Source organism: Pseudoalteromonas sp. SCSIO 43088 (assembly GCF_023650795.1).
Classification (GTDB): domain Bacteria; phylum Pseudomonadota; class Gammaproteobacteria; order Enterobacterales; family Alteromonadaceae; genus Pseudoalteromonas; species Pseudoalteromonas shioyasakiensis.
Genome location: NZ_CP072675.1, coordinates 2,898,174 through 2,955,844, shown reverse-complemented (window position 1 = coordinate 2,955,844; position 57,671 = coordinate 2,898,174). Strand labels below are relative to the sequence as shown.

Sequence of the window (57,671 nt, the reverse complement as noted above, 5' to 3'; positions counted from 1 at the left end):
ACGAAAGACGGTATTGGCAATCAGCTGCAAGTATTAAACCTAAACGATAACAAAACTGAATTGCTAGTTGATGAAGACAAACACAGCTTTAGTCAATTAACTTGGGGTAAAGAAGGTAAGCAATTAGCCTTTTTACAAGGCAGTTTCGCTGATGAAAAAGAAACGCGTAGCCATGCTGTAAAAATTTGGTCGAGCAAGCGCAATAAAGTTACCAAGGTGAAAAACAACTTCGCCGATTGGTTTGTTAGTGATGTTTACAAGCCTACTTGGAGCGAAGATAACAAACGCGTATTTTTGGGATTAAAGCCGGTTATTGCAAAAGTTGACGAAGTATCAACCAAACCAGAAAACGAAGCCGATTTATACAATACCGACAAGCTAGTTGCGGGTCGAAATCTGCAGATTTGGCATGGTGATGATGCATTGATCAAAACCAATGAGAAATACCAAATTAAGCAAGATAAAAAGCACAGCTATCGCGCGGTTTATCACACTAAAAGTAAAAAATTAGTGCAGCTTGCAGACAGCGAATTAATTAGAGTTAACAGCACCAACAATGCCAATGCGGTAATTGGTAGCAGCGATATTAAATACCGCAAATTACGCACTTGGGAAGGCTTTTTTAGTGATTTTTACATCGTTGATTTAAAGACAGGTAAGAAGTCGTTAATTGCAGAAAAATTGTCAAGTTATACACCGGTTAAACTAAGTGCCTCTGGACGCTATGCCGCGTTTTACAAAGACCAAGCCATTTGGGCGTTCGACCGAAAATATAATAGAACCATTAACTTAACCTACAAACTTGATAATGGTTTTGCTAATGAAGATCACGATCGTCCAAGCAAAGTGTCGGGCTATGGTATTGCAGGATGGTTAGAAGGTGATGAAGGTGTTTTAGTTTACGATAAGTTTGATGTTTGGCAGCTGAGTTTAAACCTTGATGACGCTAAATGTTTAACCTGTGAAGTAGGTCGCCCAAATGCGCGTCAGTTCCGCATTGTTGATTTAGATAAAAAGCAAGACTTCTTCAATGAAGGCCTAACGCTGTTGCTAACAAGTTATAACGACGACTTAAAGAATTACGGTTTTTATCAGCTTGATCTTGAAACCGGCAAGCTAAGCAAACAACGTGAAGAAAACAAAAAGTTCAAGTTTGTAGCTAAGGCAGAAGAAGCTGATAAGTTATTGTTTACTCGTGAAGATTTTAATGAATTCCCTGACTTATGGGTTTCTGATCTGAACACTAAAAATGGCACCAAATTAACGCAAGTAAACCCACAAAAAGATGAGTTTCTATGGGGCAACTCTGAGTTAGTAGAATGGCGCTCAGCAATGGGCGTGAAGCATCAAGGGGTGTTAATTAAACCGGCTAATTATGTTGAAGGGCAAAAGTACCCAGTTGTCGTTTATTACTATCGTCGTTTTTCACAGCGTTTATATGAATTTAACGCGATGAAAGTAAATCATCGTCCTAACTTCCCTTATTACACGTCAAACGGTTACGCGATTTTCTTACCTGATGTGCATTTTGAAGTAGGTACACCGGGTCATTCAACCAATAAATCTATCTTGCCGGGCATTGAGAAAATTATTGATATGGGTGTCGCAGATGAAAATGCCATTGGCTTACACGGCCACAGTTGGAGTGGTTATCAAACTCTGCACTCGATCACTCAAACCGATGTGTTTGCCGCAGCAGTATCAGGTGCGCCTGTATCGAATATGACCAGCGCATATTCTGGTATTCGATTAGGTACTGGCCTTGCTCGCCAATTCCAATATGAAACAGGCCAAAGCCGCATTGGCGCAAGTTTGTTTGAACGTCGCGACTTATACATTGAAAACTCGCCAGTATTCTTTGCTGATCGCATTAATACGCCTTTACTAATGCAGTTTGGCGATATTGATGATGCTGTGCCGTGGCAACAAGGTGTGGAAATGTATTTAGCGATGCGTCGACTAGATAAAAACGTGATTTTGCTGCAATACGAAGGTGAACCACACCACTTAAAGAAATACCCAAATAAAGTGGATTACACTATCAAAATGAAAGAGTATTTCGACCATTACCTAAAAGGCGCACCAGCGGCGAAGTGGATGGTTGAAGGTGAAGCGTATCGTGAGAAGAAAGCGAAGTAGTTGATAAGTTGTTTTGACCTAAAGGTTGTAACCTTGCCAGTAAAAAGCCTGAATACGTATGCAGGCAATTGAGCTCAACGGCTTATATTTCGTATGATGAAGGAGTAGAACCACACACGTTCTCTCTACAAATTTTTAGCACACCTAATTGATAATGCCGGTGTGCTTTTTTTTAACAATAATAAAATATCGTGCTTTTTTTGACCAAGTAAGCGGCATAGCTCTTTACTGCCTTTGGTAATTAACGTAAAAGCGATCACGAGTACAACAACGAGTATAACGCTATGAGTCAACAACCTTTGGCTGGCAAGCCTAAGTTAAGTTTTTGGCAGATTTGGAATGTCAGTTTTGGCTTTCTAGGTGTGCAATTTGGTTTTGCGCTGCAAAACGCAAACGTTAGTCGAATATTGTCTGACTTAGGGGCAGATTTACACTCGCTGTCGTTATTCTGGTTAGTCGCTCCGATTATGGGCCTGTTGATTCAGCCGATCGTTGGTTCAGCTTCTGACCGTACATGGAATCGCTTTGGTCGTCGAAATCCTTATATTTTAATTGGTGCGCTTACCGCCACCTTTGGCATGTTCTTAATGCCAAACTCTCCAGACTTTGTTTCATTTATTGCGCCGATGATTTTTGGTGCCATGATGCTCGCCGTTATGGATGCCTCATTTAATATCGCTTTCCAACCGTTCCGCGCGCTTGTTGCCGATATGGTGCCTGAAGAGCAAATGAACCAAGGTTATTCTATTCAATCGTTGTTAATTAACATTGGTGCGGTTATTGGTTCAATTTTACCGTTCGTACTGACCAATGTTGTTGGTTTAAGTAATGAATCAACCAGCAGTGAAATTGCGCCGTCAGTGGTTTGGGCATTCTACATTGGCGCGACCGTCATGTTAGGTTCTGTGCTTTGGACAGTATTTAAAACTAAAGAATATGAGCCAGAGCGCTACTATGCGTTTAAAGGCTTAAATGCTGAAGATGTTGCCAAAGAGCACGCTGAGCAAAAAAGCCTAGGACAAAAGCTTGTAGGTTTTTGGGGATTAATGAAAACCATGCCGTTTATAATGAAGCGCCTAGCGCTAGTGCAGTTTTTCTCTTGGTTTGCGCTATTTATTATGTGGGTTTACACCATGCCGGCAATTGCTCAGCAAATTTGGGGCATCGACGTAAAATGGTTTGATCCTGTATACATTGAAAGCGTAGGCGGTACACCAGAACATATTGCCGATGCTAAAGGCGCTGCGGGCGATTGGGTAGGTATTTTATTTGCTGCTTATTCATTATTTGCAGCATTCTTCTCTATGTTTTTAGCGAAACTAGCTAACCAGTTCGGCCGTAAATTAGTTTACGGTATGTCGCTATTAGCGGGTGGTTTAGGTTACTTAAGCTTTATGTTTATTGGTGGTGGTGAACCGACGCAAGTTAACTTGTTAATTACTGAAATAGTAGTACCTGAGGGCGCGGTTACTTTGTTATTCCCGATGATTGGCGTTGGTATCGCGTGGTCTGCCATTCTTGCCATGCCTTACACCATATTGGCAGGCTCACTGCCAGTTAGTAAAACCGGTGTTTACATGGGCATATTTAACTTCACCATTGCCGCACCGCAAATTGTTTCAGGTATTTTCGCCGGTTGGATTTTAAGTAATGTATTTGAAAACCATGCGATAAACATTATTGTGCTTGCTGGCGTTTCAATGGTGCTAGGTGCTATTTCGGTTATCTTTGTGAAAAACCAAGAAGCGGTAGAGCAGACAGAAAGTGCAGTAAGCGCGAGTTAATCTGCGTATAGCTTGAGCACATAAGTTTAAAGCATATATTGAAAAGCGTACTTTGAGCTATCTCAAGTGCGCTTTTTTTGTTTCTGTTTTTTGCCATTAACCCTCCATTTACATATCTGTCAGCTATTCAATACATTCCCAATTTAGCTCTCTTACTCCTCTCGCTGACATCTTTTTTTAATTGCTGCTTTAATAGCTGTATTGAGATTGCCAAAACAAAAATAAAAGCAGCGAGCCTATTTAGGAGAGAGTGATGAATTGTCCGCACCAAAATTTCCGCGAATTAGAAAAAGATATTCATACCGATTTTAAAGACGATATGTCTTATGGCGACTATTTACAGTTGCAGCAAGTATTAACAGCGCAAAAGCCGTTGTCTGATCAGCATGACGAAATGCTATTTATCGTTATTCATCAAGCAAGTGAGTTGTGGTTAAAGCTTGCAGGTCATGAACTTAGTGCCGCCATTCAAAATATGCAAGATGGCGATTTTGGTCACGCTTTTAAGGTGATTTCACGTGTGAAGCAGATATTTAATCAGCTAACGCAATCGTGGAATATCCTATCAACCCTAACGCCTGTTGATTATTTGAAGTTTCGAGATGCGCTAGGGCACTCGTCTGGTTTTCAGTCGTACGGTTATCGTAAATTAGAGTTCTTATTAGGAAATAAAAACCAAGACCTACTGAAAGTACATGAAAGCAATGAAGCCGTGCATAGCGAACTTAAAAGCATTTTAGAAGCGCCGAGTTTGTACGACGTTACGATTTCAATTTTAGCAAAACATGGCTTAGCGGTAGATGAAAATCAGCTTAACCGTGATTTTAGCCAGCCATATCGGGGTTCTAGGGATTTTCCCCTCTAAAGTAACATAAATCGCCATACTCACCATATTTAAAGGCATACAAAGGTGGGTTACTTCTCCAAAGTATGGCAAATTATGAGGTTAACTACCCCTTAAACTTAACGTAATTCCTATGGCTATAAAAAACGAACTCTCAATTCTTACCAAAGCTGAGCAGCTTGATCTATATTCTCCGCCGCTATTATCACTTGAACAGCAACGATTGTATTTTACGCCAAACGAGATCGAGTTAACAGAGTCGAAAAGTATTCGCCTAAGGAACCACCGATGTTATTTCATTGCTTTATTAGGGTATTTTAAGTCTAAGCCTGTCATTCTTTCACCTAGCTTTAACCTCATCTTTGACGATATGCAGTTTATTTCAACGCAAGTTCAAGGAGGCAAAGGGATCAGGCCTTTCAGCATAAATAAGATGCAACGTGACCGTATATATCAAAGAATACTGAGGTTATTAAACTATCAGAAATGGGACGAAAGTCTGCACTTTGCGCCGCTGTACGAACATCTTGTTATGGTCGGCAAAGCTTGGCTTGAGCCTCGTTATCTATTCGATGCAGCCGCTGAATATCTAGCAACGCATAGAATTGCCATCCCTAAATATACTGTCTTACAAAAGCTTATCAGTCGTGTTATCCAACAGGTCAAGAAGGCGTTAAATAATAAGCTTCGTATTCATGTTTCATCTGAACTACACGAATTTCTAAATACTATTATCGATGACAAAGATGGGCTCTCCTTAAGCCAGCTTCGAGCAGGTGCAAAAAGCGTTATGGTGACAGAGCTAAAAAAAGAACTGATTGTTTATCATCAGTTACAGCCTTATACAAGACAGATTGATGATGCTGTTAAGGACTTAGCCTTATCGTCTAAAAACCAACAACACTTCGGTGAAATGGTGGATTATTATGGCAGTAAACTAAAACGCTTTAAGCGTCCACAGCAACACCTATGGTTGCTGTGTTTTCTGACTCAACGCATACGGCAAAGCCTAGAGCGATTGGCTGATGGGTTTATTCATCATATCCGTAAACAACAAGAAGCTGCGCATGCGTTTGCCCAACAGGCAGTGTTTGACTCATGGAGGTCAGCTGCAGACAATGTCACCAAAGCCGCAGAATTACTGCATCTGTTTGTTGATGACAGTATCGACGATAATCAACCATTTGCAACGGTTAGGCAACAAGCATTAAGTGTAATGAATAACCAAGATATAGAAACGCTATGCCTGTACTTAAAAAAGCAAAAACGCACGGTAGAAGAATATCAATGGCAATATTATGATGATCAAAACGGGTTAATTGAGCAGTTATTAAGGCCCGTGTTTCTATGTCTTGAATGCCAAGCAGGTAAAGGCTCAGAAGCATTAGTGACCCAGCTCAAAACCACAAAAACAGAACTATTAGCAGGTAATACATTGCAAACAATGGATAGTACACTTATCCAACAAAAACATCGTCCATGGTTAATTAACAAGGATGTTGTTCATCCACAGCGATACGAATGGTTGCTTTACCGTCAACTGGCTTCTCGGCTTAATGGTCGAATTTACTTATCAAACGTCACTAAATATCGTGCGCTAGAAGACGACTTAATTGCATCGTCAATACAGCCTGATCTATTGGCATCATCAACATTGGAAAAGCTAAAGCAGCCGATTCAGAAGCTACTGCAAGTAAAACAAATACGCTTAACAACATCCCTAGAAGATGTTGCTCGTCACATTGATAATGGTGATAACCGCAATGTGATCATGAAGAGCCGAAGTGGCACACGATGGCGACTGCCAGTTAAAGGCTCCCAATCACTTGTCAACAACCCTTTCTTTAAACAAATGATCCCCGTCAGTATTGCTGATGTGTTGCGTTATGTTGAACAAGAAACCAACTTTATGCAATGCTTCGCACACGTGCTGCCAATACAAAAACAAGTAGGCGCCAATCAGGATGATTTATTGGCTATTCTAATTGCGAATGCGACACATCGCGGCGTATATGGGATGGCACAAATATCTGATCGCAGTTATGAGCATCTAAGCACTATACAAGCTAATTATATTAGGCCTGAAACCTTGCAAGAGGCTAGTGATATCATCAATAACGCAGTAGCGGCACTCCCTATTTTCCGCCACTATCACATCCAAGAAGACGTCCTGCACGCCAGTACCGATGGGCAAAAATTTGAAACTCACCTTGAGACTTTTAAAACTCGCTACTCCTCGAAATACTTCGGCACCAACAAAGGTATTACGGCCATGACGTTAGTTGCCAATCATAGTGCGTTAAATGCCCGTATCATAGGATCTAATGAGCATGAGTCCCATTATATTTACGACTTACTACAATCTAATACTAGTGATCTTAAGCCAGATGTCCTCTCAACCGACATATATGGACGCTCCCTTGAAGTCAAGACGAGCTAATGTATAAACATCAAAATTGATGCCTTTATTTTATTATCATGTATCTCATATCACAGTAATGATGCGTCACAAGCTTGCTGAAAAGCAAAGGTACTGACATATATTCGAGCTATGGTGTCATGGTTATCATGCGCCATGCTCCTAATGAGCTTCGTACCAAGGGACCTAAAAAATATTCACCCAAACGAGATTTAATCTCGTGTCTTTATCTGGTTAACCTTGGTTAGCGTGCGCTTTTTGTTTCATTATAAGTGAAGTACATACAGGATAAGCGTATGTTACGACTTAAGTGCCCAAACACCCACTCAGGTTTTAAAACCTATGTCATAACCAGGCTGTCTTAAGTCGTAAACTCGGGTGTGATTGGTGTGTAAAATACGCATAATTAAGCATCCTTTTGTGTATTCTGCACATACTGAGGAGAGTAGAGAGTTTGCTTGGTCAGCAATATCCACATCAGTCGAGCCAATCTGTGTGCGGTGGCGACCACCACACAATTAAAGTGTTTTTTCTCGCGCAACTGGTTTATCCACTGGCTTAGCGCATCTGTTTTATGGTGGCTTCTGGCGATAAGGGCGCGAGCACCGTGAATAAGTTGTTTTCGCAGGTAACTGTTACCTCGCTTAGTAATACCAGACATTTTACTTTTATCGCCTGACGCGTATTGTTTTGGAGTTAATCCTAGCCAGACGCCCAGCTCTTTTGCATTTTTAAATGCCTGACCGTTCCCGATTGACGCTGCATAGGCCGAGGCATTGAGTACACCCACGCCAGGAATAGAGTGAAGTATTTTAGCGTTTGTATCCCGTTCAACGTGTGCAGTAAGCATCGCTTCAATGGCTTTAATGCGTTTAACAAGGGTTTTGTACTCAGTGTAAATATCACTCACCATTATGCGCAGCTGAGGGCGAAGCTCAGAATCACTTTCTAAGGCAATTATCCCTTGCTCTAATGCCTTCATACCGACAGGAAATACATACCCAAAATCGACCAATAAACCGCGTAACTGGTTGGTTGCAGCAATCCTGTTTTGCAGAAGTCGCTCACGTATCTTATGGAGCATGAGTATTTCTTGCTGAGCTTCGGTTTTAATAGGAACGAATTTAATATGAGGGCGTAAGCTTGCTTCATAGATAGCAAGGGCATCGTTACTGTCGTTTTTATTACCGCGAACAAAGGGGGTAACGTGTTGTGCAGGGATAAGGTCAACGGTATGACCGTAAGACGAAAATACTCTTCCCCAGTAGTGGGAAGAATAACAGGCTTCCATCACCACGCGGCACGGAGGGGTATTCGCCATGAAGGCGTTGAGTTTAGCTCTGTTTAAACGTTTATTGCATTCTCTTTTATAGTTAGAATTAAAGCCAGCGACTTGGAATACATTTTTTGCCAAATCAATTGATAATGTGCTAATTTTCATGACGGACGTTCCCTTTTAACTGAGTGTGAGTTAACCAGTTTGGCGCATTGACGCCGTTTAGGGGAGCGTCCATCTCATCACCCATGGTGTTAATCATGTTAATTATGCCTTATTGGATTTATGCGGTTATAGTTTTGCGCCTAGGTATGCTCAGTTCACCAGTGTGATCAATGACCTATTTAACGTAACTGAAAGCGACGACGGAAACACGCATCTGGCGCTGAAAAAGCCGATAAAAATGAATGTGATTGAAGAAGGCTGGCAGGATATTCAGCGTATTGTGTTATCCCTTCAAGAAAAACGCACAACACAGGCATTGCTAGTACGCAAATTATCTGGTTATCCATCTAGACACCCTATATTACAAGCATTAACGGAATATAATAGGCTCATCAAAGCCCAATATTTACTTGATTATATTGATGATGCAAGTCTGCGCCAATATGTTCAACGAGCACTGAACCGAGGCGAAGCCTGGCATTTCCTCAGGCGAGCTATTGCATCGGTCAATCGTGACCAGTTCCGTGGAAAAAACGAATCAGAAATAGTCGTCTGGAACGAGTGTGCCCGTTTGACGGCAAATGCTATTATCTACTTTAACTCGATGATCCTAAGTCATCTATTACTGCACTTTGAAGAAGTTGGTGACGAGGAAAAAGCAGCAATAACTCGACAAGTATCACCCGTTGCATGGCAGAACATTAATCTGAGCGGCACTTATCAGTTCGCTAGTAACCGCAAACTACCTGATTTACAGGAAATAACTAGGCCTATTGTTGAAAATGAAGTCTAAAATGAAAGGTAACCCAGCTCCACAAGCCATTAACTGCGAGGGTTGTGGCGATTTATGTTACTTTAGAGGGGAAAATCCCTAGAACCCCAAAATGAAAGAAACCAATAAACCTGATGCAACGAGAGTTGATGGTGACCCGTCACAAGCTGTTGCTGAAGCAGGGTATGATAAAGCTAAATTACAATGTGCAAAATGTAAATTGGAAACAAGTATTAAAAACCGTAAAGCAGAACAAGAGCGAAAAGGTCCAGATGCTGGTCATGCTAAGAAAATTAAGTCGGAGCAGAAGCAATTGGACAAAGTGAATAGAAGACTCAAAGAAGTTGAGGGGAGTTAATCGATGAATATCCTTCCTCTAAAAGGAACAGATAGGCTAGTTTTTGGTACTCATAAAAACGAGATTCAAAAAATGTTAGGTCAACCAGATAGTGTTGAGAACCCTAATGCACAAGATGATACTAGTTCTGAGATATATCTGTATGAGCGTCTTGGCTTAGAGCTTTACTTCGATAAGGATTCAGGCTTCAGACTTTGGGGGATAAGTATTACTGATAGGACTGCGAACCTGAATGGAATAGCGCCAATAGGTCTATCAGAGAAAGAGATCTTGAACGCTTTCTCTGGTCTAGAGCTTGATGTTCACGATGGGGAGTTCAAAGAGTATGTTTTGCCAAAGCTAGGAATTGAGTTTTATCTTAAAGGTGACTACGTTCAGAGGATAATGATAAACCCTGACTTAGAAGACTATTGTGATAGGTTTTCTGAACAAGCTTAACATTTAATTTTGAATCCAAAGCCTCGCATTCGCGGGGCTTTGTTTTTTCCCTTATTTGAATTAACTGTAGCGTTCAGAATGAAAATGACTTATTGTTGTTAGGAGAATGAAGGGGTCAGGTCTTGCTTTTTGCCCTTGGTAAGTCTGAAGTGGCAACTTATTAGTGAAACGAATGGCTCTGGTTCAATAATAGCAACACATAAGTATGGCCCATTTGGTGAGCCGATTAATACCAGCTCATCGCGTTTCCGTTACACATGCGTAATAACATGATGCCGATCGCTTAATAACATCGATAGCGATCACAATCTCTCACGATTGTAGACCTTGTTAAAATCTAACTGACGTGATCGGCATCCGTCAATTTATTTAGTCTTTTTCTCATCGATTCTCCTTTTAACTCTATTTTTATGGCGCTATGAACAAGTCTGTCTAAGATCGCATCTGCATGGGTCGATTCACCTATCATTTCATACCAGCTTGCTACTGGTAGTTGACTGGTGATCATGGTTGATTTGAACTCGTATCTGGCGTCTATGATTTCCAGTAAGTCACTGCGCTGCTGAGCATTGAGTGGCTCGAGCCCCCAATCATCTAATATCAATAGATCACAGCCTTTGAGTTTACTGATTAACTTGCGGTAGCTGCCGTCGGCTTGTGCCATAAATAACTTTTTGAGTAGCTCTTTTAGCCTGAAGTAGTAAACACTGGGAAGTCCAGGATTGAATATCCCAACCTAACTGAAGTCTAAGCTTCTCAACACTCTTTATATCTAAACCACGCTGTTTTCAAATGAACCTCCCAGTTAGGAGCCGCATGCAGAGTGGTGTGAACTACCAAGGGTAATTTAGTCATAGTGCTACAAGTTTACTTGCCTAGAGATACACTCAGAATTATAAACTGCTGCTGCATCTTGCTTACACAGATATGCTAGGTGTCTTTTGAAGATTGCTGGTTTAAAGAGTTGGCTACTAGAAGGTAAATTGCCAGTTTGGAGTGAGACAAATAGAAGGCTTCAAGCCCTCTATTGTTTAGCAAAGTTAAATTGGCTTCCCTTTTGATGATAGACAAAAAGAGGAAATGCGCTAAGGACATACACCTCGTTTGAGCCTTCAACCAACTTGAGCTGACAATCCAAAACGTCAGATTGTTCTGGGTTTTCAAAGTTATTTCGAGTCCCGTCTTGAATAAAGTTACCTTTTTCGACATTTAGGCGAACTAAGTCTGTCCACCTCTCTTTGCCTATCTTTCTAGGGTCAAGGTAGTCAGTCATACCTTGTGTAGACAAGTTTTTATAAACTTTACCTTTGGATTGTTCAGTCTTTATTTTGTGCTCTATAAATGAGTTGTGGCATGGAACATCCCTGATTGCTTCAACCATCGGATAGCTTACGAATAGCTTACCGAATTCAGTTTCCTCATTAAATGTTTCAACCATTTTAGTTAAGTCTTCAGAGCTGAACTTATCATCATGGAACTCAAAATCGAAGAAGAGAAAAATTTGATTGAAATCATCTCGACTAAATTTTTCAAACAAGTCCTTATTGCTATCGACAGTATTATTATCTTTAATAATTTCAAAAATATCTAAGTCTTCATCTTCTAGCATCTTACTGTGTAGTTCGTAAATATTATTACCAAAACAGCAGTAAACTATACTTTGTTCATCAAAGAAGCACTGTTTGAGACCATTGAAATATAGCGGTTCCCTTACTTCACCTTCAAAAACGCAAAGAATGAAACTTTTAATATTCATAGGTTAAACCCTTGAATATTTTCTCCAAGTTATGAGCTTTTCTTAAGTCTTTATCTACAAGTTTATAGAGAGGATACTGTTTATCAGCAATGACGAAGTAGCAATCAGGTCTTAGTAAATCATTTGAAAGAATACTTAGATTGTGACTCGTAAGAATTGTTTGACCTGAACTCTGATTCATTTTAGTTACAATGGCTTGAGATAGAGAATAATGGTAATACGCATCAAATTCATCAATATATGCGAAAGTTAATTCACCTGAATCAACTTTTAGCCACCAGTAATAAAAAATCCCTAGAGACATTGTTCCGGTAGATGCTGCGTATGAAAATTCTATATTCTTATTTTTATACTCGAATGCAATGCGTTGATCTTCCTCTTCACCGATAACAGTTAGCTTACATCTAACACCTGATTCATTGAGAAACTTCTCAAAATCACCTAGCTTTTTCGCTTCTATGATTGCACGAGATAGGCGCTTATTCGTATCAATAATTTGACCAAAGTAGTCAGCATTCTGTGTGAGGGTACGGAAGAAAATCATCCCAGAAACAAAATCGATAAACTTAGTAAAAAGCTGAGCGTTTTTATCTTCCATATCTAAAATAGAATTGGATTTAATGTATTTTATAGCTGATATGTTGGGGTTTGTAATTTTAGAGCGAAGGCTTTCGGTACCTGCCAATTTAACGATAAGTTTTTCGCTTTCATCACGGTTAAAAGAAACTACAAGCTCATTATTTATTACTAACTTTTCGTATCTAGTGTTTGCAACATCACTTTTTCCGTACTGATACTCAACGATATCATTTCCAAACTTAAACTTATATTCAAAAACGGCTAGATCATCTTTACGTGCATCGCCGTTTAAGTAGTTGGTCTTCAAAGAATGCATTATGTTTACATCGTTGATATGGCAAGTTAAATCAAGAATGGCTATACCAAGGTTTGATTTGCCGCAGCCATTGTGGCCATAAGCTATTGAATGCTTGATTATGCAATCTTGTACATTGTCAGTATTGAATTCATAATGCTTTTCTGTTTCAAAGCTAAAGTTAAATCTTTCAGAGAAGTTTCTGAAGTTGGATACAGCAAAATTGGCTAACATGAAATGCCCCAGTACTATAAATAATTACCTGAATACAGTCTAACATAGGAAACTAAGAACTGCCGTAAAAAAAATACGGCAGTTCTTTATAGGTGAAATGCCCATTAACAGGGTTTGAACGAGTACTTACCTGTCTGTTAATGGCTTAGAAACGAGTTAATCATGAGTGTCTGCTCATGGCACATAGCAGCCAACTAAACTTGGCAGTATTTTTGTGTGGTTGGCTTCATAAAGCCTGTTTGGTAACTTTATGCCATTATAAGCTTCAATATTATGTCAACTTAAACTTCACTTGTACCGTTGTATCTCAATGAAATCGAATGCCGCTATGCCAACTTACACTTCAAACAACAAGTATTGTCGTTTGAATTTATAAGTTACTTCAAACAACAGAGTTAAACGATCATTTAAACAATTGCCTACGCACCTCATGACTTAAAGTGTAGATTAATTTTGTCTTGAATTTGCTTCAGTCTAGTTAGAATTTCAGGAAATGAATCAGTGGCTGTGAAAAACATTCCGCCTTTTACGGCATCCTCATGATCTTTTTCGATATCTTTTAAGCGTTCTTCAATTTCAAAATAAAAGATGTCTAGTTGTTCAGGGAAGATCACTTTAGCTTCATTTGTATAATGACTTTAATGAGTTATTTTTGTTATCCCAGTAATATAGAAGAAATGGAATTGCACCTTCTTTAATCTCTTCAGCTGAATAGAACTTCTCTGTATTGAAAGCTTTAAAATAAATTCCTTGAGAATAAGCTTTAACTGTTGAGGAAAGAATGAACGCCAAATAGATTAAAACAAGAATTGAGGTAAATATTGTTAATGATGTTGAAATTTGCATCAATGCAAAGGTAATAAGCAATAAAACCATTAGATGGGATAAACTTCTAATTTTATTAATTTTAATTTTGGCCATACATAAAAATCCTTTTTAAGTTCCTTCCTAAATTGTAACTATTATTCTATTCCTTGTGAGTCTATCTAGTCAATTTGTGGTATCTATATGAATTGCAAGTTTTTCACAATATGTTGTGAATTTTTGTTTTTTTGACTGCTTTTCTATATTTTTCACAAAATATTGTGAACTTGTTGCCCTATTGATTATATCCCTCTATTATTCACAATTATCTGTGAATTTTGGAGCTAAAAATGGAAATATCTGTTAGTTCAGCAAAGCAATTAGGTAAATTAATATCTGCTGTTAGAAAAAGCCAAGGGTTAGACCAAAAAACAATTGGAGAATTTTCGGGCAATAGTATCAATACGGTAGGTGACTTTGAAAAGGGGAGTGGTTCATTGTCCGTAAGTAGGTTATTTGATTTGATGGAGTCACTTGGTATTGAAATGAAAATAGACTTCGCGCTGCCTCCATCTGATACTTCAGCGCAAAAGAAACTAATCAAACGCATTAATGAGATAGTTGATAATGAATAGATCGCTCACAGTATTTGTAAGTGCAAAAAAAATGGGTGAGTTAAAAGATGTGAATGGCTTTTGGGCATTTGAATATTCACAAGAGTGGATAAACTCAGATAAAAACTTCTCATTGTCACCGGATATACCAATTCAAAATGAAATGACTTTAGATACAGGTACTAAACGTCCTGTTCAGAGCTTTTTTGATAATCTTTTACCCGAAGAAAACGCGCGTAAATTATTAGCAAAAGATGCGCAAGTTGATCACTCTGATTCATTTGCATTACTAGAAGTGTCAGGTATTGAGTCAGCTGGTGCCTTAATAATGTTACCTAAGGGTAGCGTCATGCCAGATCCAAGTGCTGAGCCTTTAGAATTATCTGCTCTTTCAGAGAGGATAAAAGCCCTCCCTAAAGCACCATTGAATAAGAGACAAGGTAGTCGGATGTCACTCGCTGGAGCACAGCATAAAATGCTAGTTATAAAAAAAGGCTCTGATTTATTTGAAGGTAATGCAGGTACACCTTCTACTCATATTTTAAAACCAGATCATTCAGAGCCTGATGATTATTGGCAAACGACTTGTAATGAATGGTTTGTTATGAGGCTTGCTAAAATGATGAATATAGATGTTCCAAAGGTGGAGCTATTATATGTACCTGAGCCTGTCTATTTAGTTGAAAGATTTGACCGGTATGGTAAATATCCGAATCAAGAGCGTCGACACATTATTGATGCATGCCAACTATTGAGTTTTGCTAAAGGTGTTAAATATGCAGCTTCAACTGTTGAAACTTATAAGAAGATATTGGGCAAAGTTCGGACTAAGGCACAAGATACAATAAAGCTATATCGCTGGGTTATTTTTAATTTGCTTATAGGAAACGGTGATGCACACCTAAAAAATATTAGCTTTTATTATGGGGATGGGAATCCACAGCTGACTCCATTTTATGATTTATTGTCTACGATAATATATGTGCAAGAAGGGACTAAACCACTTGAACAAAAATTATCAATACCGATTAATGGAAAAGAAACATTTGATGAATTAAAACGAGATGATGTTTTGGCTTTTGCAAATGAAATTGGCATGCCAGGCAAGGGAGCTGCAACTCACTTAGATTCCATGGCTAAAAACATTCAAGGTGCATTTGAGATACTTTACAAAGAAGTTCTGGAAATGCCAACTACTCCTACTCGCGCTGGAGAGTTACGTATGCTAAGGGAAATACAATATAAAGTTTTGAATGAAATGGTTGAAAGGTTAAGAATTAGCTAATTGTATCGACTTGTTGTGGTCAACTAATTCCGGACAATGAAGTAAGTTGAAAATATTATTATTGCAACCTCTAGGTGAGATTTGGTTAAGCTGGAGTATGAGAAACCAACTCACCTAAGCCCCCAAATTAGTTAACTGCATTATTTTAGAGTCGACTTTGAGTGAAAAACCGACGGTCAGACAAAATCGTTTTTGGACATAATTGAGTTAGAGTTTTTATTTGGTAACGCATAAAGCAACAGCGCATTTGTGCGTCCACTGCTTTTACTTTTTAATCGCATTCAAGCACAAGCTCCAATGATGTATAATGCAGCCTCTCAAGCTCATCATTCCAAAGTCTTTCCGCTTTAAGGGTTTCTACTAGTTCAGTGTAACTTGACTCGTAATGTAAGACTGTTGCTGCAGTTGCGGAGTACGATGAGAATGGCTGGCACTCTAGAAGTAAGCCTTCAACGCCTCCAACTAGTATGTTTTTTGAACGTGTTGTTTTACCACCTTTCAGCCAGGCTTGATATCTATCATGAGCATCACTGATAGAAGATAAAACCTGCTCACCAATTTCAAAGCGTTTAAATACAGCTCTTTCTGAGTGATTTAGATTAAGAACATCGATCGTGTTTTTACCTACGTCCGTCTTATCGATTAATCTGTATAATTTAAAACCCAAGTGAGATTTCGGATCAATTACAAAGGGATTAATAATAGGCTCAGCTAAAACATTATGAGTCCCTTTAGCGCCGTTACACCGTTTGCAAGAAGGCAGTAGATTCTCCCAAATCACGACTTTGTCTGGATTTGAGCCCTTATCTTCAAAGTGCTCGACCTCCATATAATTACTCTCAGCATTAACCTTGCATTCGCAATAAGCGCATTTGCTAGAACTACTTAAAAGTAATGCATCTTTAATTTTTTCATGGTTCCAAACATTTTTCCCGGTATTTTTATATTGCTCTGTCAAACACTCAATTGTCTTATCATTTAGATACTCAGGCGCTTCTGTTTTATTCAGCTTTATCAATTGCAACCCCCTTAATTGAAGCGAGCTGAAATTTCAGCATCTTTCTCATATGATTATTTGGGTGCAGCATAGAATCTAAAGAATAAAATGCACTCAATGCAGCGTCATAATTTTCTTCTTCGATTGCAGAATCAAACTTAATAATTGAGTCTTTGAAAACATTGGTCCTCAAATCATACATCCCCATCACATCCATTAGAACTTCTTCTATTGTCCAGCCTTTAAATCCATGTTCGGTACTTGGTAAAGGGCGTTGAGTTGCCTTACCATCAACCCCTTCTATAGCAATTATTTGATTAGGTTGTGCAGATTGAATTATATGCGGGCTATGAGTTGTACAAATAAATTGAGCATCTGGGAAAACCTCTGTAAGAACAGAAGCTATTACGGCCTGCCATTCAGGATGCAAATGAAGTTCAACTTCATCAATCAAAATGATTCCATCGAAATCCTTCGCTTTAATTTTCGGGTCAACAAATCTAAACTCAATTTCTTTTATTATTCCAAATATTATTGAAAGACAAGATTTAAATCCTGACGACAAGTATTCATAATAAATTTCACCGCTTGGAGTATTAACTAGTATTTCATTAGTTGAAGCGTCTACTCGACTAAATGTAAAGTTTTTGTTTAATGCTGAAAAGCTATCCCTAGCTAACTCATAATTAGCTATTTGAGTCGTTGTTAATGTTCCATGGGGTGAATAAAGGTACCGATTAACGAACCAGTTCTTTACATCATTCAGATTAACGCCGACTCTAGCTTCTCCCCACGTGCTTCCGTTTGGTTTTTCAGTATCTTTACCTACAGCCTTAAGAGGCTGATACTCGAAAGTTCTATTTATTTTTAGTGAAAGCAGCTTTCTCGAAAGGTCATTAAGCCCGTATATGTGGGCCTGCTGACTAGGCATAAATTCGGTAAATTCGACATTTGAAGCTCTTTCAGCTCCATCAATATCAACTTTTGCGCTAATATGGCTTTTTTCACACTTAGCGTTTCTTTTGAGTATGTTTGTTCTTCCATTTGAAAATGTATGAGCAACTGATTCAAGAATAGTCGTTTTCCCAATTCCATTTGGCCCACAAATAATGTTCATCTTAGGATCTAAGGTTAAATCAAGATTTTCAATTCCACCAACGCCCGTTATATTTATTTCTTTAATCCACATACGTGCTCCTAATTTCACATGCCGCGAATACAGCCGCTTAACGCCGGCGTCACAGGTGGCGGCGCGATAGCGCCGGAATCCGGTGCACGCCCTTGCTACATGCTGATAATCTAAACTGCAAGCCGCTTAACCTCAGCTAGCCAACTTACAATCTCATCATAGCCGCCCCTTTGAGCGATCCTCTCAATTGTCATTTTTTCCACGGCGACGGTATTTAACGATTTCTTTTTATTGCTGCTAAGCTCTTTCTGTTTTTCATGGGTTAACTCACCCCAATTATTGTTTATTGCGACATTCATTGATTTAGCGACAAGCATGGGTACATCATCTTGATCTTGGATTTCTGCCAGTTCAATTCGCGTACCATTCTCAGCATATGCCTCCACAATTGCTTCATGGTGAAGATAGTTCTCCAGCTCAAGTTTCTGTGTATTAAATGCAACTTTAATGGGGTTGTTTTCTTCGTTGATTTTTTGAACCGCCGTAACATACGATCCAACATCACTGTCATAGATATGGATTTCAGGCTTGCCCAGTCCATCTAAGTGTTTTTGATTAATGTAGTGCTTCAATGCTGACCCCCCAGTTATTACATAACCGATAGCCTCGGAATCCATAAGATTTATAATATCTGGATTGTGCTCATTTAAGATTTTGCTGTATCGCTTAAGAGCATTAACGTCATGATTACCCTCGACATAGACTAGAGCTTTCACCCGTTCCGATGGATTAGGAAGAATTCCAAGTGTATGGATTATTTTTGATATCACACCTTCATTCGTGGAGTTGGTGTAGGAATCAACCCCATATTCCACTTTAATCTTTCCGTCGTCATCTGGAGATATAAAGCGCAATGATTCTACAGGGATTTCCCGTACAAGGTTTGCACTATGGGTAGTAAATAACACCTGAACACCATCTTGTTTGCTCAAGTCGTGGAGAGCATCAATAATCATCTGTTGGTGATTTGGATGCTGGGCAGTTTCAGGCTCTTCTATTGCATAGATAATTGAGGGCGCATTTTTTTCAGCTTTACGCTTCTCGGCTTGAGCCTGAAAGAAACTAAGCACCACCAATCTTCTTATACCACTACCCCGTTTGTTAAGAGGAATATCATTTTCATTCAATAATGTAAGATCGAAAACCTTTGAATATGATGGCGGTTTATTAAAGTCAGACCTAAGCCTTTCAGAAATATCTTTGTCAAAATTCTTCAGCTTCTCGATTGTTCTTTCGGCAATGTCAGTAGAATATTCCTTAACTTTCAACTCGATCTCTGACAACAGTCCCTGTATTTCGGGAAGAGCAAGAGCTTCGTTTACTGCTGATTGCAGAGGATCCTTTATATCACCATCTTTATCATCAAACGCTTTGTCAGTTTTGAACAAGGAAAAGATAGGAAGGAGTTTTTTCAAAGAACTCCATACAGCTTTAATGTTGTCTTCATTATCGATGTTTCCATCTACCTTGATTTCTCTCACTTGACGTTCGCCACCTATATGCTCACGAATGGCAGCCCTTAATGGCGGATTCTTTCTTCGATTTACGTCCTCTAAGTTAGCACCAATTTTAGCTGCATAAGCCTTGAGCGGTGTATTTTTCATGCTTAATAGGTTAGTAAGACGCTCATCTGCTGGATGATTAGCATTTAGATAAATTGCAGTAGTTTTTTTTGCAGCGAATGTAAATACTTTCTTGATCTCTAACTGGTCTTGCGCATTAAGAATTCCCTCATCTTTTGGGGAAGTTGGTATTGATGTATCCAAGACAACTTCGTCGGGTATACCATCAAAGAAACATGTTATTTCAATTGAATTGCTATCAGCCTCATTAGACAAGTCAGCAGCTTCTATAGAGTCATTAAAGAAACCATCTATCGCTTCAACTACTGCAGATTTACCAATATCATTTTTTCCAATGATGGCGGTTAAATCATCTAATTTAAAAGGTGTTTCATCCTTGTAGCATCTAAAGTTTTTAATTTTTACTTTAACAAGACGCATTTTATATTCCTTATTTATTAACTTTTAGTTCTCGCCGGGCATGTAACGCTCTGCACAACGGTTGGCAAAGCTGCCACGTAATTGTGCAGCAATTTGAGTGGCAGGTTTGACAGTCCGTTGCTGCTTATTAGGCATTTTTCACCCATTCGTAGAAAGTTTTAAACGATTTATCTCTAGCAGCCAATTCATCTAGGTTTATATCATTTAAAAGCTCATGCAACTTAAGGCTTCTTTTTTCACCTCGATACTTTCGAATAAATTCTCTGCTATCTACTACGCCCAGCCATGCTTCAATTGAAGGCTCGGGAATAGAGTACTTCCAACTATCTAATTCCACGCCTCGCTTCAGCATCTCCAACGTTCTATCATATTCGTTATCCGAATCAGTGATAATTAATACTGGGGCTTTGGAAAGAATATTTGAGCTTGCGTTCGCGACTCTTGGGATAGTCATTTTTCCCATTGCTACAATAATATTTACTTTCTTTGAAAGTCCAAATTGATTAAGAATCCTAGTTACAAGTATTGATATCAGTTCACGATCAGTATTACCTTCACAGACAACAACCAAATCAGACGTTAAATCAAAGTTTGCTTCCTGCTTTAGCAGGAGTGAAGACGTATTGTCGTATGTAAATGAGTCAATAGTAGTATGACCATCTTTAGAAACCTGCTCTACTTCACTTGAGTGATATACAACACCTTGTTCTGCGGCAATCCTCAACTTTGATTTCAAAATGCTTTTAAATCCCCTTTCGCCGAGAATAGCAGAATCAATATCTTCTTTACCGAATAAAACTATATTAAGGGACTTGCCTAATGTAAGAGCATCTACAGCATCTTTTGAATACCCTGACATTGAAATGAATATTCCCAAGGTCCCAAACAGCTTACCATCAACCTTTCCTTTAAACTGATATATTGAAGATGCTGGTAGAGGGTCTTTATGCCACTTGGCTTCTAGCAAAAAAACACTTCCATCCAAGAAAAATGAACCATCAATTTGCTCACCTTCAGTCTTGTAACCAGAACGAGGCTCTAAACCATCAGCCTGCAAACATGCATTCAATATATTTTCAAAAGCAAATCCTCTCATTCTGAACCATGACTTATCAGCATCGTCAGGAACAATGTTCCATTTTTTATATTCTTCTTTAAATTCCATTAAGGACTCTTTATCGTCAGCAATTGATACCTAACAACTTATTAGCAAGACCTTGTAAGGTAGGAGGCCAAGCATGTATAGACGCACTAATAAGACTCAAATAAATTACCGTAAATCATACAATAAAGTAAATATTGTCTCGGCACAATGCGAACAAAGTGATACCGCAGTTCAGCGTATTCCCGAGCTACGTAGAGTGATTGAAATTACCGATTATGACAAGGGTGTAGCCACTACACGAAGATTAGAGCTATACAAAACCAACCGTATTGACTGCTATAGAGTCGTAGTTGATGGCAAGCTTTGGAAGGAACGTATTGGATAGAGCAACATTCTTGCTGGCATTAGGAAAGCACTACCAAGATTAGCTAAGAAGTGAGTGTCCGTGCTTCGCTCAAAGCCTCTATTAGAGCATTTAGGTTAACTCATATTGGGGCAGATATGAGTTACGCTTGAAGGGCTGCTATTGGACAAAATCGTCCATTAGTTCCTAATCACAAGTATTCAAAAGATTTCCTATAAATTACATTCATTAACTAATAACTGACTTATAGAGTCAGACTCTTTTGATAGGTGTAGGAGCTCATTATCCCTCGAAGAGGCTGTTGAATCGTTAAGTTTTGAGCTAGAAAGAATGTTCTCGATTTCTAAATAGTTAGATGAGAATTTCTGGCAAAATTCAGTTATCTTCGCGTTATCCAATTCTCCGATATCTTTCTTGTTCCTCATGTATAACTTATAGTTCTCCGTTACAACCTCTAAAGCTGCATGATCATAGCGAATGGTCGCGATTACTTCATTTTCTTCGATTGTATAGTCAACAATACTTACAGATAAAGGGGTTCTAGGGATTTTCCCCTCTAAAGTAACATAAATCGCCATACTCACCATATTTAAAGGCATACAAAGGTGGGTTACTTCTCCAAAGTATGGCAAATTATGAGGTTAACTACCCCTTAAACTTAACGTAATTCCTATGGCTATAAAAAACGAACTCTCAATTCTTACCAAAGCTGAGCAGCTTGATCTATATTCTCCGCCGCTATTATCACTTGAACAGCAACGATTGTATTTTACGCCAAACGAGATCGAGTTAACAGAGTCGAAAAGTATTCGCCTAAGGAACCACCGATGTTATTTCATTGCTTTATTAGGGTATTTTAAGTCTAAGCCTGTCATTCTTTCACCTAGCTTTAACCTCATCTTTGACGATATGCAGTTTATTTCAACGCAAGTTCAAGGAGGCAAAGGGATCAGGCCTTTCAGCATAAATAAGATGCAACGTGACCGTATATATCAAAGAATACTGAGGTTATTAAACTATCAGAAATGGGACGAAAGTCTGCACTTTGCGCCGCTGTACGAACATCTTGTTATGGTCGGCAAAGCTTGGCTTGAGCCTCGTTATCTATTCGATGCAGCCGCTGAATATCTAGCAACGCATAGAATTGCCATCCCTAAATATACTGTCTTACAAAAGCTTATCAGTCGTGTTATCCAACAGGTCAAGAAGGCGTTAAATAATAAGCTTCGTATTCATGTTTCATCTGAACTACACGAATTTCTAAATACTATTATCGATGACAAAGATGGGCTCTCCTTAAGCCAGCTTCGAGCAGGTGCAAAAAGCGTTATGGTGACAGAGCTAAAAAAAGAACTGATTGTTTATCATCAGTTACAGCCTTATACAAGACAGATTGATGATGCTGTTAAGGACTTAGCCTTATCGTCTAAAAACCAACAACACTTCGGTGAAATGGTGGATTATTATGGCAGTAAACTAAAACGCTTTAAGCGTCCACAGCAACACCTATGGTTGCTGTGTTTTCTGACTCAACGCATACGGCAAAGCCTAGAGCGATTGGCTGATGGGTTTATTCATCATATCCGTAAACAACAAGAAGCTGCGCATGCGTTTGCCCAACAGGCAGTGTTTGACTCATGGAGGTCAGCTGCAGACAATGTCACCAAAGCCGCAGAATTACTGCATCTGTTTGTTGATGACAGTATCGACGATAATCAACCATTTGCAACGGTTAGGCAACAAGCATTAAGTGTAATGAATAACCAAGATATAGAAACGCTATGCCTGTACTTAAAAAAGCAAAAACGCACGGTAGAAGAATATCAATGGCAATATTATGATGATCAAAACGGGTTAATTGAGCAGTTATTAAGGCCCGTGTTTCTATGTCTTGAATGCCAAGCAGGTAAAGGCTCAGAAGCATTAGTGACCCAGCTCAAAACCACAAAAACAGAACTATTAGCAGGTAATACATTGCAAACAATGGATAGTACACTTATCCAACAAAAACATCGTCCATGGTTAATTAACAAGGATGTTGTTCATCCACAGCGATACGAATGGTTGCTTTACCGTCAACTGGCTTCTCGGCTTAATGGTCGAATTTACTTATCAAACGTCACTAAATATCGTGCGCTAGAAGACGACTTAATTGCATCGTCAATACAGCCTGATCTATTGGCATCATCAACATTGGAAAAGCTAAAGCAGCCGATTCAGAAGCTACTGCAAGTAAAACAAATACGCTTAACAACATCCCTAGAAGATGTTGCTCGTCACATTGATAATGGTGATAACCGCAATGTGATCATGAAGAGCCGAAGTGGCACACGATGGCGACTGCCAGTTAAAGGCTCCCAATCACTTGTCAACAACCCTTTCTTTAAACAAATGATCCCCGTCAGTATTGCTGATGTGTTGCGTTATGTTGAACAAGAAACCAACTTTATGCAATGCTTCGCACACGTGCTGCCAATACAAAAACAAGTAGGCGCCAATCAGGATGATTTATTGGCTATTCTAATTGCGAATGCGACACATCGCGGCGTATATGGGATGGCACAAATATCTGATCGCAGTTATGAGCATCTAAGCACTATACAAGCTAATTATATTAGGCCTGAAACCTTGCAAGAGGCTAGTGATATCATCAATAACGCAGTAGCGGCACTCCCTATTTTCCGCCACTATCACATCCAAGAAGACGTCCTGCACGCCAGTACCGATGGGCAAAAATTTGAAACTCACCTTGAGACTTTTAAAACTCGCTACTCCTCGAAATACTTCGGCACCAACAAAGGTATTACGGCCATGACGTTAGTTGCCAATCATAGTGCGTTAAATGCCCGTATCATAGGATCTAATGAGCATGAGTCCCATTATATTTACGACTTACTACAATCTAATACTAGTGATCTTAAGCCAGATGTCCTCTCAACCGACATATATGGACGCTCCCTTGAAGTCAAGACGAGCTAATGTATAAACATCAAAATTGATGCCTTTATTTTATTATCATGTATCTCATATCACAGTAATGATGCGTCACAAGCTTGCTGAAAAGCAAAGGTACTGACATATATTCGAGCTATGGTGTCATGGTTATCATGCGCCATGCTCCTAATGAGCTTCGTACCAAGGGACCTAAAAAATATTCACCCAAACGAGATTTAATCTCGTGTCTTTATCTGGTTAACCTTGGTTAGCGTGCGCTTTTTGTTTCATTATAAGTGAAGTACATACAGGATAAGCGTATGTTACGACTTAAGTGCCCAAACACCCACTCAGGTTTTAAAACCTATGTCATAACCAGGCTGTCTTAAGTCGTAAACTCGGGTGTGATTGGTGTGTAAAATACGCATAATTAAGCATCCTTTTGTGTATTCTGCACATACTGAGGAGAGTAGAGAGTTTGCTTGGTCAGCAATATCCACATCAGTCGAGCCAATCTGTGTGCGGTGGCGACCACCACACAATTAAAGTGTTTTTTCTCGCGCAACTGGTTTATCCACTGGCTTAGCGCATCTGTTTTATGGTGGCTTCTGGCGATAAGGGCGCGAGCACCGTGAATAAGTTGTTTTCGCAGGTAACTGTTACCTCGCTTAGTAATACCAGACATTTTACTTTTATCGCCTGACGCGTATTGTTTTGGAGTTAATCCTAGCCAGACGCCCAGCTCTTTTGCATTTTTAAATGCCTGACCGTTCCCGATTGACGCTGCATAGGCCGAGGCATTGAGTACACCCACGCCAGGAATAGAGTGAAGTATTTTAGCGTTTGTATCCCGTTCAACGTGTGCAGTAAGCATCGCTTCAATGGCTTTAATGCGTTTAACAAGGGTTTTGTACTCAGTGTAAATATCACTCACCATTATGCGCAGCTGAGGGCGAAGCTCAGAATCACTTTCTAAGGCAATTATCCCTTGCTCTAATGCCTTCATACCGACAGGAAATACATACCCAAAATCGACCAATAAACCGCGTAACTGGTTGGTTGCAGCAATCCTGTTTTGCAGAAGTCGCTCACGTATCTTATGGAGCATGAGTATTTCTTGCTGAGCTTCGGTTTTAATAGGAACGAATTTAATATGAGGGCGTAAGCTTGCTTCATAGATAGCAAGGGCATCGTTACTGTCGTTTTTATTACCGCGAACAAAGGGGGTAACGTGTTGTGCAGGGATAAGGTCAACGGTATGACCGTAAGACGAAAATACTCTTCCCCAGTAGTGGGAAGAATAACAGGCTTCCATCACCACGCGGCACGGAGGGGTATTCGCCATGAAGGCGTTGAGTTTAGCTCTGTTTAAACGTTTATTGCATTCTCTTTTATAGTTAGAATTAAAGCCAGCGACTTGGAATACATTTTTTGCCAAATCAATTGATAATGTGCTAATTTTCATGACGGACGTTCCCTTTTAACTGAGTGTGAGTTAACCAGTTTGGCGCATTGACGCCGTTTAGGGGAGCGTCCATCTCATCACCCATGGTGTTAATCATGTTAATTATGCCTTATTGGATTTATGCGGTTATAGTTTTGCGCCTAGGTATGCTCAGTTCACCAGTGTGATCAATGACCTATTTAACGTAACTGAAAGCGACGACGGAAACACGCATCTGGCGCTGAAAAAGCCGATAAAAATGAATGTGATTGAAGAAGGCTGGCAGGATATTCAGCGTATTGTGTTATCCCTTCAAGAAAAACGCACAACACAGGCATTGCTAGTACGCAAATTATCTGGTTATCCATCTAGACACCCTATATTACAAGCATTAACGGAATATAATAGGCTCATCAAAGCCCAATATTTACTTGATTATATTGATGATGCAAGTCTGCGCCAATATGTTCAACGAGCACTGAACCGAGGCGAAGCCTGGCATTTCCTCAGGCGAGCTATTGCATCGGTCAATCGTGACCAGTTCCGTGGAAAAAACGAATCAGAAATAGTCGTCTGGAACGAGTGTGCCCGTTTGACGGCAAATGCTATTATCTACTTTAACTCGATGATCCTAAGTCATCTATTACTGCACTTTGAAGAAGTTGGTGACGAGGAAAAAGCAGCAATAACTCGACAAGTATCACCCGTTGCATGGCAGAACATTAATCTGAGCGGCACTTATCAGTTCGCTAGTAACCGCAAACTACCTGATTTACAGGAAATAACTAGGCCTATTGTTGAAAATGAAGTCTAAAATGAAAGGTAACCCAGCTCCACAAGCCATTAACTGCGAGGGTTGTGGCGATTTATGTTACTTTAGAGGGGAAAATCCCTAGAACCCCAACTTGCCTGTTGATGATGAAGATAGCCTCCTCCATTTGCAAGGTGCTTCCGTCAGCTATCGCATAGCGATGGGTCCTCAACAAGGGCAAAAGGTGTTTACACTACATACACTCCCTGCAAGCAGTGACGGTGAATATGGTCAGTTGGCTAACACCTCCGGCTTTTCCTTACATGCAGGGGTCTTCGCTAATGCCGATGAGCCAGATAAGTTAGAAAGGTTATGCCGCTACATCAGTCGCCCAGCTATTAGTGAGCAACGTTTAAGTATGACTGACCATGGAAAGGTGCGCTATGAATTGAAGACGCCTTATAGAGATGGTACTACACACGTGTTCTTTGACCCTATCGACTTTATTGGCAAACTAGCCGCTCTCATTCCGCCGCCAAGACTTAACCTCACCCGATTTTTCGGCGTATTCGCCCCTAACAGCAATCTTCGTGCACAAGTCACTGCATCACAACGCGGTAAGAACAGCCCTAGACTCGTCAATATAGAGGACGGACATTCGGATAAACCTTACCATGCGCGAGCTATGACGTGGGCCCAGCGCTTAAGGCGAGTATTCAATATTGACATCACTGAATGCGAAAAATGTGAAAAACACAATGTAAGCATCATCGCTTGCATAATAGATATCCACATTATTCAAAAAATACTGAAGCATTTAGATAAAAAGTACCCAACTTCTAAACAAACAAAACTGTTGCCACATTTGCGTGCGCCACCTGATGAACAATACGGAAACGATTTCACTATTCAACGTGACTTCAATTTTGGGGCGTAGGCTCCATTTACTGTTGCAAGAGTAAAGAAAAACACTAGTAAATGGTGGGGCTATTCGCGCTTCAATTCCTCATGTCCTTTACCAAAGGCCTGTCTACGCATGAAATGCTAAACTAACACGCCATAAAACACTCCCACAATTCGATATTTCAACAAACCAATCTAGTCATAAAGACAGCTGTCACAGGGGGTAGCAAATAGCTTTAATCCGCCTTATACTCAAAATGAACTGCGCTGTTATCAACAATCATTAAATCGGGGTAACCATCTTTTAATTGTCGGTAGTTTTTTGCCATATTTTTTAAATGGCTTAATAGCGCATTTATCGGGCTGTTTAAAATAAGCATCTCTAATGGCTTTAATACATCTTTGTGCCATCTAAATAAGCCATTTGGTTGCTCATAATACTTCGCTGCATAGTTACACACTAAACGCAGCAATTTTTGGGTACTATTACACGCAGCCAGCCGCGCTTCTATTTGTGAGGATTGATTTAAATAAAATGTATCTGTTTTTAAGGCTTGCGGGTAAATATCAAACTCATTGCAGGGTGGGGTTGGGGTTTCAATAAAAAGTTCCTGCCAAAAAACCAGCGCAAATAAGCTTTGCCACAAGGTATTCTCAGTATAAAAAACGTGTTTACCTTGGCGAGTGTAGTGATCACTTACACCTAACTCAACATCGCCACGGTAAAGTTCATCAACTTCTATAATACAGCGTGTACTGGCTAACATTTCACTAAGCCGTGAGCGTGTTTGCTTGTTAAATTTGCGCATTAAAAAGTCATCCGCAAAGTACAGTAACTCATCGGTGAGTGGATTTTCTATAATTTTCTCAAGTTGCACCTTTACCCATTCTTTATTGCCTAAACGGTATTGCTCTCTTATTTGAATTTCTAGTGCGTGCGCATCGTCTTCGCAAGCATTAAGTACATCAAACGCAAGTGTTGGGTTAGTTGCTTTTAGTTGCTTATAAAGTATAACCAGTAACTTGTTTTTTAACTCTTGTGCAATAACCCCCAACGCTACTTCATTTATTAGCTGCTTTGCTAGTACCTCTCTTTCATTGTCATCTTTTGTATTTTTAAGCGTTAGTCGCAAACGGTTTAATGCATAGTTAGACTGCGCTTCCTCAATTGAGTCAAAGCGCGACAAGCTTTCACTATGCTCTTGCCTAACAGGTGTTACGCCTAAATCTCGCAGTACAAATCGATTTTGATGATTAATATCGCCTGCACTGAGCCTGCCGATATATAAAAATTCAAAATACTCGTAATACTCTTCTCTATTATTTATCACGTACTGATTATATAAGTGTGCAAGACACTCTGGCTTAGATTCAAAGAATGAACTAGCTATTTCAACTAAGTTACTTTTAGCAGCGCTTTTTTTAAATAATGGTGGTTGTTCTTGCTTTTCTAGCAGCTCTATTAAGGCCGGTTTTGTTAGGTGACTTAGCCCGAATTCAGATAATAAGTGCACCACTCATGGTTAATTGGGGATAGACGAACAACTGCCTGTTGGTGGTATTCTTAAGTCGCCAAACAAAAAGAGTATCACCATGAGTTACAAGCAGTTGATCGAAGGACAAAGATATCAGATAGAGGCCTACTTGCGCGAGGGTTTCAGTTATCGGGAAATAGGAAAGCGATTATGTGTCAGTCACAGCACCATCAGCCGGGAAGTTCGACGCAATCGCTTGAGAGACAGTCATTATTTGCCTGAATTGGCGCAGAGTAAAACGAGACGGCGGCGATGTCAGGCTGCTAAATATCAAGTGCCTGCACTCACCATTGGGTTTGTTGAGTACGGTCTCTCTCAGAAATGGAGTCCTGAGCAGATTGCTGGTGTGGGTAAAATTGTTGGTTACCCAGTCAGCCATGAGTGGATTTACGGCTACGTTCAACGAGACAAATCAGTGGGTGGCAAACTGTACAAACAGCTGCGACAAGGCCGCCGTAAGTACCGTAAAGGCAGCCGAGCGAAACGCGTTATCATTCCAAACCGCGTTGGAATTGAGTGTCGTCCAGCCATCGTAGATGAGAAAGAACGCTTTGGTGATTGGGAAGTAGATACGGTGCTAGGCAAGCACGGTACAGGTGCCATTGTGAGTTTAGTAGAGCGTAAAAGTAAGTTGTACTTGATACGCAAGGTGCCCGCTAAAAGCGCGGCTGATGTAGGCAGAGCGATGGTGGGTATGCTGTGGCGCTACCGTAGTCATGTGCACACGATAACAGCTGATAATGGCGGAGAATTCTGCGGTCATGAACAGGTTGCAGAAAAACTAAAAACCGATATCTACTTCGCCAATCCCTACTCATCTTGGGAGCGAGGATTGAACGAGAATTTTAACGGCTTGCTAAGGCAATATATTAAAAAAGGCACCGATTTAAGGACCGTTACAAACGAACAGGTCGCTGACGCGCAACGGGCACTTAACCTGAGGCCAAGAAAATGCCTCGGGTATAGACAACCCTTAGTTGTTTTTAATGAACTACGCAGCGCAGCTTAATTTAGCGAGTGGTGCACTTCGGAGTTGAATTTGCGAGTAGTTGCCTATGATCTTTATTAGAGGGTTCTACAATTAACTTTGCCGCTTTTAATTTAAAAAGTGCTTGGTATGGCGAACTAATTTCTTCGTAGTTTAATGATTGGGTTTGAACTAAATAAGGCTTACGAGAATAAATGCGCGCCAACATACACTGGCTCTGCTCGTCGAGCGTATTTATTTTACTAATAAATGAAATATGCTTTTGCTCGAGTAAATGCATACATTTACTTGTTACAAACTCAATAAGCTCTCTAAAATGCGCTAAATAGTATTTTGCTGGTAATTCTTTTTTCATAACATCGCCACAACTGTATATAAAAACAGTATCTAGCATTTGTGCTTATTATTCAATCTTAAACTTGTAACTAAAACACGCTATAGTGAGTGTATAAAAGTAAATTTATTAAAAATAAAGGACTTACCATGAGCGCGCACCCATACGATGTTTTATCACTCAATAACGGCGCAAATATTATTTTTACGCCTTGCCCTGGTACAAAAACGCAAAACCTAGCGGATTCAATAGCTACATTAAAAGCCGCTGGCACTCACATGCTACTTTCGCTTATGCCGCAAAAGGAGCTTGAAAAAAACAACGTACAAACAATTAATAGTGAGTGCAAAAAGCACGATATAACCTGGTTTCATTTACCTATAAATGACGACGAAGCACCCAGACAGCCTTTTACATCAAGCTGGAACACCCACAAAACAGACATACTACAAGCCATACAGCAAAAACAAACCATTGCCATACATTGCAAAGGCGGCACTGGCCGCACAGGGTTGGTTGCTGCGCTTATTTTAAATTCAGCAGGTTACACAAAGGATGAAGTGTACAGCTTAGTACAAGGTATTCGCCCTAAAGCACTGACTATAGAGCTGCAAAAAGAGTACTTTGAGAATTTTAGCGGGTAATGAAAAACTAACGTAAAACAGCAAAGCTACTAATAGTTAAACGCCCATTAATTGGATCGCAGGCATAACCGTTAGCTGCATTTATATTCCCGGAATGCAATAAGTTGCTTGGATATATAACAACCCGGTTTAACTTTGCCTCTACACTGAAAATTTGCTCAAACAAAGCTGTACTGCCATTTATATAATGTGGGTTTTTGTGAAGCCTTTGCGCCATGGCTTGTTGCTTTATAGCTTGCCTAAATGGCATAAGTCGCTCTTTTGTTATGCGTTCATACCCCAGGGCTTTATGTTTGTAAAATGAAGTACCCCCATGTGTTTCATCACATAAAAAATGCACCATAGCAAGTTGGTTCATATTAGGTGTGTCAAAATGGGGAAGCATCTGTATTGGCCTGAGTTTATCAGGCTCTGTGCATGCAATTGAAAAGGCAGAAAGTATTACATCAAACTCGCTTTTATCTGCCATATTAAAGTGTGAATTAATAATTGGCGACAGTGCTTTTAGCTGCTCTATATAACTAAGCGGTGCTGCTTTTCTTACTCCTGGGTAAAAGTCACTTTCTTGTGCGCAAAATGTTTCTCTGGCGTTTTGAGAAAACACAGCAAAATTAATTAGCGCATCTACATTATTAACAAAATCATCAATAACAATTATTGGGGTTTGCTCTTCCCCAACAGTGTGTATGTGTAACACCATATTTTTGTTAAGTGTAAAATCAATCATCGGCTAAATTAAGCACCGCATTTTTACGCTCTATTAATGGGTATATCTGACCAAGTGAGGTTATTACTGTATAAATGGCAGGTAATAAAGCACTTTGATGTAAAAGCGTAATTTGATCACTATTAAGTTGTGAGAGCTTTTCTTGATTAATAGTGTATAGGCCGTTTAACTTTGTTTTTTTGTTATTTTCAAACGTTACTTCAAGCGATAATGGCTGTAGTAGTTCATACTTTAACAACGCATCAATTAACTTTTTATTGTCTATTTCGCCTTGTAGTAAATGCCCTAAACACTGCTTTATTTGTTTAAAATAGCCACTTTCTTCTGCGCTTTGGGTATAAATTGGTTCTAAATTATTTTCGCTTTGCGCAGAGTTATCAACTACTGCAGGGCTGTTTAAATTAATACACACAGGGTATTGCGTCTGCTGCGAATGCGTATCACCAACAAAAAATGGCTGACGCTGTAACTGAAGCGGTAAATATACGCCCTGCCACTGTGATTGCTGATAAAACAAGTTCTCATGTTGCTCAAAGCCTAATAAAGCATTGAGTGTAAACTCGCCTGTTTCTGAGTTTTTTGCAAAAACTATAGGCTGCTGAACGGCAATTTGGCTAAGCTCCACCATAACTACGGGGATCATATTAAGATTTTTAGCGTGTGATTGTGCTTTTTGTGTATCTATTTTTATATGCTGATGAGCACTTTGCTCTAATGCGACTAAATTTTCCATGCGTGTCTCTTTATTGTTTTTATGTGTAATTTTTTAAGCTAGATAACACTAAAACCATGGTGCTTAATTTTATTAAGCAGCTCTCGGTTACTAGGTAAGTTAGTGACTGCTTGATTTATCATACTCTTATTTTTATCAAACTGACTTTTAGCGAAAACAGTGTCTTTAAGCATATAGGCAGTTGTGCTGTAATCACTTTTAAAGCCCATGCCGTATAAAACATATTGATAACTGGCCGCTGGAAACACCTCATTATTACTTGTAAAGTCGTGATCAGCAGGAGCGCGGTATTGCCACAACTTCATTAGATCTTGTAAGCTTTGAGGAATCGTTTTTGGGTCTCTGTTATCACGCCAAAATGCGTTATCGTCACGGTTTGATAAAATATAATGCAGTTTTAAAAAGTCGATTATTTTTTCCCACCTATAGGTAAATGTCTCGTTAAAGCGTTTGGCGGTAATATCCATAATATCGCGGGTCTGGGGGAGTTGTTCGCTTATCATTTGCGCTGACATTTCTACTAATACCAATGCAGAGGCTTCAAGCGGCTCTAAAAAACCAGCTGAAAGCCCAACCGCAACACAGTTGTTCTGCCAAAAGTGTGAGCGGTGGCCGCTTTTAATAGGGATTTTTCTAATTGTTAACGACTCTATTTTATCGCCAACATACGCTTTGAGATTTTCTCGTGCTTGAGCTTCGCTACTATATTTACTCGAATACACATAACCTACACCACGGCGGTGCTGTAATCCTATATCCCATATCCAACCTGCTTCTTGCGCTGTTGAGATTGTGTGGGATGCAATACACTCATCTTCATTATCATAAGGGACTTGCACTGCTAAGGCGGTATCAATAAATAGCACGTCATCGCACGGCTTAAAAGGAACCTCATAATGCTCGCCTAATAACAATGAAGAAAAGCCGGTGCAATCAACAAATAAATCACCGCTAATTTCACCTTGTTGCTTTGTGGTAACGCTTGCAATATCGCCATTTTTAGCACTATTAACCTGTGTTACATCAGCCAAAATATGTTTAACACCAAGTTCCTGCGTGCAATGTTTTTGTAAAAAAATGGCAAATTTTGCAGAGTCTAAGTGGTAGGCATAGTTGGCTATAGCTGCGTATTCTGGTGTGCGAATAGTTTTAGGGGCAAGTCCTTGCTCACAAATAGCTTCTTGGTAACACACTGCGTTTGAAAAAGACGTTGACTCAGCGGCGTTATTTAACCAGTGGCCAGCCATATCTGTTTTTGAAAAGCCCTGTGGCAAAACTAATGGGTGATAATAAAAATCATCCTCGGAGCCATCCACCCACTTGGCAAATTTTGCTCCTTGCTTAAAGCTTGCTTCACACTCGCGTATAAAATCAGTTTCGCTAATACCAAGTGCTATTAATGTACTGCGCATGGTAGGCCAAGTACCTTCCCCAACACCTATAATTGGTACATTTGGAGACTCAACGAGAACAACATTAAGGCCATCCGGGGTATTACTTTTGTGGTGCGCCGCTAATCGTCCGGCTGTTAGCCAGCCCGCTATACCACCACCAACGACAACCACTGTTTTTATTTTTTTATTTTGCTGGTTCATACTTGTTACCTATAAAGGCATAGTTAAAAAGTGGCTATTACTAAATGTAAAAGCCACTTTATTAATTAAAGTTAAAAACTACCGCGAATACCTAACGCAAAACGTCGTCCGCTATCTTCAACCAACAATAATTGATTAGAAAAACGACCACGCTTGTGCACGTATTCTTCGGTTAAGTTAATACCTTCAAAAAATACCGATACATTTTCGGTAATGTCATAGCTGCCGCTAGCATCAAGTTGTGCGTAATCTTCCACAATTGTCACACCATCACCATTTAGCTGTGTAAGTGACTGTACAAAGCTATCGCGCCAGTTATAGGCTAAACGCGCTTGAAATGGTCCATTCTCATAAAAGCCAACCACATTATAAGAGTCGCTTAAGCCTGTTAATGCAAAAACTTGAGTTATATCTGCAGAGTCTAACTCTGCATCGCTGTCTACAAATGTTGCATTAACCATAAATCCAAAGCCACTATCAAAACTATGTTGTAAGGCGACTTCCCAGCCATCAACAATCGCCGATTCGCTATTATTGGGCAATGTATTAGTGAATACAGCCGTCGAGTCGGCAGCATCAGGGTTGTCTACATCGTTACCTGTAGAGGGGTCAGTTAACAATCCGCCGCCAGACAATTCAAAAGTTAAGTCTTCGGTCGTACTAATAATGAAGTTAGCAACATTTTTTCTAAAGTAACCCGCAGATAAATAACTGGCATCAGCGTAATACCACTCCAACGATAAATCTAAGTTATCAGAGGTAAATGGCTCAAGCGCTGGGTTACCAGAGCTTGATGTTAAATTGCCGCCTTGACGAGTTGTTTCAATAACTGTTACAGGCGACATACTATCGAGCGTTGGCCGTGTAATTGTTTGTGATACCGCAGCACGTGCTATTAGCTCATCGTTTATTTCAAGCTTTACACTAAAGTTAGGTAAAATCGCTTCGTAATCTGAACTTGCTGAGATATTTTCTACAGCGCCAAAGTTAGCGAGCATTTCTGTTTTATCTAGAATGGTTAACGCACTAACCGGCTCATCGGTCCCCTTTACGTTTACATCAGTGCTTTCGTATCTAAAGCCCGCTGTTGCGTATAAAGGCATGCCTGCAAGCTCAGCTTCAAAATCAAACTCAGTATAAAACGAGAACGTATCTTCAGTTATCTCAAACGACTTATTACGTTTAACTGCATCAAAACTAATAGGTTGACCATTCGCTGCAGCTATTTGCTCAAGGTACGCAAAGTTTGCCTCACCATCATGTGCAAGCCATGACGTTGGCATACGACCGCTGCCGCTCACATCAGATAAAAAGTCATCTCCTGCGTCAAATACAAATTGCGCTAAACCATCCATACTTGGGTCATCTGGGTAACCACAAAAAGTACAGTGAATACCAACACCTTCGTTATCCCAACGATCAAGGTTTTTAGTTTCAGTTGAATACATAGCACCAAACTTGACCGAAACTAGGCCTGAGCTACCATCGTTATGCCAAATGCTATCCCAACGAAACTGATCCACGGTATCTTCTACAGCCCAACCACGGCGTAGCATTACATGTGCTCGGCTATTGGCTGTATCTAAATAGTTTGATACGCCATCAGGTGTAACTGCAGGGTTATAAGCAACACCGTCCAGCTCTTGCTGGCCGCTATAAATGTTAGGGTTAGCAGAGGCAAACTCACTCGCATAAGGTAAAATACCGCCATCCACTTCAAATCGAACTCGATTAGCATAGCCAATCAACGATAACTGATCCCCGCCACCATTATTAGCCTCACGCTCAGCTTTTGAGTGGCTTAAATCAAACTTCATATTTAAGTTATCGTTTACATGCCAATCAAAGTTTAAACCTAATGCGCTAGAGTTGGTTAAACGATCAAACTTTTTAGCGTGCATATCGGTGGCAAGGCCTACCTCTTGATATAAATCAACCACAGTGCCATTTTCATCAACAGTTGGCCCTGCAGCGCCGCCAAAGCCTTCTAAGTTTGGCGCTGTAAACCAATGCCCATAAGACGTTGTGTCTGCTTCTACATCAAAATCAGAATAGAGCGCATCAGCAGTGATAACTAAATCATCTGAAGGTGCGTACTGTATTACTAAGTTTGCATTGGTACGTGTACGTGTTTCTGTTGTTACTTTATGATCGTAATTACGCGGCGAAAAAATATTACCGGTGTATGCTTGCCCGCTTTGAGTTTGCGGGTTTGGGACGCCCACGTTTTCTAACCAGCCGTCTACCTGCGCCTGGTTTAAGCGTGTTTCGCGCTCTTGGCGAGAAACAGCGAACAAAACACCCAATGTGTCATCATTAAATGTATTACTAATTAATCCAGAAATTTCAGGTGTGGTTTCTTCGCTATTTTCATCGTAAATACCCTTAACGCTACCTGCCACTTTAAAACCGCTAATCGCAAATGGTCGCGCAGTATTTACATTTACTGTTGAGCCAATACCACCAGATTGCATAGTGGCTGTTGAGGTTTTAAATACATCTAAGCTTTTAACTAGCTCTGATGCAATAGTATCAAAGCTAAACGCACGGCTTTGATTTTCAGAGGCCATTTGGCGACCATTTACAAGCACAGTATTAAACTGCGGGCCAAAACCACGCACCGTAATAAGCTGCCCTTCACCGCCTGAACGGTCTATTGAAACCCCCGTAATTCGCTGTAAAGACTCAGCTAAATTTGTGTCAGGGAATTTACCAATATCTTCTGCTGAAATGGAGTCGACCACGCCGCCCGCTTCTCTTTTGGCATCCATAGCTCGGCCAAGCGAGCCTCTGATCCCGCGTACTTCAATTATTTCTGGTTCTTGTGCTGCTGTCTCTGCCACTGCAGGGAGCGTTGCCATTGTGCTTAGTACAGCTAGTACAGCACTGGACACGCCATTTTTTTTATATTTAGCCATGTTGTCAGTTCTCTCGAAACTTGGGTCTATTAAAATAGATATTTGCCCATCTTCGCTAACATGCGGTTGCAACCCTGTGCCATCGAGTAAAATCTGTAATGCGTTTATTATTGAATACTCGCCAGCAATAGTATTTGTTTGTAACTGCTGAATTTTATCCAGCGGAAAAAGCAAAGTAATATCGGCTTGCTCGGCAAAATTTATTAGCGATAAATCGGCCCTTTGTCTAGGAATATTAAACACTGCTTTATCGTTTACAGGGCTCGCTTTTACCTCGGTGGTGAATAAGCTAAAAACCAGCACATAAATTGGTAAACAAAGCGGCAAATGCACATATTCCTTGTGTATAGTTTTTGGCCATACACTGAATAAAGACGAGTGACTTTTTATTTTCCTCCATAAATATTTTTTATTTTTTTTAAATAAATTATTTTTTTGACTTGCCATGCTAATTTGTTTTTGCCTTGATTATTTTTATTGTTAGCGTTTTTACTTGTATTTTTAAACGATTAAAAATACAGTCCAAATTGCCATTTTTTACTTATTAATTAAAAAGTTAAAGTTTTTAAAATGAATAATCAGTACCTGGTGAGGTATTTGTAATGAAAAAACTGTAGTACACTTCGCCTTTACATTACAAGCTTTATGCCCCGTGCGGTTAATGAACATTAAATTTATAAAATATAATGCTGATTTATTTTTTAAATTTAATGGCGGATTTTTTCTTACCATTCGTCTTAGTTTGAAGTGGCAAAACAATAACAATAATTGCCGTAAACACACACACGAGACACACACTAAATGACGAAAGACACACTTTTTTATAAGGTCTATTTGGCCTCGCGCAAAAGTCTCTCAAATGTAGTTGCACGCATAGTGCCGCCACATGAAATTGAAGATATAGTGCAAGAAACTTATGTGCGAATTTGTCAGATTAAAAACACTGAAAACATAAGCTCACCAAAATCTTTTATTTATAAAACGGCGCGAAATTTAGCGCTCGATTATCAAAAGCAAGCCAATATACGCCTAGTCGATGGGATCGACAACATGGAAGCGTTAGAGCAACTCTTAGCGGAGCATCAGCAAGACGAAATGTATGAAAAAGCACTAACCGATAGTGAGTTTTCTAATTTTTGTGAAGCCATACGGCTTTTACCCGTGCAATGCCGCAAAGTGTTTGTATTAAAAAAAGTGTATGGTTATTCGCAGCGAGAAATTGCTGCTCAATTAAACATTAGTGAAAGTACCGTGGAAAAACATATAGCAACAGGCATGAAACGTTGTACGCAATTTATGCGTCAATCTAAAAAAAGTGTTTATGAGCAACCAAATACTTCTTCCCAGCTAAATGCAGGAGGTAGGAATGACTAATATTCATCACATAAACGAGCGAAACACTAGCGACGATTTGCGCCTTGATGAAGCCAGTGAGTGGCTGGCTAAACTTGAACGTGGATTGACTAAATCTGAAGAGCAAGCGCTAAAGCAATGGTTAGCACAATCTTATAAAAATGTAGAAGTGTTACTTGAGGTAGCAAAGCTGTGGGATAAAATGGACGATCTCAGTCGTTTGTCAGATCTATTTCCACAAACACCAGTAAAACAAAAACGTCTCCCTATGTGGTTGAGTGCAACAGCTGCTTCTATTTTATTAGCGGTTGCACTTAGCCTTTTTCAAGAAGCATTTAACTTTTCATTTTTTTACCCAGTTAATCAGTCAGCAGTGGTTGCTAAACAACTTAATTTTCAAACCGACGTAGGTGAAAGTAAGGACATACTGCTTTCTGATAAAAGCAAAATCACCTTAAACACAAATAGCTTCGTTCAAGTGAGGTATACCCAACACTCTCGCGTAATAAATTTACTGCGTGGTGAAATTCATATAGACGTAGCTCACGATAAAATGCGTCCTTTAAGTGTTATCGCTGGTGATAAAGTTATTCAGGCTGTTGGTACTGCATTTAATGTAGAAGTAGGTCAAAAGCAAATAGAACTCATTGTGACAGATGGCAAAGTCCTTGTTGCAGAGCAAAAAGCCGAATCGTTACCCAACCTTTCCCTGGGGACTAATAAACAAGGACAGTATTTATCAAATAGTTCAACTTCGGTGTCAAAGGGAGAAAAACTTGATTTAAGCTTTAAAGGTAAAATTGCTAAAGCGGTCGAAAAAGTTGATCCTATGGATGTAGCCGCAAGATTATCGTGGCGCAAAGGTAGCTTAATATTTAGAGGTGAATCACTTGCTGAAGCCATGGCTGAAATCGGCCGCTATACAAATATAGATTTTGAGCTTTCAGAAGATGACCGTCTCAAACAAGTACAAGTAGCTGGCATGTTTAAAACGGGCGATATTAAAGGGTTATTAGAAGTATTAAACAATAATTTTAATATTGATTATGAGAGAGTTAGCCCTGATAAAATTCGTCTAAAATACGCTGCACCACACGTCTCAATTTAGTAAAGTACACAATAATAAAACTAGGACACACAATTATGACATCACCTATCTCGCCGAGCAGTAATAGCTCGGCGCACACATTGGGCACATGCTCTCTTTTTTATGTAATTTTTATATCGGCCGTTGCCGCTATTGGTGGCTTTTTATTTGGTTTTGATTCGGGCGTTATAAACGGCACCGTATCGGCATTAGGTAATACATTTAATTCAAGCAGTGTTGCAACTGGTTTTAATGTTGCATCTGTATTATTAGGTTGTGCGCTGGGGGCTTTAGCTGCTGGCCCATTAGCTGACAAGTTTGGCCGTCGCGCTATTATGATTGTTACTGCCATTATATTTGCAGTCAGCGCTTTTGGCTCTGGGATTGCCGACAGTTCCGCTGAGTTTATTTTTTACCGCTTGTTTGGCGGATTAGGCATAGGTGCAGCCTCTGTTTTAGCGCCTGCTTATATTGCAGAAGTAGCACCAGCAAGTTTGCGTGGTCGCTTAGCTACACTGCAACAACTCGCTATAGTTCTTGGTTTATTTGCAGCTTTTTTAAGTAACTACCTAATTGCTAACGCTGCTGGCGGTGCCGAGGGTATTTTAATGTTAGATTTAGCCGCGTGGCGCTGGATGTTTTGGGCTGAACTTGTTCCTGCAGGCTTATTTTTAATTGGTGTACTGTTTATCCCTGAATCACCGCGTTACCTAGTTGCACAAGGTAAACTTAAACACGCTAAAACTGTATTTAACAAAATCTCAAATGATAATGCAGATACACAAATCAGTGACGTGAAGCAGTCTCTGCAAAGTGATAAAAAGCCAAGTATTCGCGACTTATTTATTGATGGCAGTAAAAAAGTACACCCTATTGTTTGGGTGGGTGTAGCTTTATCTGTTTTCCAACAATTTGTTGGTATTAACGTGGTATTTTATTACGGTTCAGAGCTATGGCAAGCCGCCGGCTTTGATGAATCACAATCACTGTTTATTAATGTACTTGCCGGCACCACCAATATTTTATCTACCTTTATTGCTATTGCCTTAGTCGATAAAGTAGGCCGCAAGCCACTATTATTGGTAGGTAGCTTAGGTATGTTTATTAGTTTAAGTGCACTTACTTACACCTTTGGTAGCGCTGGACTTGATGAAGCAGGCAAGTTAGCACTTAGCGAAAATATGGGTACCTTTGCATTAATAATGGCTAATTTGTTTGTGGTATTTTTTGGCTTAAGTTGGGGCCCTATAGTGTGGGTGCTACTTGGCGAAATGTTTAATAACCGTATTCGCGGTGCGGCCCTTGCTGTTGCAGCTAGCGCGCAATGGATAGCTAACTTTGCTATTACTATGACCTTCCCGATTATGCTCGGCAGTATTGGTTTAGCTGGTGCTTATGGCTTTTATGCCTTATCGGCATTTATTAGTGTATTTTTTGTGGTCAAATACATCAAAGAAACACGCGGTATGAAATTAGAGTCAATGTAATTATTTAGCCTGAGTAACATCGACTTTCCATTAGTTTACTCAGGCTAATCCCCCATTCTATTATCTTATTTTTCTGCTCATAAAACTAATTAGATACATTTAACCATTTGGCAAGCGGATACTCTCAGGCACGTTGTAAGCTTTTGCCTGTTAAACCATTATCAACTGAGTATATTACCAATCACAGTGTATAAATCATCACTATTAATTGGTTTGGCAATAAAGTGGAGAGCACCGCAAAGTGTGGGGCAATTGAATGAAAGCTTTTTAATTCTTTAAAAGTGCGAGAGCCTCAAATTGTACGTAATTTGAGGTGCCTATACCATGAATATTTACGCGATCAAAGTTGCCTTGCGAGGCATCAGCCCGATGATTTGGCGTCGACTCCAGCTCTCGGGTAACACGTCCTTAGCCGACCTCCATCATATCATTCAATTGGCGATGGGGTGGGAGAATGACTACTTACACAGTTTTCATATTTTCGGTAAAGATTACGGTATTGCTTATGAAGGCGGCCTGAGCTTTTCTGATAACCCTCTTACGGTCATTCTAGATGATTTTGGCTTTGATATCGGTGACCGATTTACCTACACCTATAATTTTTATGACCACTGGTTGAATGATATTCGTATCGAGGCCATACAACCGATCGACGATATAACAGCCTTCGCCCCTTATTGTTATAAAGGGCAAGGTCGATTCATCGACAATAAACCCTATTATCGCACTGATGAACAATACGCTTTATCGGCGATACTCGTCGACATTTTTCATGGAAATGAAGCTACAATAACAGTGGGGGACATTCGTTTATTGATCGAGAAATATGAAGCCATCCGCTTTAATCGGCAAGCTATTAATACCTTGTTGTCTCAACCACTGTCTGATGCGATTTATCCCTGCTGATTGTTTCTTTGCTAAAGGAGAAGACGCCCATGAAAATGCACATTCAAGTCGTGATTGATAATGACCAGGGTCAAACATACCTCAAAGAGCTGATTTGTTTGGACAAAGGAACCGGGACTGAAGACTTAGTTGGTTTGTCCTTAGCCGAATCCAAGCAACTGCTTAAACAGTTACAAATAAGTATCATCCAACATCAAGCGAAAACCTATACCGAGGCACATCGATGCTGCCCCGATTGTGAGAAACCAAGGAGTATCAAAGGACAGTCTGAAATACAGTACCGCACCTTGTTTGGTATCATCCCGGTACCGAACCAACGCCTTTATCATTGTCAATGTGCAGCATCAACGACACAAACATTCAGTGTGTTAAACGACTGGTTAAGTGACCATAATAGCCCTGAATTACAGTATATGGAGACGAAATGGTCCTCGTTAATGTCTTATGGGTTGACTGTGGACTTACTGAAGGATGTCCTCCCGATCAATGACGGGCTTAATGCAGAAACCGTCAGGCGGCACCTTCATCAGGTCGCTAAACATCAGGATAAACGTCTTCAGAAAACAGCAAGCTACCTCTTGGGTTGCCCGATGGAATGGGGCCAACTTCCCAAACCAGATAAACCTCTAACGGTGGGTATTGATGGCGGTTATGTGAGGGATTGTCGGCAAAAGAAAAATCACTTCGAAGTCATTGTTGGCAAGTGCTTCTCAAAAACACAGACCGGTAAACGCCTTGGCTTTGTGCAGAAATTGGAAGCACACCCGCAACGTCGTTTAATGCATTTACTCAATGAGCAAGGTATGCAAGCCAATCAGCAGATCTCGTTTTTATCGGATGGAGGTGATACGGTAAGAAGCTTACAATATATCATGCACCCCGAAGCTGAACATGTACTGGACTGGTTTCATGTGACGATGAGATTAACGGTATTGAATCAATTCGCCAAAGGGCTAGCACAGGCCGATCCTGTGTTAGGAAAAGATGTAACGAAAGGCTTAGAGAGCAGCAAATGGCATCTGTGGCATGGGAATGTTAAGAAGGCATTAGATAAACTCGAAGACTGTACTTTTTACCTGGATAACGAGAACGTACAATATACAAATCGTAAGAAGTTTTTAAAACAGCTTGAAGAAATGTGGACGTATATTGATAACAATCGGCACCTGATTCCTAATTACGGCGAAAAGTATCGTTATGGTGAAACCATTACGACTGCATTTGTGGAGTCCACTGTGAATGAAGTTATCGCGAAACGCATGGTGAAAAAACAGCAAATGCAATGGTCTCCAGAAGGTGCACATTATTTATTACAAACGAGAACAGCGGTATTGAATGGTGAGCTACGCAACCATTTTGAAGAATGGTTTCCTGCGATGAAGCCTCAGCGGGAATCAGTGAGGGAGTTGCCTATGGCCGCTTGATATTTTACATTCTGCCCCACACTTTGCGGTGCTCTCCATAAGGGTAGAAATCGAGAGTCTGCAATTCGCTCAAGTAAGACCCTGAAAAGTAGCTCATATAGCTATCTAGGCTAACACCGCGATCAAAAACAGAAGTATATTTCCGATAACTACCTTTGAAGCCCTGGAAACGGAAGTTTACTTCCGATATATGGCAATACAGGCTTAAAATCGGAAGCCTACTTCCGTTTTGTACTTTAAGATTATAAGCCGGTGTCTAGTGAAAGCTTGGAAATCCAAACTCGTTTCTGCCCCGACACAAGTTACGAAGAATCAAGGTCATTGAAGGCGAACCACCTTGTTATTTAAATGAAGTATACAACTCATGTTCAATGCTCACTTTTGCTTCTTAGCTTATTACGCCATTTTGAAGGTGTTGTGCCATAGAATGTTTTGAACTGCCTGATGAAATGAGTTGTGTCTTGCCACCCAATTTTCGTAGTAATCTGTTCAACCGACATATTTGAGTACTGTAGAAGCTGCGCTGCTTTGGCTAGACGCGCTGAAGTGATCCACATACCAACCGTAAAACCTGTTTCTGACTTTACAACTGATGCGACATGGGGAGATGTGCGACCCACAGCAGACGCAACGTCACTTAAGGATATAGGAGTAAGGCTATATTTTTGAATATAGTGTAATGCCTTTCCGACTAATGGCGACTTTGTGATCTTATTGTCTATTACAGTCGTCGCACGAACGACTTCTGTTAATATCAATACAATCAGGCTCCGTTGAACATCATTACTTATCGTTGTTTCAAAATTGGTTTCTTGTTTTAAGGCTTCAAACCAAGAAGTTATACGTTGTTGAGCTGGAACATTTAAATTAGCCACAGGAGCACCTCCTGAACGAACCTCTGCGAAGGGGCGCATTATCTCTTGCGTTTCGTTCAAACCATAGCTTTCAGCAGAGAAACCAAGTAGCCAATAGTCTAAATTACAACCCGCGACAGAACGATATGGCACTCCGTAAGGGACAATCGTAATGCTGCCAGTAACAGATTGAGTAGTGTAGCTTTGCTCCATTTTAAATGAGCCTTTTGTAGTAAAGAGCAAGCCATAGTCTGGATTTACTGACACGGTTGAGATTTCACTGTTTACGCCTTGCTCGTGGATTACATAGCAGGGTGGCAATGGTGTTTTTGGAAGCATGGATAACAACCTACAGTTCTTTTACAAAATCTTAATATCAGCCGATAATATCTCAATCTGTGCACTCAAACAACGCAGCGTCTTTGTATATATTAACCACACACAATCCAAGTAGCGCAAACAATAAAAAGAGAGTCAGGTCATAATATTTTTGGCTTGCACAACTAGAGGAAAGAAATAATGACTAAGACTTTAGCTTTGTGGGAGAAGCAAGATAAACACAAAGGTGATCGCTGGGAGCTGTTTAAGGCGATCGGTGCTTATATGACTCCTCGAAAAGTACTCTATCCTGGTAGTTATGTGGACATTTCACCATCATTCGTTTTTAACGAAGTCACATATGTGGATCTTGATAAACGTGCTTCAAATTTTTTTGCTGATGAATGCACTGTTAAACAGATAGTTTTTGAGCACAATGGGAACTCAGACCCAAATATACAGTTTATTCATAGTGATTATCGCTCACTGGAGTTAAACGAAGTTGAATTCGATTTACTAATATCTCTTTATGCAGGCTTTATTTCAGAACCGTGCGGAGAGCTTTTAAGAATAGGTGGAATCTTACTTGTTAACGCTAGCCACGGAGATGCAGCTTTAGCGGCTTTAGACCCAAGATTTAAGTTGATTGCTGTCGTTCTAAGAGACAATGGAAAGTATGAGGTCAACGACGAAAATCTTAAGGACTATATGAAGCCCAAGAGGCCTGAAATCATGACACGAGAAAATATATTAGCATCTGGTCGTGCGATCCCATACACAAAATCACCATTTGCATATTTGTTTAAAAGAGTAAGTTAGTAATACAGGCAATTTCAGGAAATCACATGAGTTACAACGAATTAAACAACGAATTAAACAACGGGGTCTACATGAATTATTATCACGAGGTTAACAATGCGAAGGCATATACTGAAATGTGTGACGGATTTAATGCTGCTGAGCAATTGCATATGCTCTCAAAAGTCCTTTCTCCTGAGGATTCTGTTTTAGAGTTAGGCTCGGGGCCTGGTAATGATCTTGAAATTCTCGCTCAGAAATTTCGAGTTACAGGCTCTGATTATTCACCAGCTTTCGTGAATACGCTCAATAAACGGCTACCCGATGTACTTAGCTTAATACTTGACGCTGTAAAAATTGAAACAGAAGCTAGGTATAATGCAGTATATTCCAATAAAGTAATGCATCATTTAAGTGATACTGAATTGCGCCAATCTTTCCGCCGTCAAGCTGAGCTGCTTTTACCTGGAGGTTTCGTTTTCCATCTAGTCTGGCAAAAAATTCAAGCACCTGAGACAACTCATGGTCTATTGTTTCATCCGAGAAGTTTAGCCAAGATGAAAGAAGCAATGGGGCAGGAGTTTAACGTTGTTGAATCAAAGGTTTTTAGCGAGTTCGAAGATGGAGATTCTCTTGCTATTCTCGCACGCAAAGTATTTCAGTCATAGTAGTGATTGTTCTGTAGTGGGTTAATGAGATTTGTCAGCTATTTGTAGGCGACTCGCGTGATTTGGAATAGAAAAAGTTATCTGAAATAGAAGGCTTTCTATCACGTCGTAACACGGAATTGTCCAAAAACGAGTTTATCTGACCGTCGGCTTCTGGCACTTTCAAGCTATTCGATAACATAAAATGCTGATAATAATAATTGGCAAGGTATTTTACTGTGCCGGATGGCGCTTCGCTTATCCGACCTACACGCTGGGCCAGAAATATTGATAAGTATGGAGCTAATGGCATTAATTGAACTACTTGGATCTTCTACATTCATCTCACTGTATAACTGAGCTGCCAAGGTTTTATTGTGTGCCAAGATTAAGGTTGGGCGTTTTAAGCGATGAATTACATTTGCCATAGTAAACGTTTTACCAGAGCCAGTAACACCTTTTAAGGTCTGGTGGGTCACACCGTTATTTATACCCGCAATAAGTTTTGCTATGGCTTCTGGTTGGTCACCAGAAGGTGCATAGTTTGAATGTAAAATAAATGTGTTTTTTGTCATGTGCTAGCCCTTATTATTAAGATAAAACTGAATTTTTTATAGTTAAATCTACCAACAAATCCTATTTCCTATAATCCTAACACTATAATTTTATGACAATTTCACCCTGAATTTTTTCATCTAATCACTAATTGGTTAAGAAACACCCATGTGTATATGTTTAATCACTATCAATTTCATCTTTTTTTTCTTCACGCCCTAAACTTAGAAGCTTTAAACTTAGAGCAAGCAAAAGAATAGAGATGGGGAGTATTAGTATTTCCCACTTAAGGTTATTTAAGTTAACCAAAATAATTTCAAGAAACTTCACAAACAAGATAATAACAATGACTTCACCCAATATACTCTTTAGACGACCAATGTTTGGTGTGCTTATCCATTTGAGAACAGAGCTTTTCTTTGCAAGTTTCTTATCACAAATAAATAAAGTGAATACGCCATGAGCGAAAATAAACAATACAAGCGCAATAAGAAAAGTATCTAATGCTTTAATCAAATAAGTCGTTGCGACCTCTGAAGTGTCAAGGTGAGATAAACTCTCACTGGCTATTTCACTAAACAATACAGTAGTATAGGCTGAATAAGTCTTCATAGCCCCAACGATAAATAATAAAACTGACCCTAATAGCGAACAGATAATGGCTATCCAGCTAATAAATCGAAATATATTAAATGTTTCTTTCATTTTAAATTCCTTAAATAGTTATTTATCAGTTAAACAATCAGTTAAATAAGTCGGTGCTTTATAGGTTGAATAGGTGCTGGTAACTCTGTTACACCTAAAATCTCTAACAAATTAATTTCAATACCTCGGGATATCGAACTTAACGGTAAGTCGTTAGCGGAAAGACCAAAGGGTTCTTCTAACTCTTCGCTTAACGCATCTAAACCAAAAAATGTATAGGTGATTATGGCGCAAAACAACGGGGTGATCAGCCCTATTGAGCCAACAATACCAAACGGCAATATTAAACAATAGAGGTAGGCGGTACGTTGCACCAGTAGCATATAAGCAAACGGTAGCGGCGTACTTTGAATGCGCTCACAGCCCGCTTGCACGGTAGCCATTGAAGTAATATTATCGTCGATAGTTTGGATTAAAAAGTCAGATAATAGGTTTTTATGACGACAAGTACCGAGTTTTTTTCCCATTAAGCGCAGCAGTGCGTCAGGTAAATTCTGTGATTTACGCAGCGCGGCTATATCCTCAGGATTAAGATATTTTTCAATATCACTCCACGGATCTGATTGTCGTAAGTGATGTCTTAAGGCATGGCTAAACGCGATCGTCAGATAAATCATCCGTTGCTGTAATTCAGCACCACCTTTGGCACTTTCATCTACATATGACGTCACCTGGCGGGATAAGCTGCGCGCGTCGATAACCAATTGGCCCCATTGCTTGCGTGCTTCCCACCAACGCTCATAGCTAGCATTGTTTCTAAAACCCAGAAATAACGATAAGGCCACACCTAATAGCGCTAATGGCGATAAGGTAAAAGTCGGAAATATAACCGGATAGTAGTATTGCGCAGCAGCAACCGCAGCACCTAACAGGGTAAAAAAGGCGATTTGCCCAAATATAAGTGGCACAACGGAGCCACGTAAAATAAACAACAGTTTAAACGCATTAGGTTTATCTCGAACAATCATGACTGCCTCCGGTTTAACATTAGATTTAGCTTTATTAGGGAGAGATCAAGCGTCTGTGCGCTTACTAAGCGAACACCCCATTAGTAGAACAGTATTTTTAACGAACACGGCATACCAATCTTAGTTATCAGTTTAAGCATTTATCTAGCATTTTGCTGAGCAAGAAATTGCTCGAATGAAATAACATCACTCGCTTCAAGTAATTTCTGCTGTTGTATGGACTCAATCGTCTCTCGCTGCAACTGTGCTTCCATTGCGCTAGATAAACCACGTTCACTGAAATAAGTTTGATGTAGCTTGGCTTGTGCTAGCATTAAGTCGATAAATTCATCACCATTTTCACCCGCGGCCATCATCATAGCTGACGGTGTTAATTCGCTATTTCCGACCTTAGCTATTTGCTCAATTAGGGCTTGGCTGTGCGTTTGGCTTTTATCGTTTATCGCATCAGTAGATTGCCCCTCATGGGCTTTATCGAGTAAATCCGCTATTGGCTGCAACTGTGTCAATAACCCGTTCGCGGCCTTTTTAAATGCAACAGGTTGGCCGTTTTTCGTCAGCATTAATTTAGGATTTCGCCCTTCACGAACAACACGCTGCTGGTTCGCTTTAATTTCATCCGATTCCGTAACGCTCAATGCTGCACTTTCAGACAAAAGGCAATACAACAAAAACACATCGAGAAAGCGGATCTGTTGCGCATCAATACCCACTGGCAAAAATGGATTAGTATCAAGAATACGGACTTCAATGTATTCAACGCCCCGTTCTTTAAGTGCCACTATCGGTTGTTCGCCTGACTGTGTTACGCGCTTAGGGCGAATTTCGCTGTAATATTCATTTTCAATTTGCAGCACATTGCTATTAAGTTGACGATAGCTGCCGTCAACATTAATGCCAATTTTTTCATAAGCAGGGTAACCCTGAGCAATTGCTTTGGTAACATCGTCGACATAATTATCTAAATTGTTATAGCTAACATTTAAATTTGCTTGCGCTTCGCTTTGGTAGCCTAAGTCACTCATTCGAAGCGAAGTGGCAAACGGTAAGCCAAGGGTGTTGTTGCTGAATGTGTCTAACTTATCGGTCTTTTTATCGCCCATAAAGCTATTGTCCAAAGTCGGCGAGGCGCCAAATAAATAGACTAATAACCACGAATGACGACGAAAATTACGGATCAAGTCAAAATAGCGCTGCGATTTAAACGCTTGTACATCACCTTGTTCACCCCAAACTTGCTGGCAATAAGGCCAAAAGTTATCAGGCATTGAAAAGTTATAATGTATGCCCGCTATCGCTTGCATTGTCCTGCCATAACGATACGATAAGCCTTGGCGGTAAACATGCTTCATTTGACCGATATTAGCGCTGCCATATTGGGCAAGGGGTATGCTCGCTTCTCCCTCTAGGCGACAGGGCATACTGGCAGGCCAAAGGTATTCATCCGGCATGTGGCGCAAGGTAAAATGATGCAAATCACTCAAGTAGTCGATAGTGTCATCAACTTGCTGACACACAGGCGTGATAAATTCCAGCAACGCTTCCGAGTAATCTGTCGTAATACTCTTGTGCGTTAATGTGGACCCAAGAGCCTCCGGGTGGCCGGTTTGTGCTATCAAAGCTTTTGGTGTAACTCTTAGGCCTTCTTTTTCAATTCCCCGTTGAACCTGGCTTAAAAGTGCTAAGCCATTAGGTGATTTGAGGTGTTGCAAACGAGTTTGTAATAAATCGGACAAGAAGGCTTTCCTTTAAAATAAATCAATCTAGACAGTTGAATCTAATACAGTTGGTTCTAATACAGTTGGATCTAGCGCTATTTACTTAAGTGCTGCGCATGAAACCGTAAATGTTCTTCAATAAATGATGAGATAAAGTAGTAACTGTGATCATAACCTTCGTGAACAGCCAACGCTAACGGGTAACCATTAACTTTTGCTGCGGCTTCTAATGCTTCAGGCTTTAGCTGCTCGCTAAGGAAGTCATCCGCGCCACCTTGGTCAACTTTAGCGGGAATAAACTGCGTTGCTTTGCGCATTAATTCACTCGCATCATGGTTGCGCCACGTTGCTTTGTCTTTGCCCAAATAAGCAGTAAAAGCTTTTTTGCCCCAAGGCGCTTTTACAGGATTACAAATCGGGCTAAACGCCGACATTGAGCTATAACGTTCTGGGTTTAACATGGCAATAGTTAATGCGCCGTGTCCGCCCATTGAATGGCCACTAATAGCACGTTTATTTGATACCGGAAATGCAGCTTCAATAATGGTGGGTAACTCATTAACTACGTAATCGTACATCTGGAAATGGCGATTCCAAGGTGCTTGGGTTGCATTGACATAAAAGCCGGCCCCTTGACCTAAGTCATAACCATCATCATTGGCAACACCTTCACCACGAGGGCTAGTATCTGGCGCCACAATCGCGATACCTAATTCGGCAGCCATACGCTGTGCACCGGCTTTTTGCATAAAGTTTTCATCAGTACATGTCAAGCCCGAAAGCCAATACAATACCGGTACTTTTTCGCCACTGGCAACTTGCGGAGGCAAGTAAATAGCAAAGCGCATCGCGCAATTTAATATTTTCGATTGATGGTTGTATTGCTTGTGCCAGCCACCAAAGCTTTTGTTTATACTGATATTCTCTATTATCATGGTAGAACCTCAAAATGACAGAGCAAGCTCTCTTAAGAAGGCTTGCTCTTACTTAACTAAACTCATCTTACTTAACTAAATGACGTTTATTTATCGAAATGGATCACTGTGCGGATACTTTCACCTTTGTGCATCAAATCAAACGATTCATTAATGTCATCGAGTGCCATGGTATGCGTAATAAAGTCACTTAATTTAAATTCACCAGCTAAATAACGTTCTACGTAATCAGGTAACTCAGTACGACCTTTAACACCGCCAAATGCAGAACCTTTCCATACACGCCCAGTTACAAGTTGGAACGGACGGGTGGAAATTTCTTGACCTGCACCGGCAACACCAATCACTACTGATTCGCCCCAACCTTTATGACAGCATTCTAATGCAGAGCGCATCAGGTTCACGTTACCGACACACTCAAACGAGTAATCAACGCCACCATCTGTTAATTCAACAATCACGTCTTGAATAGGCTTGTCATAATCTTTCGGGTTAATACAATCTGTAGCGCCTAACTTTCTCGCTAACTCAAATTTACTTTCGTTAATATCAATAGCAATAATACGACCTGCTTTTGCCATCGTTGCGCCAATCACCGCTGATAAACCAATGCCGCCAAGACCAAAGATAGCTACGGTTGAGCCCTCTTCAACTTTCGCGGTATTCATTACCGCGCCCATGCCGGTAGTTACACCACAACCGAGCAAACAAACTTCTTCAAGTGGAGCATCTTTGTTGACTTTCGCTAACGAAATTTCAGGTAATACTGTGTATTCAGAGAACGTTGAACAACCCATATAATGGAAAATTGGCTGGCCATCTTTATAAAAGCGTGTAGTACCATCAGGCATTAAGCCTTTACCCTGAGTTTCACGAATTTTTTGACATAGGTTGGTTTTACCCGATAAGCAAAATTTACATTCGCCACACTCTGGTGTGTATAAAGGAATAACATGATCTCCCACTTGAACACTGGTAACACCTTCACCAATTTGCTCAACAATACCACCGCCTTCGTGGCCTAAAATTACCGGGAAAATACCTTCTGGATCATCACCTGATAACGTAAAAGCATCGGTATGACATACGCCCGAGGCAATCACTTTAACTAACACTTCGCCTTTGCGCGGCAACATTACATCGACTTCTTCGATAGATAATGGTTGCTTAGGCCCCCAAGCAATGGCGGCTTTAGATTTAATAAATTTATCCGACATATTTATTCTCACTTTTCAATTGTTGATATTTTAATAGTTTCGCACAAACGCTAACTTCCACTATGAAGCCAGTGTACTCTTTTTATTTAATGGTGATAATATGCTTATCACGCAATTAACTTTTACCTATGAGTAATAATAAGGCAGCGATGCTACCTAAATGGGGTTTTGTGCCCATCCCCTCGAAATGAACCTTAAGCCTATTTTATAACCAACACAGAGGGCGTTCAAAATTCTGTGTCAGCTTAAATTTTTAAATGTCGAGTACGCTATCTAAACGTCCTTCAAAATAAATGGCCAGCTGAGATAAACACAAGCTCCAATTGTGGATTGGCATGGTCCATTTCTCAGTGGCGTTTAATATGCCAGCATAAAGTAATTTCAACAAGCTGTTTTCGTTTGGAAAAGCGCCTTTCGTTTTCGTTAGCTTTCTAAATTGACGATGCACAGCCTCCACAGCATTCGTCGTATAAATGACTTTACGAATATGTTCAGGATACTTGAAGTAAGCTGATAAGTTATGCCATTTATTGCGCCAGGAGTTAATCACAAGCGGGTAAGAGTTACCCCATTTAGCCTCAAGTTCATCAAGTGCTAACTCAGCAGCTTCCTTGGTTGGAGCACGATATACTGGCTTTAAGTCGGCCATGAACGCCTTTTGATTTTTAGAGGCAACATACTTCATTGAATTGCGTATCTGATGAACAATACATAATTGAACTTCAGTCTCTGGAAAAATACATAATTGAACTTCAGTCTCTGGAAAAATAGTTCTTATCGCCTCAGGAAACCCAGTTAGCCCATCAATACAGGCAATAAGAATATCTTTAACTCCACGATTATTTAAATCGGTAAGCACAGACAACCAATAATTAGCCCCTTCATTTTCAGATAAGTGAAGACCAAGTATCTCTTTCTTACCGTGAATATTTAATCCCAATAACGTATAAACAGCTTTACTGATATAGCGCCCATCTTCTTTGACTTTATAATGAATAGCATCAAGCCAAACAATAGGGTAATGACTGTCTAGTGGTCTCTGTTGCCATGCTTTAAGCTCTGGAATTAGTTTATCGGTAATGGCGCTTATGGTGCCTGAGGCAACGTTCATACCGAACATATCTTCAATGTGTTTATTAATATCCCGATAACTCATCCCCATACTGAACATGGATAGAATTTTTGAGTCTATTTCATCACTGAGCGTGGTTTGGTTTTTCTTAACGAGTTGAGGCTCAAAACTACCACTGCGATCTCTTGGGGTGTCTAACTCAAAACTACCAACGGATGATTTAACGGTTTTAGTGCTAGAGCCATTTTTACGGTTAGGCTCTTGTTCATTAGAAAGATGTTGTTCAAGCTCAGCCTGGAGGGCTGACTCAGTTAATTGCTTGATAAGTGATGTTAATACACCCTCTTTACCAGTAAGTTTTTTACCTGATTGAAGTGCTTTAACTGCATCTTCGAAGTTGAATTGATTTGTCATGTGTCATTCCTGTTTTTTACCAGTTTACCGAAATGACACAGATTTTTGAACATTACCCCAACACATGGTTTTGTTAGTTACATATGATTTATTCAAGTTGTGGTTAATTTTCCTTAAATTAACCACAATCAAACGCATTAAATTAGAAAGTCTTCTACATTTCTAAAATCAACATAACACGCAAAAAGCATATATCCATTTACTTTCATTGGTTTACCTAATCTTTGTCCTTCGATCCCCATAGACTTCAATAAACGCTCAATACCTAAAGGAGATACACTTACGATACCTCTAGCTCCATTTTGTTTAGCAATATCAAATGACTCCCAAAGTAAGCGCTGTGTCAATTCACCTGTCATTTGACCATTATTATTGCTCTTTAAACCATTAACATTCATGCTAGTGAAACGTGATAACTCCCATATATCTTTGCTTTTTGGTGGGAAAACACCCTCTAAAAGCATGGGAAAAATACATTCGAGTAAGTAAGGTTGCGTTGTCGGTAAAAGACGAGAGCAACCTGTTATGTTACCTTCGTTATTTTTTGCTATGACATAGCAAGTGTGTTCGTTATCAAATTCATCTGTTTCAATGCTACCATTGGTTTTGAGTTCCCATCCTAGTTGTTCAATAAATACTTTATGTCTGTATTCAAATAATTCTTGTCGTTGGTTTTCTGGTAATAGATGACCAAAATCATTAGTAAAACTTATCATAAAAATAACCCATATTTTGAAATGAGGGATATTTTTACGCTAAAAAATTAAATAAAAGCCTGTTATAAATAACAGTTGCTAGTGATATGATTTAGTGATCAAGCGACTGGCTGTAGAAGTAGCTAAAGGATTGTTAAACTTAAGGATGATTAATGAAAATAAACGTACCTGCTTTATTTGAGAAAACAATGCAAAGTATGCTCTATTGTTCAAACGAGCGAGAGTTATTTAACTTAGTTTCAATTGCTGTTAGGGCATTAGAGTTTGATTATTATGCTTACGGTGTTCGTATAGCCTCCCCCATTACAAAGCCATCATTTTCATTAAAAAATAATTACACAAATAAATGGCAGTCACGCTATGCTGACAAAAATTATATTGCAATAGATCCCACAGTAAAGCATGGGCTAATCTCTACTCGTCCCATTATTTGGAGTAATGAACGAATACAAGAACAACCTGAGTTTTGGGAAGAGGCATCTGCACATGGTTTGAAGTATGGATGGGCACAATCTTCTTTTTTAACCCCTAGTTCAATTGGCATGCTCACTGTTGCACGGGAAAATGAAGATAGATATTTAGAAAAAACACCATGTAATCAAACACTTTTAATATGGGGTTCTAGGGATTTTCCCCTCTAAAAAGACATAATCCTCTGTAGACCACACCAATAAATGGCTGCGGAGGTGGTTTACTTTCAGCTTGGAGCCTAATCATCCACTATCGGCCTTGTTATTTCGCCAATATTGGGCAATTTCCCAGTATTAGTGAAGTTATACGTTCCGCTTAAGTTGATATTTTGCCACGCAACGGGCGAAACAGCACGAGTGATACCCGCTTTCTCTTCATCTCCTCTCGCTTCAAAGTGTCCCAGAAGATGACTCAGTATCGCGGAGTTGAAGTAGATGATCGCGTTGGCAAGCAATCTTGCGCATTCATTCCAGATAGCGATTTCAGACTCGTTTTTGCCACGGAACTGATCACCATTCACCGACGCAATGGCTCGTCTAAGGAAGTGCCATGCTTCTCCCCGGTTCAGGGCACGTTGCACATACTGCCGCAAACTGGCATCGTCGATGTAGTCAAGTAAATATTGCGCTTTAACCAGTCGATTATACTCCGTCAGAGCCTGTAATATTGGGTGTCCAGAAGGGTAACCAGACAACTTTCTTACCAGCATTGCTTGTGTCGTCCGCTTTGTCTGAAGTGACAGAACAATACGCCTGATATCTTGCCATCCCGTTGTAATAACATTCGTTCTGATAGGCTTCTTTAGCGCCAGTATGGTGCTGCCTTGTTCACTTTCAGTCACATCAAACAGATCATTGATGACACTACTGAACTGCGCGTATCGCGGTGCAAAACTGTAACCGCATAGATCCAGTAAGGCGAAGTTAACATGATTGACACCGTGTGTACTGAAAAAAACAGGACATACGGACATGTTAATTTGTAATGATATCAGTTAGATATTGATTTACATTTTGTCTGTATATCAACAAAAAATACGGACAAATATCGATTGTTATGCCCGTATATTGTGGACATTATTTTTGCCTACTTCATTTGAAAGTAGTTTTTCTAAATCAGACAGCCGCTTTACTAGCATTAGCTCTCGGTTTAGTGATTGCTGATATAGACTTTTATAATGATCTTTTTCTGACTTTAGTTTATCTAAGTAACCTTTAGAGTCGTCTTCGGGCTTACTTTGAATACTTGCAGCTAATTCAATTTCTTCGATAAGACTTGCAAATTGAGGTCGTGATTTTTTGATTGAGCTTCGTTTACGGCCAGCTTCCAATGCAACTGTATCTTTAGATATACGAGTTCCTTTGGGTAAAACAACCGGTGTATTGTTTTTTAATCGCTCTAAAGCAGACAAATAGTTATCTACGGCTCCCATTAAATCATCCTCTTTTAACCATTTTATTTTGTTGTAACAACAATGCTTCTAGTTCCATTTTTTCAGTTCTATATTCAATACTATTTTTCTCGAGCGATGCTACAAAGTTACGTTGATAATTTATTACGTTTTGTACTTTTGATGGTTTTAAAACCGCATCAGTACATTTAATACAAGCAGATATATTACCAAGTAACTTTTGATTACAAGGGGAAGTCGTAGTACATGCCCCTAATGCTGTCTCTTTATAAGCCAACTCACCATTTTTGAACTTTTTAACAATATCACCTCGATTCATGAGGATTTTTACTTTTTGCTGTGCATTCTTTGGTTTGTTAAACCGCTCAATATGATTGCCATGACTCCCATGTAAATCCTCTTCAGAAAACAATAATTCTAATACGTATGCAAGCGTATCTACTTCTGGTTTGCTTCTATCGTATTCTTTGTGGAAATGTTCATTGGTATCAAATAGTTCACTGTATTCGTTTCCATGAGCATAATATAAGGACATTTCACGAGTGATATGCTTGAGTTGTCGTTTTAATGTTGATAGTTTTACTAGTCCACTTTGACGACAGTAATAAGCAAGGGTTCGCCTAAATTGGTGCGAAGAAAAAGACCACCTTTCTCCAATTTTAAATTGATCTTCCATTCTCCATGCTCGAGAGCAATCAATTATTTCAAGGAAGTTCAGATCTTCATTGTTAATTTCTATTTCTTTAATATTAATAAAGCGCCACAACGTTGAGCTTGTATGGTTGTGTGGTAAACAAGCTGTTGAACTTCTTTTTGCCCCAACAAAACCTAAATAGCTTGGAGATGGAAATAGAATAAGCTCTTCGGCAGAGAAATCTTGATCGTGGGTTACAAGTTTTGCGATAGATTGTAGTACTTCAACAATAGTTTCACTTTCTTTTGATGTGATCCATGCGGTTGTTTTTCGTTGACCGACAAGCTTACTTGTTTTTCCTAACAGTCGAACTATATTCCCATGTTTTGATTTTTCTATAGATAAGCAATTCAACATTAAGCTCAGTAACTCACTATACCTCATACCTGAATAAGCATGTAGTAAATATCTTCCTGCATCTTGGATTGCTAGGATATAGCCATGAATATTTGTAAGACTCTTAATCCCTAATTTATCAACCTCACTGGTTAAACCATGAAATTCAACAGCTTCTGAGAAGTTGAGCTCAATACCATATTTTTCAATGTTTTTAGGTTTTTGCCTTCGTCCATATATTTTGTTCTCAACACATTTTTCGATGAGTGATATAAGAGGCGCTTGTATTTTTTTAAAGGAAAATATCAATGACCAAAGCTCAGATAAAAAACCGCTAAATATACGTGGAGGTATAACAGGGTGTTGCTTATGTTCTGGAATAGTCTCTCGTAGCGCTCGAATATCAGTGATAACCTTTAAACCCAATGTAGGAATACCTGTTTGCTTTTCACCTAGTTCGAATAAATGTCCCAAAAGAGCAATAAAGTAAGTCAATAAACTACCAGTATTAATCTTAGACTTTATAAATTTAGTAACATTTTGTTTTGATGCTAAAACCTCAGTAACAGTTAAGCTTTCTTCACTTGCGTAATGACATAGTTTCTTAATCACTTTGTGGTAATTATATAAAGTCCCAACGGTGAGAGCTCCCGCTCGTC

General features: G+C 39.8%; 43 protein-coding genes and 10 pseudogenes (2 of these 53 cut by a window edge). 23 read left to right on the top strand and 30 right to left on the bottom strand.

Annotation, left to right across the window (positions count from 1 at the left end):
• From J8Z28_RS13650 to J8Z28_RS13635, 4 genes and pseudogenes are all read left to right on the top strand, one after another.
• Nucleotides 1–2,139: the 3' portion of a S9 family peptidase gene (locus J8Z28_RS13650; RefSeq protein WP_250659634.1), read on the top strand. Its footprint begins 723 nt before the window's first position; 2,139 of the gene's 2,862 nt are visible here — the last part of the coding sequence; its start codon lies off the left edge, out of view; it ends in the stop codon at nt 2,137–2,139.
• A gap of 284 nt (nt 2,140–2,423) precedes the next feature.
• Nucleotides 2,424–3,923, top strand: coding sequence for an MFS transporter (locus tag J8Z28_RS13645; RefSeq protein ID WP_250659633.1), 1,500 nt, complete (start codon nt 2,424–2,426; stop codon nt 3,921–3,923).
• Nucleotides 3,924–4,176: 253 nt separating this feature from the next.
• Nucleotides 4,177–4,788, top strand: coding sequence for a tryptophan 2,3-dioxygenase (locus J8Z28_RS13640; RefSeq protein WP_250659632.1), 612 nt, complete (start codon nt 4,177–4,179; stop codon nt 4,786–4,788).
• Between the two features lie 112 nt (nt 4,789–4,900).
• A pseudogene (locus tag J8Z28_RS13635) lies at nt 4,901–7,180 on the top strand (Tn3-like element ISKox2 family transposase); the annotation flags it as partial.
• A 412-nt stretch (nt 7,181–7,592) separates the two neighbouring features.
• Here J8Z28_RS13635 and J8Z28_RS13630 read toward each other — a convergent pair.
• Nucleotides 7,593–8,627 carry an IS110 family RNA-guided transposase gene (locus J8Z28_RS13630; protein WP_008113199.1) on the bottom strand — a complete coding sequence of 345 codons (1,035 nt, stop codon included), beginning with the start codon at nt 8,625–8,627 and terminating at the stop codon, nt 7,593–7,595.
• 79 nt (nt 8,628–8,706) lie between these two features.
• On the opposite strand from J8Z28_RS13630, the pseudogene J8Z28_RS13625 reads away from it, so the two are divergent.
• From J8Z28_RS13625 to J8Z28_RS13615, 3 genes and pseudogenes are all read left to right on the top strand, one after another.
• A pseudogene (locus J8Z28_RS13625) lies at nt 8,707–9,420 on the top strand (Tn3 family transposase); the annotation flags it as partial.
• A gap of 91 nt (nt 9,421–9,511) precedes the next feature.
• Nucleotides 9,512–9,757 (top strand): hypothetical protein, encoded by a 246-nt coding sequence (locus J8Z28_RS13620; RefSeq protein WP_250659631.1) that lies wholly within the window; start codon nt 9,512–9,514, stop codon nt 9,755–9,757.
• Nucleotides 9,758–9,760: 3 nt separating this feature from the next.
• Nucleotides 9,761–10,195: a hypothetical protein gene (locus J8Z28_RS13615; RefSeq protein WP_250659630.1), complete on the top strand. Its 435-nt coding sequence runs from the start codon at nt 9,761–9,763 to the stop codon at nt 10,193–10,195.
• Nucleotides 10,196–10,532: 337 nt separating this feature from the next.
• Here the strand turns inward: J8Z28_RS13615 and J8Z28_RS13610 are convergent.
• The 5 genes and pseudogenes from J8Z28_RS13610 to J8Z28_RS13590 all read right to left on the bottom strand — a co-directional run.
• Nucleotides 10,533–10,904, bottom strand: a pseudogene (locus J8Z28_RS13610) (ATP-binding protein); the annotation flags it as partial.
• 315 nt (nt 10,905–11,219) lie between these two features.
• Nucleotides 11,220–11,951 (bottom strand): hypothetical protein, encoded by a 732-nt coding sequence (locus J8Z28_RS13605; protein ID WP_250659629.1) that lies wholly within the window; start codon nt 11,949–11,951, stop codon nt 11,220–11,222.
• Nucleotides 11,941–13,059 (bottom strand): AAA family ATPase, encoded by a 1,119-nt coding sequence (locus J8Z28_RS13600; protein ID WP_250659628.1) that lies wholly within the window; start codon nt 13,057–13,059, stop codon nt 11,941–11,943. The genes J8Z28_RS13605 and J8Z28_RS13600 overlap by 11 nt, the downstream gene beginning before the upstream one ends.
• Nucleotides 13,060–13,487: 428 nt before the next feature.
• A complete protein-coding gene (locus J8Z28_RS13595) occupies nt 13,488–13,673 on the bottom strand; it encodes a hypothetical protein (protein ID WP_250659627.1) in 186 nt (61 codons plus the stop codon).
• 7 nt (nt 13,674–13,680) lie between these two features.
• On the bottom strand, nt 13,681–13,980 hold the full coding sequence (locus tag J8Z28_RS13590; RefSeq protein ID WP_250659626.1) for a hypothetical protein: 300 nt from the start codon (nt 13,978–13,980) through the stop codon (nt 13,681–13,683).
• A 233-nt stretch (nt 13,981–14,213) separates the two neighbouring features.
• Between J8Z28_RS13590 and J8Z28_RS13585 the strand changes: the two genes are divergently transcribed.
• Together J8Z28_RS13585 and J8Z28_RS13580 are read left to right on the top strand one after the other, a co-directional pair.
• Nucleotides 14,214–14,498, top strand: coding sequence for a helix-turn-helix domain-containing protein (locus J8Z28_RS13585; protein WP_250659625.1), 285 nt, complete (start codon nt 14,214–14,216; stop codon nt 14,496–14,498).
• The gene (locus tag J8Z28_RS13580; RefSeq protein WP_250659624.1) at nt 14,491–15,762 is read left to right on the top strand and encodes a HipA domain-containing protein; all 1,272 of its coding nucleotides are present in this window, start codon (nt 14,491–14,493) and stop codon (nt 15,760–15,762) included. Before J8Z28_RS13585 ends, J8Z28_RS13580 begins: the two co-directional genes overlap by 8 nt.
• 271 nt (nt 15,763–16,033) lie before the next feature.
• Here the strand turns inward: J8Z28_RS13580 and J8Z28_RS13575 are convergent, their stop codons facing one another.
• The 4 genes from J8Z28_RS13575 to J8Z28_RS13560 all read right to left on the bottom strand — a co-directional run bounded on the left by J8Z28_RS13575 (nt 16,034) and on the right by J8Z28_RS13560 (nt 21,116).
• Nucleotides 16,034–16,780, bottom strand: coding sequence for an HNH endonuclease family protein (locus J8Z28_RS13575; RefSeq protein WP_250659623.1), 747 nt, complete (start codon nt 16,778–16,780; stop codon nt 16,034–16,036).
• Entirely contained in the window at nt 16,764–17,948 is a 1,185-nt protein-coding gene (locus tag J8Z28_RS13570; RefSeq protein WP_250659622.1) for an AAA family ATPase, read from the bottom strand. Before J8Z28_RS13570 ends, J8Z28_RS13575 begins: the two co-directional genes overlap by 17 nt.
• Before the next feature lie 110 nt (nt 17,949–18,058).
• Nucleotides 18,059–19,951 (bottom strand): ATP-binding protein, encoded by a 1,893-nt coding sequence (locus J8Z28_RS13565; RefSeq protein WP_250659621.1) that lies wholly within the window; start codon nt 19,949–19,951, stop codon nt 18,059–18,061.
• Nucleotides 19,952–20,078: 127 nt separating this feature from the next.
• Nucleotides 20,079–21,116 carry a restriction endonuclease gene (locus tag J8Z28_RS13560; protein ID WP_250659620.1) on the bottom strand — a complete coding sequence of 346 codons (1,038 nt, stop codon included), beginning with the start codon at nt 21,114–21,116 and terminating at the stop codon, nt 20,079–20,081.
• Nucleotides 21,117–21,189: 73 nt separating this feature from the next.
• On the opposite strand from J8Z28_RS13560, the gene J8Z28_RS13555 reads away from it, so the two are divergent.
• Nucleotides 21,190–21,441 (top strand): hypothetical protein, encoded by a 252-nt coding sequence (locus J8Z28_RS13555; RefSeq protein WP_250659619.1) that lies wholly within the window; start codon nt 21,190–21,192, stop codon nt 21,439–21,441.
• 191 nt (nt 21,442–21,632) lie between these two features.
• Here the strand turns inward: J8Z28_RS13555 and J8Z28_RS13550 are convergent, their stop codons facing one another.
• On the bottom strand, nt 21,633–21,998 hold the full coding sequence (locus J8Z28_RS13550; protein WP_250659618.1) for a hypothetical protein: 366 nt from the start codon (nt 21,996–21,998) through the stop codon (nt 21,633–21,635).
• 94 nt (nt 21,999–22,092) lie between these two features.
• Here J8Z28_RS13550 and J8Z28_RS13545 point away from each other — a divergent pair.
• A pseudogene (locus tag J8Z28_RS13545) lies at nt 22,093–24,372 on the top strand (Tn3-like element ISKox2 family transposase); the annotation flags it as partial.
• A gap of 412 nt (nt 24,373–24,784) precedes the next feature.
• On the opposite strand, the gene J8Z28_RS13540 reads toward J8Z28_RS13545, so the two are convergent.
• On the bottom strand, nt 24,785–25,819 hold the full coding sequence (locus J8Z28_RS13540; RefSeq protein ID WP_008113199.1) for an IS110 family RNA-guided transposase: 1,035 nt from the start codon (nt 25,817–25,819) through the stop codon (nt 24,785–24,787).
• 79 nt (nt 25,820–25,898) lie between these two features.
• Between J8Z28_RS13540 and J8Z28_RS13535 the strand changes: the two are divergent.
• Both J8Z28_RS13535 and J8Z28_RS13530 read left to right on the top strand, forming a co-directional pair.
• Nucleotides 25,899–26,612: pseudogene (locus J8Z28_RS13535) on the top strand (Tn3 family transposase); the annotation flags it as partial.
• 103 nt (nt 26,613–26,715) lie between these two features.
• Nucleotides 26,716–27,486: pseudogene (locus tag J8Z28_RS13530) on the top strand (transposase); the annotation flags it as partial.
• A gap of 217 nt (nt 27,487–27,703) precedes the next feature.
• Here the strand turns inward: J8Z28_RS13530 and J8Z28_RS13525 are convergent.
• Nucleotides 27,704–28,942, bottom strand: a pseudogene (locus J8Z28_RS13525) (PDDEXK family nuclease); the annotation flags it as partial.
• A gap of 103 nt (nt 28,943–29,045) precedes the next feature.
• Between J8Z28_RS13525 and J8Z28_RS13520 the strand changes: the two are divergent.
• Nucleotides 29,046–29,996: an IS30 family transposase gene (locus J8Z28_RS13520; RefSeq protein WP_039995140.1), complete on the top strand. Its 951-nt coding sequence runs from the start codon at nt 29,046–29,048 to the stop codon at nt 29,994–29,996.
• Between the two features lie 22 nt (nt 29,997–30,018).
• Here J8Z28_RS13520 and J8Z28_RS13515 read toward each other — a convergent pair.
• Nucleotides 30,019–30,369 (bottom strand): annotated as a pseudogene (locus tag J8Z28_RS13515) (exonuclease domain-containing protein); the annotation flags it as partial.
• Between the two features lie 89 nt (nt 30,370–30,458).
• Between J8Z28_RS13515 and J8Z28_RS13510 the strand changes: the two are divergent.
• Nucleotides 30,459–30,953: a phosphatase domain-containing protein gene (locus J8Z28_RS13510; protein ID WP_008129281.1), complete on the top strand. Its 495-nt coding sequence runs from the start codon at nt 30,459–30,461 to the stop codon at nt 30,951–30,953.
• Nucleotides 30,954–30,960: 7 nt separating this feature from the next.
• Here J8Z28_RS13510 and J8Z28_RS13505 read toward each other — a convergent pair whose 3' ends face one another.
• The 4 genes from J8Z28_RS13505 to J8Z28_RS13490 form a co-directional block, all read right to left on the bottom strand.
• Nucleotides 30,961–31,680, bottom strand: a complete 720-nt coding sequence (locus J8Z28_RS13505; protein ID WP_008129280.1) for a DUF6445 family protein — start codon at nt 31,678–31,680, stop codon at nt 30,961–30,963.
• Nucleotides 31,673–32,413, bottom strand: coding sequence for a SapC family protein (locus J8Z28_RS13500; RefSeq protein WP_008129278.1), 741 nt, complete (start codon nt 32,411–32,413; stop codon nt 31,673–31,675). The genes J8Z28_RS13505 and J8Z28_RS13500 overlap by 8 nt, the downstream gene beginning before the upstream one ends.
• A 38-nt stretch (nt 32,414–32,451) precedes the next feature.
• Nucleotides 32,452–34,008, bottom strand: coding sequence for a tryptophan halogenase family protein (locus tag J8Z28_RS13495; RefSeq protein ID WP_008129276.1), 1,557 nt, complete (start codon nt 34,006–34,008; stop codon nt 32,452–32,454).
• A 71-nt stretch (nt 34,009–34,079) separates the two neighbouring features.
• The gene (locus J8Z28_RS13490; protein WP_250659617.1) at nt 34,080–37,373 is read right to left on the bottom strand and encodes a TonB-dependent receptor; all 3,294 of its coding nucleotides are present in this window, start codon (nt 37,371–37,373) and stop codon (nt 34,080–34,082) included.
• A gap of 354 nt (nt 37,374–37,727) precedes the next feature.
• Here J8Z28_RS13490 and J8Z28_RS13485 point away from each other — a divergent pair, with 354 nt between their 5' ends.
• From J8Z28_RS13485 to J8Z28_RS13465, 5 genes are all read left to right on the top strand, one after another.
• Nucleotides 37,728–38,300: an RNA polymerase sigma factor gene (locus J8Z28_RS13485; protein WP_203986624.1), complete on the top strand. Its 573-nt coding sequence runs from the start codon at nt 37,728–37,730 to the stop codon at nt 38,298–38,300.
• On the top strand, nt 38,293–39,387 hold the full coding sequence (locus J8Z28_RS13480; protein ID WP_203986621.1) for a FecR family protein: 1,095 nt from the start codon (nt 38,293–38,295) through the stop codon (nt 39,385–39,387). The genes J8Z28_RS13485 and J8Z28_RS13480 overlap by 8 nt, the downstream gene beginning before the upstream one ends.
• A gap of 35 nt (nt 39,388–39,422) precedes the next feature.
• Nucleotides 39,423–40,853, top strand: coding sequence for a sugar porter family MFS transporter (locus J8Z28_RS13475; RefSeq protein WP_250659616.1), 1,431 nt, complete (start codon nt 39,423–39,425; stop codon nt 40,851–40,853).
• 324 nt (nt 40,854–41,177) lie between these two features.
• Complete coding sequence (locus tag J8Z28_RS13470; RefSeq protein ID WP_007105260.1) at nt 41,178–41,759, top strand: plasmid pRiA4b ORF-3 family protein; 582 nt, start codon at nt 41,178–41,180, stop codon at nt 41,757–41,759.
• 29 nt (nt 41,760–41,788) lie between these two features.
• Nucleotides 41,789–43,183, top strand: coding sequence for an ISKra4 family transposase (locus J8Z28_RS13465; protein ID WP_006993854.1), 1,395 nt, complete (start codon nt 41,789–41,791; stop codon nt 43,181–43,183).
• A 368-nt stretch (nt 43,184–43,551) separates the two neighbouring features.
• Here J8Z28_RS13465 and J8Z28_RS13460 read toward each other — a convergent pair whose 3' ends face one another.
• Entirely contained in the window at nt 43,552–44,376 is an 825-nt protein-coding gene (locus J8Z28_RS13460) for a helix-turn-helix domain-containing protein (protein ID WP_024591406.1), read from the bottom strand.
• Nucleotides 44,377–44,556: 180 nt separating this feature from the next.
• Between J8Z28_RS13460 and J8Z28_RS13455 the strand changes: the two genes are divergently transcribed.
• Entirely contained in the window at nt 44,557–45,174 is a 618-nt protein-coding gene (locus tag J8Z28_RS13455; RefSeq protein ID WP_024591405.1) for a hypothetical protein, read from the top strand.
• Nucleotides 45,175–45,200: 26 nt separating this feature from the next.
• On the top strand, nt 45,201–45,821 hold the full coding sequence (locus J8Z28_RS13450; RefSeq protein WP_024591404.1) for a class I SAM-dependent methyltransferase: 621 nt from the start codon (nt 45,201–45,203) through the stop codon (nt 45,819–45,821).
• Between the two features lie 293 nt (nt 45,822–46,114).
• Here J8Z28_RS13450 and J8Z28_RS13445 read toward each other — a convergent pair.
• From J8Z28_RS13445 to J8Z28_RS13410, 8 genes and pseudogenes are all read right to left on the bottom strand, one after another.
• Nucleotides 46,115–46,375, bottom strand: a pseudogene (locus J8Z28_RS13445) (DEAD/DEAH box helicase family protein); the annotation flags it as partial.
• Nucleotides 46,376–46,535: 160 nt separating this feature from the next.
• Nucleotides 46,536–47,060, bottom strand: coding sequence for a YqhA family protein (locus J8Z28_RS13440; RefSeq protein WP_024591402.1), 525 nt, complete (start codon nt 47,058–47,060; stop codon nt 46,536–46,538).
• A 41-nt stretch (nt 47,061–47,101) separates the two neighbouring features.
• Nucleotides 47,102–48,028, bottom strand: coding sequence for a bestrophin family protein (locus J8Z28_RS13435; protein WP_058374943.1), 927 nt, complete (start codon nt 48,026–48,028; stop codon nt 47,102–47,104).
• 140 nt (nt 48,029–48,168) lie between these two features.
• Nucleotides 48,169–49,764: a glutamate--cysteine ligase gene (gshA, locus tag J8Z28_RS13430; RefSeq protein ID WP_024591400.1), complete on the bottom strand. Its 1,596-nt coding sequence runs from the start codon at nt 49,762–49,764 to the stop codon at nt 48,169–48,171.
• A gap of 77 nt (nt 49,765–49,841) precedes the next feature.
• Entirely contained in the window at nt 49,842–50,681 is an 840-nt protein-coding gene (fghA, locus tag J8Z28_RS13425) for an S-formylglutathione hydrolase (RefSeq protein WP_024591399.1), read from the bottom strand.
• An 86-nt stretch (nt 50,682–50,767) separates the two neighbouring features.
• Nucleotides 50,768–51,898 (bottom strand): S-(hydroxymethyl)glutathione dehydrogenase/class III alcohol dehydrogenase, encoded by a 1,131-nt coding sequence (locus tag J8Z28_RS13420; protein ID WP_024591398.1) that lies wholly within the window; start codon nt 51,896–51,898, stop codon nt 50,768–50,770.
• A 253-nt stretch (nt 51,899–52,151) separates the two neighbouring features.
• Nucleotides 52,152–53,384: an IS256 family transposase gene (locus J8Z28_RS13415; RefSeq protein WP_250659615.1), complete on the bottom strand. Its 1,233-nt coding sequence runs from the start codon at nt 53,382–53,384 to the stop codon at nt 52,152–52,154.
• Between the two features lie 137 nt (nt 53,385–53,521).
• Entirely contained in the window at nt 53,522–54,100 is a 579-nt protein-coding gene (locus tag J8Z28_RS13410) for an acyl-homoserine-lactone synthase (RefSeq protein ID WP_250659614.1), read from the bottom strand.
• Nucleotides 54,101–54,252: 152 nt separating this feature from the next.
• Between J8Z28_RS13410 and J8Z28_RS13405 the strand changes: the two genes are divergently transcribed.
• Nucleotides 54,253–54,741 (top strand): autoinducer binding domain-containing protein, encoded by a 489-nt coding sequence (locus J8Z28_RS13405; RefSeq protein WP_250659613.1) that lies wholly within the window; start codon nt 54,253–54,255, stop codon nt 54,739–54,741.
• Nucleotides 54,742–54,809: 68 nt separating this feature from the next.
• Here the strand turns inward: J8Z28_RS13405 and J8Z28_RS13400 are convergent.
• The 3 genes and pseudogenes from J8Z28_RS13400 to J8Z28_RS13390 form a co-directional block, all read right to left on the bottom strand.
• A pseudogene (locus tag J8Z28_RS13400) lies at nt 54,810–55,517 on the bottom strand (Tn3 family transposase); the annotation flags it as partial.
• 108 nt (nt 55,518–55,625) lie between these two features.
• Entirely contained in the window at nt 55,626–56,003 is a 378-nt protein-coding gene (locus tag J8Z28_RS13395; protein WP_182254015.1) for a hypothetical protein, read from the bottom strand.
• Between the two features lie 4 nt (nt 56,004–56,007).
• Nucleotides 56,008–57,671, bottom strand: partial view of a site-specific integrase gene (locus J8Z28_RS13390; RefSeq protein ID WP_182254017.1) — the 3' portion only. The gene runs 301 nt beyond the window's last position; 1,664 of the gene's 1,965 nt are visible here — the last part of the coding sequence; its start codon lies beyond the right edge, outside the window; the stop codon is at nt 56,008–56,010.

Coding starts and splice junctions, on each gene's coding strand:
- J8Z28_RS13645 (WP_250659633.1), top strand. CDS start 2,424: ATGAGTCAACAACCTTTGGCTGGCAAGCCTAAGTTAAGTTTTTGGCAG.
- J8Z28_RS13640 (WP_250659632.1), top strand. CDS start 4,177: ATGAATTGTCCGCACCAAAATTTCCGCGAATTAGAAAAAGATATTCAT.
- J8Z28_RS13630 (WP_008113199.1), bottom strand. CDS start 8,627: ATGAAAATTAGCACATTATCAATTGATTTGGCAAAAAATGTATTCCAA.
- J8Z28_RS13620 (WP_250659631.1), top strand. CDS start 9,512: ATGAAAGAAACCAATAAACCTGATGCAACGAGAGTTGATGGTGACCCG.
- J8Z28_RS13615 (WP_250659630.1), top strand. CDS start 9,761: ATGAATATCCTTCCTCTAAAAGGAACAGATAGGCTAGTTTTTGGTACT.
- J8Z28_RS13605 (WP_250659629.1), bottom strand. CDS start 11,951: ATGAATATTAAAAGTTTCATTCTTTGCGTTTTTGAAGGTGAAGTAAGG.
- J8Z28_RS13600 (WP_250659628.1), bottom strand. CDS start 13,059: ATGTTAGCCAATTTTGCTGTATCCAACTTCAGAAACTTCTCTGAAAGA.
- J8Z28_RS13590 (WP_250659626.1), bottom strand. CDS start 13,980: ATGGCCAAAATTAAAATTAATAAAATTAGAAGTTTATCCCATCTAATG.
- J8Z28_RS13585 (WP_250659625.1), top strand. CDS start 14,214: ATGGAAATATCTGTTAGTTCAGCAAAGCAATTAGGTAAATTAATATCT.
- J8Z28_RS13580 (WP_250659624.1), top strand. CDS start 14,491: ATGAATAGATCGCTCACAGTATTTGTAAGTGCAAAAAAAATGGGTGAG.
- J8Z28_RS13570 (WP_250659622.1), bottom strand. CDS start 17,948: ATGTGGATTAAAGAAATAAATATAACGGGCGTTGGTGGAATTGAAAAT.
- J8Z28_RS13565 (WP_250659621.1), bottom strand. CDS start 19,951: ATGCGTCTTGTTAAAGTAAAAATTAAAAACTTTAGATGCTACAAGGAT.
- J8Z28_RS13560 (WP_250659620.1), bottom strand. CDS start 21,116: ATGGAATTTAAAGAAGAATATAAAAAATGGAACATTGTTCCTGACGAT.
- J8Z28_RS13555 (WP_250659619.1), top strand. CDS start 21,190: ATGTATAGACGCACTAATAAGACTCAAATAAATTACCGTAAATCATAC.
- J8Z28_RS13550 (WP_250659618.1), bottom strand. CDS start 21,998: ATGGCGATTTATGTTACTTTAGAGGGGAAAATCCCTAGAACCCCTTTA.
- J8Z28_RS13540 (WP_008113199.1), bottom strand. CDS start 25,819: ATGAAAATTAGCACATTATCAATTGATTTGGCAAAAAATGTATTCCAA.
- J8Z28_RS13520 (WP_039995140.1), top strand. CDS start 29,046: ATGAGTTACAAGCAGTTGATCGAAGGACAAAGATATCAGATAGAGGCC.
- J8Z28_RS13510 (WP_008129281.1), top strand. CDS start 30,459: ATGAGCGCGCACCCATACGATGTTTTATCACTCAATAACGGCGCAAAT.
- J8Z28_RS13505 (WP_008129280.1), bottom strand. CDS start 31,680: ATGATTGATTTTACACTTAACAAAAATATGGTGTTACACATACACACT.
- J8Z28_RS13500 (WP_008129278.1), bottom strand. CDS start 32,413: ATGGAAAATTTAGTCGCATTAGAGCAAAGTGCTCATCAGCATATAAAA.
- J8Z28_RS13495 (WP_008129276.1), bottom strand. CDS start 34,008: ATGAACCAGCAAAATAAAAAAATAAAAACAGTGGTTGTCGTTGGTGGT.
- J8Z28_RS13490 (WP_250659617.1), bottom strand. CDS start 37,373: ATGGCAAGTCAAAAAAATAATTTATTTAAAAAAAATAAAAAATATTTA.
- J8Z28_RS13485 (WP_203986624.1), top strand. CDS start 37,728: ATGACGAAAGACACACTTTTTTATAAGGTCTATTTGGCCTCGCGCAAA.
- J8Z28_RS13480 (WP_203986621.1), top strand. CDS start 38,293: ATGACTAATATTCATCACATAAACGAGCGAAACACTAGCGACGATTTG.
- J8Z28_RS13475 (WP_250659616.1), top strand. CDS start 39,423: ATGACATCACCTATCTCGCCGAGCAGTAATAGCTCGGCGCACACATTG.
- J8Z28_RS13470 (WP_007105260.1), top strand. CDS start 41,178: ATGAATATTTACGCGATCAAAGTTGCCTTGCGAGGCATCAGCCCGATG.
- J8Z28_RS13465 (WP_006993854.1), top strand. CDS start 41,789: ATGAAAATGCACATTCAAGTCGTGATTGATAATGACCAGGGTCAAACA.
- J8Z28_RS13460 (WP_024591406.1), bottom strand. CDS start 44,376: ATGCTTCCAAAAACACCATTGCCACCCTGCTATGTAATCCACGAGCAA.
- J8Z28_RS13455 (WP_024591405.1), top strand. CDS start 44,557: ATGACTAAGACTTTAGCTTTGTGGGAGAAGCAAGATAAACACAAAGGT.
- J8Z28_RS13450 (WP_024591404.1), top strand. CDS start 45,201: ATGAGTTACAACGAATTAAACAACGAATTAAACAACGGGGTCTACATG.
- J8Z28_RS13440 (WP_024591402.1), bottom strand. CDS start 47,060: ATGAAAGAAACATTTAATATATTTCGATTTATTAGCTGGATAGCCATT.
- J8Z28_RS13435 (WP_058374943.1), bottom strand. CDS start 48,028: ATGATTGTTCGAGATAAACCTAATGCGTTTAAACTGTTGTTTATTTTA.
- fghA (WP_024591399.1), bottom strand. CDS start 50,681: ATGATAATAGAGAATATCAGTATAAACAAAAGCTTTGGTGGCTGGCAC.
- J8Z28_RS13420 (WP_024591398.1), bottom strand. CDS start 51,898: ATGTCGGATAAATTTATTAAATCTAAAGCCGCCATTGCTTGGGGGCCT.
- J8Z28_RS13415 (WP_250659615.1), bottom strand. CDS start 53,384: ATGACAAATCAATTCAACTTCGAAGATGCAGTTAAAGCACTTCAATCA.
- J8Z28_RS13410 (WP_250659614.1), bottom strand. CDS start 54,100: ATGATAAGTTTTACTAATGATTTTGGTCATCTATTACCAGAAAACCAA.
- J8Z28_RS13405 (WP_250659613.1), top strand. CDS start 54,253: ATGAAAATAAACGTACCTGCTTTATTTGAGAAAACAATGCAAAGTATG.
- J8Z28_RS13395 (WP_182254015.1), bottom strand. CDS start 56,003: ATGGGAGCCGTAGATAACTATTTGTCTGCTTTAGAGCGATTAAAAAAC.